This is a genomic window from Gemella haemolysans, from assembly GCF_001553035.1.
Classification (GTDB): Bacteria; Bacillota; Bacilli; order Staphylococcales; family Gemellaceae; genus Gemella; species Gemella haemolysans_B.
This window is the reverse complement of record NZ_KQ959995.1, coordinates 1,854-47,322: the sequence shown is the minus strand read 5'-3', so window position 1 is coordinate 47,322 and position 45,469 is coordinate 1,854. Positions and strand designations below refer to the sequence as shown.

The window sequence follows — 45,469 nt, the reverse complement described above, 5'->3', positions numbered from 1 at the left end:
CCACTGCGTCTATGAGTTCTCATATACACTTTATTAAAATTCAGATCTTTTGAATCTGCCCCCTTCGGAGGATTTTTTATGGATATAGAAATAAAAAGAGCCGAATTACAAACAAAATACAATAACTGGATCAAAAAAAATACTCGAAGATTAGTAGTTGCTTTTATTGCTTATATAGTAATTATCTTAATAAATTTTTTACTATTAAAAAACTCTAAGGTCACTCTTTTTTCTAGCTTTTTATTTTTCACATATACAGTTTATGTATTCTCATTAATTTGGTTTATAAAAAATAAATTAATCGCAAATATCGACTCTGTTGATTTCGATGTAAAATAAAAGTACTTAAATTAATCATATTAGGATTATTTAAGTACTTTTATTATTTTCTGTAAACATCTCAAACTTCATCTTTTTTTAAAAAATGTTTATGAAATACAACTTTATATTTATAAAAATGAAAACTGAAAATTACATATAAACTTTTTTCAAAAAACGAAAAAAAAACTTACGAAAAAAATTTTTTTATGCTATAATCTGTTCATATTTCTTAAAAATCGAAAGGAGTCAACATGACATTAAAAAGAAATTCTAAATTGTTTCTAGTACTCTTTCTAGGAACGTTATCGGCTTTTGGGCCATTTGTTACAGATTTATATTTACCAGCACTACCTACTATGAGTTCGTATTTTAATTCTAGTACATCAACAATTCAACTTACTCTAACAGGTAGTATGGTAGGACTTGCATTAGGACAGCTACTTATCGGACCTATTAGTGATAAATATGGTCGTAAGAATCCATTAATAATCAGCTTAATAGTTTATTTAATAAGTACTATTGCTATTATTCTTTTTCCTAATGTATACGCAATGATAGTATTACGATTTATCCAAGGTGTATCTTCTGCAGGAGCTGTAGTTATTTCTCGTGCTATTTCTACAGATTTATACCATGGACGTGAATTAGCTGCTTTCTTTGCCCTACTTATGGCTGTTAACGGCTTAGCACCTATTCTTTCTCCTATCCTAGGAAGTGTATTACTAGAACTTACAGATTGGAGAGGTATTTTCATTACACTTGCTCTAATCGGTGTGATTTTATTAGCTGTAAGCTTTAAATTCAATGAATCTTTAGCCATTGAAAAACGCTTAGATCTTCCAATAACTAAGACATATTATTCTCTTGTATATGTTGTAAAAAATAGACTATTCTTTGCTCTTGTTATTGTTCAAGGATTTGCCTTAGCTGCTATGTTCGCCTATATCGCGGCATCACCATTCATCTTACAAACTCATTATAGCTTAAGTCCATTAATGTATAGCTTATGCTTTGGTCTAAATGGTTTTGCTATAGTTTTAGGAAGCAAGAACGCTGGTAATTTTAAAGAGAAAGTTAGTATCAAACTAGGGTTATCCCTTATGTTATTAGTTAGCATCTACCTTGCAGTTGCACTAACTCTTACACTACCTTTCCTATTCATTGAAGTAGGATTCTTCCTTCTTCTACTAGGATTAGGATTTATTTTACCTGCTGGTTCTGCTATCGCTATGAGTTTAGAACGTGAGCGTGCTGGAAGTGCCTCGGCTTTCTTTGGATTTGTACCATTCTTCTTAGGTGGTGTTGTTTCACCACTAGTCGGTATTGGAAATATCTTCCACTCTAGTGCAATAGCAATCGTAATTTGTTCAGCTATATCATTCGTAACATTCAAACTAGTTGAAAAGAAAATATAAAATAAAAAAAATCTAAGTTATAAATTCGGATACTAAAAATATCTAATTTAAAGATGAGTTTTTCCAATATAACTTAGATTTTTCTTCTTCGTTTGAACATGTTATCCATTTTATTATATCATATATTCTTAGTTATTATAAGACTTGTTTTACCCCTTAATTTATGATGAGTTGAAAGTGAAAAGTAATAGCAGCTGTTTTAAGGAGTAGCTAAAAAATCGTGATTTCAAAAAATCAATTTTGTTGAATCTACCTAAATAAAAAAAGGGGAAAATAAAAATGTATATTCCAATATTAGTAATAATTTGTATGGTATGTGGCGCTATAGGTGGAACTTTAGGCTATTTTCTTACAAATAAAGAAGACGATTAATCGTCTTCTTTTAATTATTTATCTCATTCCCCAAGCTGCTAAACCTTGTGCTTGATATGCACGAGTTGCCGCATTAATTTGATCTTGAACTGTTGCTGTAGATCCCCATCCTGGCATTGTTTGGAATAATCCACTAGCTCCAGAAGCATTTCTCGCATTTACCTGCCCGTTAGATTCACGCGCAATAATGTGTTCCCAAGTCGACGCTGGTACTCCTGTACGGCGAGCCATTTCTTGAGCTGCTGCTGCTCCATCAGCCCCTGCAGTATTACCATTTGATAATACAACAGATCCTCCTGGTGCTGAATACGATTGAGCTGGTGCTGCGTAAGATTGTTGCGCTGCTACTACTCCTTGTTGTTGAGCTGCTGGACGTTGTTTAGTTCCTACTACTACAACTTTTGCTGTAGCTTCAGTGATTACTTTCTCAGAAGCAACTTCTCTAGATACTTCTTTACCATTTTCTCTTACAATGTTATAAGTAACTTCTTTCTCACCATTTTTACCTTCAACTTTTGTAACTTTTTCATCTACATATTTAGAATCGTCTTTTTCTTCTTTTGTTTCAAATTTAATTACTTCTTTTTTCGTTTCAGTAGTTTTTCCAGTTCTGGCAATTTTAATTGTATCAACTGTAGCTACTTCACTCTTTAATCCTGGTGTAACTTCATCTTTTTCACCAAGAGTAATGTTTAATTCTTTTAAGATATCTTCAACTTTTTTGTAAGTAGTTTTTCTTACTGTAGTTGTATTTCCATCAACGATTGTTATTTCACGAGCTTTATAAATGTTAATAGTTTCTCCACCGTTCACTCTAGTGTCTAATCCTGGTTCTACTCTATCATCTGCACCAAAAGGTATATTATTAGCGATAAGAATTTCTCTAACTGTTCCTTTTTTAGTTTTTAGCTCAATTTTGTTACTATTATCTAAGTTTACGGCGAAAACATTGTGCCCTGTATATTCTTCCGCTACTACGAAAGCTCCCGATAATAATAATCCCGATGTTGCCGCTGCGGCTACAATTCTACCTAATTTCATGTATTAATCAATCTCCTTTTTACCTTCTAATCCGAACAACGTACATGCATTATTGAATGTTTGTTTTGTTAGTTGTTCATACGACATTTCTTTAAGATCTGCAATTTCTTGTGCTACATAGTGCACGTATGCAGGTTCATTTCTTTTTCCTCTATATGGTGTTGGTGTCAAATACGGACAGTCCGTTTCAATTAACAACTTATCTAACGGACAAGCTTTTGCTACTTCTTTAGGTGTTTTTGCATTTTTAAATGTCACTGGTCCACCTAATGAAATATAGAAGTTCTCTTTTAGCATTATATTCATGCTTTCTACAGAACCAGAAAAACTGTGCATTATTCCACCAATTTCACTAGCTTTTTCTTCTTGAAGTATTTGTATTGTATCTGCCATAGCATCACGTGTGTGAATTACTATTGGTTTGTTTACTTCTTTTGCTAGTTGAATTTGTCTTCTAAATACTTCTTTTTGAACATCCTTTGGACTTTTATCCCAGTGATAATCTAGACCAATCTCTCCGATAGCTACTACTTTATCATTAGTTAAAGCAATTTTTTTTATCATTTCATATTTTTCTTCTGTAAAGTCAATTGCTTCTACTGGGTGCCAACCTACTGTTAAATATAAAAAGTCATATTTAGCTGTGATTTCCAGTGCTTTTTCTATACTTTTATCATCGAAACCAACTATGTTTATTAATTTTACTCCCGCTTCTTTTGCACGAGAAATAGTTTCTTCTAAGTCTTCTAAATAAGCATCATCATTTAGATGCGCATGTGTATCAAATAACATACCACGCCTCCTTACTCTTAAGATTATATCAAAACAACGTTTCATTAAAATATCTAAAGTATTTCAATTATGTTACAATACATTTTCAATTAACGCAAATATTGTTACTTTATGCGTTTTCAGCAATATTTAGGGAGAATTATTATCTTTTTTCAATAATAATTTATAATTATTTAAGGCGCTAACAAAAAAGATGCCTTAGAGCATTTTAACACTCTAAGACATCTCTATAAAATGAGTTTATTATATTTAATTTAGTTCTCCATGGTACCAAACACGTACTTTACCATTTCCTATTGGATAAATATCACTGAAGTATAATGTACCCGAAGCCCAACCACGCCCATCATAAAATTGACTATAATTTACACTTGTTGGATACTCTGAACCTACAGGATAGTCATAAGGAATACTTTTAGAAATCTTTTCTGCAGTATTCTCAGAATTATTCACAATTGGACTTTTATCCGTTACAACATTATTATCTCGATATGTTGTATTTTCTTCATTCACATTAGGATTTCCACCTGATGAAGAATAAACTATACCAACTCCTAAGCTTCCTGGAAGTAGCACTAATAATAAACTCATCGCTCCTATTTTAATACTTTTTTTCATAAGTATTGACCTCCCTATCTACTTATTTTACTACTATTATACTCCTTTTTTTTAACAATGCAAGCCTTTTTATGATGATTATATAAAAAATAACTTTAAATATAAATCTTCCCTAAATTTCAGGAAAGCACATCATTATCTAAAGTCATTCTACTTATATTATTCAGCTTTGAAATCTACTACTTGAGCACCGATAAATTGCTCTAAAACTTCTGGTTTTACTTCTACTTGGTGACCTACTTTACCTGCAGAGATAATAATCGTTTCAACTTCACGACATTTTTCATCTACAAAAGTTGGAAATAGTTTCTTCATCGCAAATGGTGAGCAACCACCTTTTACATATCCTGTAATTTTTGTTAGGTCTTTAAGTGGTAACATTGATAAACTTTTCACTCCTGCTGCTTTGGCAAGTTTCTTAAAGTTTATACTGTCTTCACTCATAAGTACTCCAACAACGTAGTTACCTTTTCCATCTGTAGTCATAATTGTTTTAAATACTTGATTATGATCGCGCCCGATAATATCAGCTACTCCTACACCAGTCTTCGCAGCATCACTTTCTGCATCAAATTCAAAATGATTATATTCTACACCATTTTCGTCTAAAAATCTCATAGCATTTGTTTTTAATTCTTTTTTCTTAGCCATAATAGCTCCTCTTTTCCATATTATGTAATAATATTATTATTTTACTCCAAAGTTTGCCTACTGTCAAAATCTGTTTTAAATATTTTTGCAAAAATACCAACCTCAAAAGTTAAATTTTCTAATTTTTGAGATTGGCATTCAAATTATTATTTTAACACAAAGTGTCCTTCTTCAACTTCTTCGAATTTTTCTGTACCAGTTATTACTATTTCCTCTGCACTTACTTCGAATTCTTCGAACATCTTTCTAGCTCTTACTGGATCGATAATCGGCATAGAGTTTAGAAGACGTTTTGTATAAACGTGCTGCGGATTCTTCATAATCTGTTCTGTTGTTCCTAGTTCTACTAGATTCCCTCTATACATTACCGCTATTCTATCTGCGATATACTCTACTACACCTAAGTTATGTGAGATGAATAAATATGTTAGAGAGAATTTTTCTTGTAAATCTTTTAATAAATTAATTACCTGAGCTTGTGTTGAAGCATCTAGGGCAGAAGTTGGTTCATCACATAGAATGAAATCTGGTTTTGTTACAACTGCTCGAGCAATACCTATACGTTGACGTTGCCCTCCACTAAAAGCATTTGATAATTTTAACGCGTCTTCATTAGAAATCCCAACAAACTCTAAAATTTCTAACGCCTTTTCCTTCGCAGTTTCTTTGTCTTCTTTATGTAAAGCTTCCATAACTATATCTAAAGCACTCATTCGCGGATTTAATGATGAATAAGGGTCTTGGAATATAATTTGCATCTTGCTGTATACTTCTGCAAGCTCTTTTTTTGACATTTTTGTTAAAGATTTTTCATTACCTTCTACAAAAACATCACCTGATATGAATGGATCAATATTTAATATCCCCTTACCTAGGGTAGTCTTTCCACTTCCAGATTCACCTACTACAGCTAGCGTCTCAGCTTTATAAATATCTAAACTAATATCATTAACAGCTATAGTTTCTTTGACTTCTTTACCCATTCCTTTAGACTTATAAACTTTTCGTACATTTTTTAGTTTTAAATACTCTTTACTCATTACTCCACCTCTTTCAGATACTCATGAGTATCGCTAAGTTTTTGCCAAGTATAGTGTTTATCATCTTCTTTATAATCAACAGTCAGAAGTTCTTTATTAGTATTTTCTAATCTTGCCGCTGCAAGAAGTTGTTTTGTATATGGGTGTTGTGCATTGCTGAAGATTTCTTCAACATTTCCTTTTTCGACAACTCTACCTCTATACATAATATACACATAGTCACACATTCCAGCTATTACACCGAAGTCGTGGCTGACTAGTGCAACACTAAGTTCTGTTTCTTTTTGTAATTTTTTAATAAGAGATAGAATCTGTGCTTGAACCGTAACGTCTAAAGCTGTTGTTGGTTCATCTGCTACCAATAACTTAGGATTAGCAAGTAATGCCATGGCTATTAATATTCTTTGACGCATACCTCCAGATAATTCATGTGGATATTGCTCAATTCTAAGAGGTGCATTAAGAATTCCTACTTTTTCAAGTTGCTCTATTGCTAATTTTTTTGCTTCTTCTTTAGACTTATTTTGGAATCTTTCTATTACTTCTATTAAGTGAAAACCAATCGTTCTAACTGGATCTAGTGAAGTCATAGGGTTTTGGAAAATCATAGAGATTGGTAACTTTTCGCCCTTCTTAACTTCCTTTCCATCAAAGTTAAACTTATCATTTTCATCAAAAATATTGTTAGGAAGAATAGACATTATGCTACGCATCAGAATACTTTTTCCACTACCTGATTCTCCAACAACACCAGTGATATGACCTTTTCTAAAATTAATATCGATACCATGTATTAACTGTTTATCTACTTCTTTATTTGGTTTATAATTAACCGTTAGATTTTTTAATTCTACTATGTTTGTCATACTATTCTCCCTCCTTTTGAATATATTTTGTAAGTAAGTTACCAATATTATTAAATGAATAAATTGTTAACATTACAAATAATCCAGGGATAATAGCCATATGAGGAGCACGTTGTAGACTTTGTTGTGCATTTTGTAGCAATGTTCCCCAAGAAGTCATAGGTTGTTGAATACCAAGACCTAAGAAACTAAGTGCCGCTTCTGTCATTATTGCATTTGCTATTGAAGCACTTGCTGCTACTACTAAAGTTGGTATTATAGCTGGAATAATATGTTTCTTTAGGATAGAGATAGTTTTTACCCCGCTAAATCTACTATATACTACATAGTCATATTCTTTTGCTGATAGAGTTTCAGCACGAACTAACCTCGCAAGACGCATCCAAGAAAAACATCCTATTACTATAATTATTGACCCAATTCCTGGTTTTAAAAACACACTTAGAACGATTACTAACACTAACCATGGAATGGAAGATAATACATCAACTAAACGCATAAGTAAAGTATCAACAACTCCACCAACATAACCTGCGATAAGTCCTACTATCGTTCCAATTGTTACGGCAGTCACCATCGCTAGTAATCCTACTATAAGAGAAATACGCCCTCCATAGATTACACGAATGAAATAATCACGTCCTACCTCATCAGTCCCGAATAAATGTTGTAGACTCGGTGATTGAGATAGATTCGCTACATCAGTAGCCGCTGGATCTATAGGAAGTAACGGTGCTATTAATGATACAAACACTAATATCGCAATAAAAATAAGTGAAAAAATATAGATTTTTGAACTTTTAGCTATTTTAATAAATCTTTTCATCTTATTTACCTCCTCTTCTGATTCTAGGATCTACTATTGAGTAAAGTATGTCTGAAATTAAGTTACCTACTATTACTAATGTAGCTGACAGTAACATTACCGCCATTATTATAGGATAATCTAACGCTCTAGTTGCTTGTGTGATATATGGTCCAATTCCTGGCCAACTAAATACTGTTTCTGTAATAATCGCTCCAGTTACTAACATCGGCAGTGACATACCCACTTGAGTTATTACTGGTATTAATACATTTTTTATAATGTGCCTTGTGAAGATTTGAGTTTTTGTCGCTTGAAAAGCTTGTTGAACTACTACATACTCTTCATTTGTTTGACTTAAAGCTGAAGACCTTACATAACGTGTAAGTTCTGCGAAGAATACGATTGTTAATGTTAGATAAGGCATGATAAAGTGTGATAAGAAATCACCAAAATCATCCTCTTTACCAATTGTGTGCATTCCTATTATTGGGAATAAGTTTAATTGGTATCCTAAAACATAGATGAATATCATTGCTATCCAAAATGATGGAGTAGCTATTCCCAATGAAGCTACAGCATCGATGAATTTATCTTGCCATTTACCTTTGTTTGCAGCCGCTAGTAATCCTAGTACTATTGCGATTATTAGTGCTGTTATGTAGGCTGGTAATACTAATGATATTGTATTAGGTATTTTCGCTAGGATTTCTTCTCCTACACTATTGTGAGTTACTAATGAGTGCCCGAAATTCCCACTCAATATTTGTCCTAACCAATCCACATACTGAATTAAGAATGGTTTATTAAGTCCACTTTGCTCACGAAGAATATTAATTTCTTCTTGTGACATATTCGACGTTATCTGTGCATCGATAGCATCATATGGTGCTAAATGTATTAAAGTAAATACTATAAACGATATTACTAAAAGTAATGGTACTGCTTGTAATATACGTTTCAAAATATATCGAATCATACAATCTCCTTTAAATTTTAACTACTATATTTTTATAAAATTCATTTATAATTTATCACAAATCTTTTCGATATAAATTATAAATGAACATTCCCCTTAAAACTAATAAAGCGAGGGAGATACTATAAAATCTTATTATAAATAGGATTTTATCGTACTCCCCCTCACACTATATTTTATTTTCCACTACTATTACTATTTAAGAGTAATTTTTGATAAATCATCAAATGTGTAGATTGGAACTAACTTAGCATCGTTAACATTTCCAACACGTTTGTTAACCGCTAAGATTTTTTGGTTATCTACGATTGGGTATAGGTATGCTTGGTTAGCAATTTCTTGTTGAAGGTTTTTGTACACTTCTTTACGTTTAGCTTCATCTAATTCAGCTGCACCTTGTTTGAATAATCCATCAACTTTTTCACTTCTGTATTGGAAGTAATTTGAAGTACCATTTGATCCAAATAGCTTAGAGTATAAATCAGGATCGTTACCCATGATATATCCACCTAAGAATAGGTTGTAAGCTTTAGAACCAGGTTTTCTTAACTCTGTAAAGATAGCTGTTTCATCTCCACCACGAAGCTCTACATTGATTCCTACTGCTTGTAATTGTTGTTGGATGAATGTTGCTTGGATAGTATTTGCAGCATCATTACTTGCATATCCTAAGTTAAGTTTCAAGTTAGAAACTCCAGCTTCTTTTAATAGTGATTTTGCTTTTTCAACATTTTGAGTATATTTCTCTACATCATCAGTATGGAATGGATTTTTCGGTGGTAAGAATGAATAAGGGTTTTGGTAGTATTTGCTATCTAAGTAAGCCGCTTTATTCATGTCTTCTTTGTTTAATGCGTATAAAATAGCTTGTCTAACTTTAACATCTTTTAATTCATCTGTGTTTGTGTTTAGTCCTAAGTATCCGATACGGTTTTCACTGTAAGGATAAGTATCGATGTTTTTAGAATCTAAATCTTTAATTGCAGCAGGTAATACATATGCTGCATCTACCTCACCTTTTTGTAATGCTACTTTTGTAGTATCAGCACTTTTAATAATACGTAGTACTACATTTTTAACTTTTGGCTTACCATTGTAATAATTTTCATTCGCTTCAAATTTAATATATTCTCCACGTTTGTTTTCTACTAGTTTGTATGGTCCAGTTCCTACTGGTGTTTCTTTTAATTCTTTAACTGAGAAGTCAGATACATTTCCATAAACGTGTTTTGGAATAATGTAAGTTTCATTCGCAATGTTATTTGCCGCAGCTGCACTTGGTTCTGGGAACTTAAATAATACAGTGTAGTCATCTACTTTCTCAATAGTTATCGGTTTGTCACCAATCCATAAGTTTTTAAAGTTTCCATTTTCTTTTTTAGCTTTTGTTTGATAAGTGAAAACTACATCGTCAGCTGTGAATTTTTGTCCATCAGACCATTTTACGTCTTTTCTTAAGTTAACTTTTAAGCTAAGACCATCTTTTGCAAGTTCAGTAGATTCTGCTAAGGCATATTCTTTTGAACCATCCCCATTAACTTTGATTAATGGTGAGTAAATAATATTAGTCATTGTTAATCCCCAACGGTCACTTACCTTGATTGGGTTAGTTGATGATGGATCATCATTAATAGCATACGTGAAAGTATCTTTATCTTGAGAAGTGGTAATTGTGTTTTGCGTTTTTGAACTACATGCTGTTACAACACTCATTACTAACGCTAGTGCTCCTATAAACAATTTGTTCTTTTTCATTCTTTTTTCCTCCTTGATTTTAAGTCCTATTTTTCTAACTACAAATTATTTTGGTTTCCCCTATTTAATAATGGTTAAATACATTTGTCTATTCGACAGTGAGAGACTTACATTGCTACTCATGTATTAATTAAATAGACTATATTTTATAATAAGAATAATAAAACCAGATATTATTTAACATTGAACGAATGAAATCAATGCTAGTTTAGTTTACTGTATTATATATAAATATGTCAATTTATGTGCTTACTTTTATCATTTACTTTAATTATATAATTCTTTTGGTTGGGAGTGACTCAAAAATCGTGATTTCGGAGAAACAAGATTTTGTAAAGTCACTTTCCGCAGTGGTTTATTAGATATCTAAAAAGCTTTTATAAAGCGAATTTGGATATCAATAAACCACTGCGTCTATGAGTTCGCATATGAACTTTGTTAAATTTTAGGACTTTTTGTTCAGACCTAAAGTATTATTAATTTTCTGTGCCCCAAACTTCTTCTACGATTTCTTTAATTAGGGCGATTTTCTTCCATTGGTCTTCTTCAGTAATCACATTTCCTTCTTCTGTAGAAGCAAAACCACATTGTGTACTTAAGTAAATATTTTCTAATGGTACGTATTCACTAGCCTCTTTAATTCTTGCGATTACTTCTTCTTTATCTTCTAAATCTGCAAATTTAGATGTAATTAATCCTAAAACAACTTTTTTATCTTTTCCAACTTTTGCTAGTGGCTTGAAATCTCCTGCACGATCTGTATCGTATTCTAAGTAGTATGCATCTACATTTTCTCCCGCAAGTAGCTCGTCTTCAACGTTTTGGTATCCACCTTGAGAAATCCATTTAGAAGCGAAATTCCCACGACAAACGTGCGTATTGATAGCTAAATCTCCTGGTTTCCCTTCGATAACTTCATTATTTAATGCTAGACAACGTGCTGCATATTCTCTACGAACTTCTTCTAAAGGACGTGCGTCACGGAAACGATTCGCAAATCCATCATCAGCTAATGCTCCCCAAGTACAATCATCAAATTGTAATACACGTAATCCTTCGTTGTAAAGGTCTGCGATAACTTGTTTATAAGCTGCTACAATCGCATCTTTTAATTCTTCAAATGTTGGATAGAATTTTTCATATCCTTTAATGTGATCTTCTGTACGAATTAACTCAAAGTATAATTGTGATGGTGATGGAATTGTTAATTTTACAGTTACACCTTCTTTATCAGCTACTAAGTCTCTTAAGAATTTATAGTGTGCTACAAATGGATGATTTTCTCCACTGATTTTTCCTGATACTTTTGCTGTATCTGGTTTAGTTTCGATACCTTTGAATGGGTAACCTTTTTCACCTTGAACGTGTTCTACACCATTAAGTCCCCAAAAGAAGTCTAGGTGCCAGTATGCACGACGAAACTCTCCATCTGTTACTCCTTTTAGTCCATTTGCTATTTGTTTTTCAACTAATTCTGTAATTACTTTATCTTCTACCTTAGTTAATTCTTCTTGTGATAATTCTCCTTTTGAAAATTTTTCACGAGCTTCTACTAACTCCTTAGGTCTTAAAAATGATCCCACGTGATCTACTCTATATGCTGCTCTTTCTACTACTTTATTTTGACATCCTTGACACATAATATTTTTTTCCTTTTTATTTTCTCTTTTAACTTTACTCTTCTGACTTTATTATTTTGACTTTATTATAAACTTCTAGTTACTTTTCTCTTCAAACTTTTTTTCTTTTCTCTTTTCTAATACATATTTTTTCTCATAAACTAAAACTTTTTTATAAAGACCGTTCTATTCGTCTTCTGGTAGTATCGCTACTACTCTTACCGGAGAGCCCGTTGCTTCTGTCCAGTTTGGATAAGCAATTGAAATTAATGCTCCAGTCGCTGGTACTTGGTCAAGATTTGCTAAAACTTCGATTTGGTAAATATCTTGTTCTAGTAAGTAATACTCTTGAATAAGTCCTTCAGCTGCGGCTGTAACACCTGAATCAGTATCTAGTGTTTCATGGCCTACAGCTTTAACTTTTCTTTCTTTAATTAAAAATTCTAGTGCATCTCTCCCCCATCCTGGAGTGTGCTGAACTTCATTTTCATCTAGATTTCTAATTTCATCATAACTTGGCCAACGCTTAGACCAATCACTTCTGAATGCTACGAATGATTCTGGTAATATTTCTCCATGTTCAGCTTCAAAATCAAGAATATCTTGTTTAGAAATTACATAGTCATTATTCTCCGCTACTTCTTTACTCTTATCAATTACGTATAAAGGTAATAGTAAATCTTTAAGTTCAATTTCATCTAACCAACGTCCACCTTCAACGAAGTGAATTGGCGCATCGATGTGTGTTCCATATTGTCCAACAACTGAGAATTTTTGAACATAGAATCCATCTTTTAAAGTAAAGACATTTTCTTTTTCTAACGCAGGTAACGCTGGAAACTTAGGTGACTTTTCATCAATTTTGTGGCTTAAGTTAACCCATTTTTTGTTTTTTAAAGTTTTATAGATATTTAGTAATTCTGACATGTTTCTTTCCTCCGAAATGTTTATATTATTTCTTTAAGTTAAGAATTCTTGTGATTATTTTGAGAAATAAAAAAAGTCCTCACAGAAGCTTTTGCTTCTGCAAGGACGTCTAATAATTTACGTGTTACCACCTTACTTTATGATATTCTCACAAATATCAACTCAAAAAGTACGCACCAAAATACAATGGTGTTATACCCTGAAGCTATAACGGGCTCACCCGTAAAGGTCTAATTATTCGACCATTAACACTCAAAGACCATTTTCAAAGTTTCTAATACGATCTCTTTTCACCAACCGAGACTCTCTTTACCATCTTTCACTTTTACTTATCTTATCAACGTGTGAATCATTAACTTGTGATTAAGTATAACAAGTTATTTTTTATCTGTCAATAGTTTTTTTGAAAAATTTTACATGTTTTCTTTCTGTAGAACTTTTATATACTCCATATTATTTGAATGAAAGTTACTTAAATCAGCGGATTGTAAAGTCTAAAGTCACCCTTTTCATCAATTAAAAATTTTCATGTTTGCTACAAATACATATTATTTACAGAAAATATTAATTAATAACTTTATAAAATTTATTTTTACCTGTACTTTATTAAATATATAAAAAAGTGAGAATTTCTAATTATTTCTTAGAAACTCTCATCTCTTTCCTTTAATTTTCAATAAAATTTTATATTCTAATCTTTGTTTTAACCAACTTCCAAAGAACAGCTGGTACTAATAATATTGTTAGCGCTAGAGCAACGATTTGATTAATGCCGAATATGTCTACTAATACTAATAATGTGGATGCGAATACTCCCATTAATAATATTAAATATCCTACTAATGAAACTCTTTCTATTATGAAAAATTCACCTTCTTTTTCTACATTATGCTTTTTATAAACCTTACTTGCTAACAGCATAATTATTGTTAAAATAACTAGGTAAATAATAATATTCTTCCAAGGAGTGTAGCCGAAATAATAAAATATTGGCATCCTTGGTATATTATCAAGAAACGGCTCATTTGAAAAATAATCTACAACGAACAATTTCCCTATAACAACCCATACTCCCAATGGATAATATATCAGTGTAAGAGCAGGAATATACATTACGCCTATACTCAATATATTTCCACAAAAACTCGATAAGATAGCTCCTAGTAATACTAAACCTATTCCCAGTATATATATTTTATTATTTATTTCAAGTACCGCTGGCACGTTATAGATTTCTCCTAACAAACTATTACTTATAACCGCTATATTAGCTAGTCCTGTTAAAATATAAGTAACTATTAAAATTAAGAACGATAGAATTACTTTTGCAAAATATACTTTCTCTTTTTCGTAAGGTAAGCTCGCTACAAATTTACCAAAATTAGTATGGTATTCATCTCCAAAGATTAACAACGGGATTAAAGTTATCAAAATATAATAACCAATATTAGTTCCCTCGTTAAACAGAGTTTCTTTTAACTTAACCTTACTAGCTTCTAGATTTTCTTTTAAGAAAGTTAATGTTTTTGTATTACTAATATCTAGCGCTGGAGGGTATAATTTATCCAGTTCTTCTTGTTTATCAAAATACTCCTTGCTTCCCGGCTGCATTCGTGACCATTCTTTATACTTAGGAACGTTATTCAATTCTTCTTCAGTTAAGTACTGTTTGTATTTTTCACTTCCTCCACCTGTAAGTACATTTAGATCCTCATTATTAGTATAAAATGTCCATAATGCTGTACTAGGAAAATTATGTAAATATGCTCCAACCGCATAAGAATGTTTCATCTCATCTAATTTTTCTTTTGATAATTTTTCTTTATAATTTTTCTGATATTCTTCTTTCAACTTATACAGTTCGTGTGTTTTTTGATTTAATTCATCATTAGATGCACCTTTTCTTATTTCCAATTCCTTTGCTATTCCTGTTGTTAATTGAAAATCATAAGCTGCAACTCCATTTTTCAATTCATTTAGTTGTTTATTAGTAGTTGTAGCAGCAAATGTTGAGAAGGCAATTAATAGTATAACTAACATAATTGAATATTGTTTCAAATATATACGAATAATTTTTAAAATATCTTTACACATTTTCATCTTCCCCCTTACTATTTAATAAAAAGATATCCTCTAATGCAATAGGGAGTTTATCATATTGAAGAAGATCTTTATCTTGAATAATATCATGAGTAGCATCATAACTTCCCTTCATAATAACCACATAGACTCTTCCAATATTACTAATAATTCTTACATCAGGATTGTTACGTAACTCCGCTGGTATTTTATCTTGGTACACTAATTGATATTTACTATACTCATCCTTATTAATTTCTTCACTAACTCCAACTCCATCATCTAAATAGACAACCTTATCACTTATGTTTTCCAAAGAATTTAATTGATGACTACTAATTAATAACCCAATTCCATCACTTTGAGCATCCAAAATATAATCAACTATCTTTTTAGTATTTATTACATCTATCCCATCTAGTGGTTCATCTAAGAGGATAAACTTAGTTCGGCATGAAATCCCCAAAATCAAACTAAAAATAGCTAGTTGTCCTTTTGATAATTCAGATAATCTGCTGGTTTGTGATAATTTAATTTTTTCTAATTCTGTTTTAAAATATTGTTCATCAAAATTTTCATAAGCTAACTTATAAAACTCACAAACCTTTTTAATTTTAGAATTTTTAAAATAATCGAATCTATCCGGTATATAAATCAGTTGTTTTCTTATATTTTTATTATCTATTCCTTCAATTCCTATTTCACCAGAATCTTTACTATATATTCCTGATAGTATCTTTAATAATGTTGTTTTCCCACTTCCATTTCTACCAACAAGTGCTACAATTTCTCCTGTAGTTACAGAAAAACTAACATTATTTAATACTATCTTTTTGGAAAATTTTTTATTAATTTTTTCTATCGTAAGCTTCATAGTTTTCCTCCTTTATCTTTTCTAAAATGACTTCACATAACTTCTCCATCGATAATCCTAAAAATTTCCATTCCATGATTAATTCTTTTAACTTTCCATCAATCTTCTTCTCATTATCCATAATTAATCACCCTTTCGAAATTCTAACTTAATTTTTTCTAATAAATCTTCTTCCGAGATTCCTCTTATTTTTACTTCCCTAACTAAATCCTCAATTATCGAATCTATTAGTTCATAATTTGGAACAATATTATCAAAATTATTTGTAATAAAAGTACCTCTCCCTACTATTGTTGTAATTATCTTTTCACTTTCTAACTGCTGAAATGCTTTTTGAATTGTACTAACATTAACACTAAGCATTTTCGAAAATTCTCTTACCGATGGTAATTTATCTCCCTCCTGTAATAGATTTTTGCTTATCATAGACTTGATTTGATCTACTATTTGTTTATAAATCGGTTTCTCTGATAATGAATCAATTTGAAACATAGTGACCTCCTTCCTAAGTGTACCATACATCGCCATACACCTTCTACTTAAAGTGTACCATACATCACCACACAATGCAATAAAAAAATAAGATATAATAATAAATTTCAAAGAAACAATTATTATATCTTATATTTACTTAGATCTTTTATTTAGTAAAGGTTTTAGTACGACTCTAAAAATCGAATCAGCTATTATTATACCAACTGCTAACCCTATTGCACCATAAAAACTATTTAAGAAAATTTTACCAGAATTACCATAATCATCTAACAACAATGTTCGGAACGCATCATAAATAGTTACCCCAGGCACCACAGGTACAAGTCCTGGAACGAAATATACAGTTACAGGATTTTTAAATTTAATCGCACAAATTTGCCCTATATTAGCCAATAATAACGAACATACTAAACTTGACATGAATACACTATGTCCATGGCTCCACATCTCCCAGTATCCGCACCATCCTATCGCACCAATTATTCCACCAGTCACCAAAGTTTTTCTTGGGACATCACAAATAATTCCGAAAGATATTGAAGATATGAAGCTAAATACAAAATGATATAGCAGCAACAAGGCATGACTCATTACAGCAAGCATTATACCACACCCCCCATTAGCCTAACTATGAAATATACGGTCACTATTCCTGCACCTAACGCAAATGCCACACAGAAACTTTCAATAAATCGAATAGATCCAGAAATAAATCGTTTAGCAATAATGTCTCCCATAGAATTAGTTATCGTAATACCTGGTACAAGAGGCACTACTGCACCTATCATAGCAAGTCTTAGTGAATGTCCATTTAATAATACAAAACCAATATAGCCCGCTATACCTCCGACAAAAGTACTAATATACTCAGAGATAAAAGGTGCTTTTAAATAATCTATAACTTTAATATAAACATAAAATGCTACTGCTCCAGCTATTCCTCCTGGTATAACATCCCAAAAGTTACCATCAAAGATTAATACGATACTACCACTAAGAACCCCTGAACAAAGAACTTTAAACCAATCTTTTATAGGACTCTTTTCTTCTTGAACTCTTTTAAGTGCTTTGTACATATCTGGTAAACTTATTTTTCCTGATGTAAATGCCCTCGATAGTGCATTAACTTCCGAAATTTTTGTTAGATTGTAGTTTCTATCACCTACCCTTCGAAAATCAGTCCCAAAACCTTCAATCCTAACAAAAATACCAGTTAAAGTCACATGTGTATAATATTCATCAGTACGCTCATCACCAACACCATGTTTAATGATTCTCTCAAGCGTATCTTCTGTTCTATATACCTCAGCTCCATTTTCCATTAATATTTTTCCTGCAAGTAACGCTGTTTTCATCAATAACTTCTCATACATTACTCTTCTCCATTTAAGATTAGATATGAAAACCAAATTAAATAAAAACCATATATAATTACATATTTTTAAATAAATTAAAATTCATTACATATCTAATCATCTTACCTTCCATAAATAAATTTTAAAATCATTATATCATAAAACCATGTATAAAAACATAGTTTTTCAATTATACAAATTAAATAATCATAGGCTGTTAGTTCCAAAAGTAAGGGAGTGACTCAAAAATCTTGATTTCAGAGAAACAAGATTTTGTTGAATCACCCCTTCAAAATTTATTAGATTCTAAAAATCTTAACACTAACTCGCAGTCTTGACTATGAGTTAATCATTAAATTTCACAGATTCAAAGGTTAAAGAGTAATTTTATAATTATTATTTTTATATGCGTTCACACTATAACTTTGTTAATACTGTACTTATATCCTTATTACTAATAGTGATATAATTATAATTCTATAAATTCATCACATAACTCCTCTATATCATCTTTGATATGTGAAGTTAAAATAATCAATCTATTATCGTTAATATAGTTTTTTAAATATTCTTTAGTTTTAGTATGACTTTTTTCATCTAATCCATTGAAACATTCATCTAGTATTAATATATCAGGATTTGTCATGAATGCCTGAATAATCAATACTTTTTGTTTTGTACCTAACGAAAGATCCTTGTATTTCTTGTCCTTATGCTCGAATAAATCATAAAATTCAATCCAAAAATCAAGATTAATATCTTTATTATCGCTTAACATCTTAATAGTATTTAAATTATCGTATAAAGTATAATTTTCTATGAAATCTGGTTTTTCTATTACAATTCCTGCATTTTTTATAAAATTAAATTTATTACGAAGTTTTACAGTATCTTGATAAACAGAACCCTTAGTTAAAACACTATATCCGCATAATATCTTTAAAAGAAGTGTTTTCCCTTTCCCATTTTTTCCTGTTACTCCATAAATTTTTCCATTTTCAAATTTTATCGAATAATTTTCAAATATATACTTACCATTAAATCTTTTATAACCATTTTTTATTTCTAACATATTAATCCCTCCTAAAGATCTTTCGTACTATACATTTTAAAAATACTAAAAAATATCACTAATATCATAATTAAATAATAATAAACAAATGAAATATTATTTAAAAATACAATGTAAATAACTATTGTTAAATAACAAAAACCCATTACAATAACCTTATTAAAATTAAATACTGTATTAATCAATAATATCATAAAAAATAAAAAGTATATTTTAACTATTTCTAAATTACCTACTAACAAACTTCTAAGACATATTTCTTTAAATTTATAAATATATATTATATTAAAAATAAATATATACCCAAAGTAAGAAAATAAAAGATTCTTAAATAAATATAGTATCACTTTAAAATAATATTGAATTATGTTTCTACTATGAAATTTTATTATTACTTTAAAATTATTTAAACTAACAGAAAAGACATTAATAAAATTCCACAACATTAACGTATATAGGCTAATCAAAAAAATTAGTTGTGTAATGTTAAGTTGGTGTTCCAAAATATATACATTATTAATATAATTTTTTATAAGTATATCGTAAGATAAATCATGATATTTTTTTATTTCCAATATAAAAAGTAAAATTACCAGTATAACATTCATCTGAAATTTTGATAATAATTTTTTCATACTTAAAACTCTTTTCTTTTAAATAGTTTAAATATAAAATAAATAAAAATAAGATAAATATAAGTTCTAATTATTTCATAAAAATAAGCTTGTGAATTAATACACCAAGAAATAGAAATATCAAGTTGATAGTATTGTCCTATATATGTAATTATAAATCTATTTCCTATATATAAAATCAAATAGAAAAATATAAAAACTCTTATGTAATTATAATTATAATCAAGTATCTCAGTTAAAATTAAACTAGTTAAGAAAATAACCAGTATGTGACTTATCCAATACAAAAATAAAAACCAAAATGTAGAATTATTAAAGTAATTTAAAACACTATCTTTAGCAAAAAGAAACTCAAAGTTAGCACCCGGACGTGTTTTTAATCCTCTTAATAAATAGCTAATTAATACGTAATAAAAGAATATTACATTAAAAATAATCAACGGTATTGTTGAAACTTTTAATTTTAATATAAATAGATATTTTTTTATTTTATCACTTTTCCCAATTATATATTTAATTATTTTTCTACGGAATTTATTATAATAATATAAACTAGGAAGTAAGGTCATAGGAAGTACTATTAGTTCATAACTATATAACTCACCAAATAAGATACGAACATCATAATAAGAAAGTACATATTTATTACGTGCCAGTCGTCCATCAATAGTAAGATCTTGTGCATTAATATCATACGTGAAGAAATCATACCAAACTTTAACATCAATAAGTGCAAAATACAAAACAAAAAAAAGTAAAATAAAAAGTAAATAATATTTTTTCGGAATTTTAAACATAACAAAAAGATCCCCCTTTTAAAAGAATAGAAGGAGAACAAGAATTACAATATATGTATTTTAAAAGTTATATTTATAATAATTAATAATGATCTGGTGACCAATTTCCATACAAATTATCACTATCTTTATTTGCTAAATGCATTTGCAAAGCATATTTACCACCTGAATTACAATCAAAAGTATAATAGTTATTCTGAGTTCCTGTTTCTGTATAATTCCATTCACTCTTTCCATTACCATAAGTATCTATTAATTGATGAATTACTGTAGTTCCACGAGCAGATGCACCAAGATTAATGACATACCAACCATTCCACACAGTTTTTTGAACATATCCTGTTTTTTGATTACCATATCTATATACCCAAAAATCACTAAAATATCCAAAATATCTTGCTTCAGCAACTGGATATACAGTAGACAAAAACATACCCAAAAGACAAGTGACTGCCAATATTTTCTTAATAATTAATTTCATTTTGAAGTTCTCCTAATATAACTGAAAAAATAAAAAATATACATATATCTAAAAGACTTCTTTGTTCTCCCAACTCAAGTGTATCAAAAAATAAAATAACTGTCAAATAAAAACAGAATTAGATGTAGAATAATGATAAATTGTTAATTCTCAAAGTAAATTCCAGTTCAAATAAAAAACTGGAATTTAACCTAAAACTAATTTTGCTACGTTTTATTTAGTTACTTTTGCATATTTTGCACGTAATGATACTCCTATAAGGTTTCTTATAATTCCATTGTCACTTCGCAGTTGGAACTAAAAATTTCTTTCGTCTCTCCGTTCCTTAGAAATTTAGTTCCTTTTGCGTATTTTGCACGTAATGATTTCGACGTGCCTTTGGCACTAGAAATCTCATTATAATTTACTATATTACAATTGGCAACTTCGCAGTAGACGTACTCCAATCAGCTACAGCTGTCGCTTTGCTTCTTGGTACGTCCTTGCGTACTTTGTACCTAACGTTTTATGCAATTCGAAGAATTGCTAAAACGAAAGGTACAACGCAAAAAAAGACTACCTTGCCTGGTAATCTTTTAAAGTATAATTAGATTTAATTTTTAAAGGGACAAAAGGGTATCCTAGCGATATGCTAGGATACATTAGAGCTAGACGACGTAGCCTTTTCCTACGCATTTCAAGCACTCTTTTGCCAAAAAAATTAGTTTAAATTCTTGTTGTATGTGTTGTTTAGTTGTGTGTGTATGTAGTATGTTATTGTTGTATGAAAAATTTTTATTAAACTAATTCTATAATAGCTGTTTCTGCACCATCACCTTTACGTGGTCCAACACGTAGAATACGAGTGTATCCACCGTTACGGTCAGCATATTTAGGTGCTACTTCTTCAAATAATTTTTTAAGAGCTAATTGACTCTTACCTTCTTCAGTTGCTACTGCAACAGGTTGGATAAATTTAGCTGCATTACGTCTTGCTGCTAGATCACCTTTTTTACCTAATGTAATCATTTTTTCTGCTAATGAACGAACTTCTTTCGCTCTTGTAACAGTTGTTTCAATTCTACCGTGTACTAGTAGAGCAGTTACTAAGTTTCTTAACATCGCTTTACGGTGAGCTGATGTACGTCCTAATTTTCTGTAACCCATTAGTGTGCCTCCTTGTTAGTATTATTCTTCTTTGAATCCTAGTTCTAACTCTTGAAGTTTAATTTTAACTTCTTCTAGAGATTTACGACCTAAGTTTCTTACTTTAATCATTTCTTGTTCTGTTTTGTTAGCTAATTCTTGTACTGTGTTAATTCCTGCACGTTTTAAGCAGTTGTAACTACGTACTGATAAGTCTAATTCTTCAATTGTCATTTCTAACATTTGAACTTTGTTATCTTCTTCTTTAGCTACCAATATTTCAGCAGCTTTTGCTTCTTCAGACATTTCCATAAATAATTCTAAGTGTGAAATTAGAATTTTTGATGCTAATGCTAAAGCGTCGTTAGCTGTAATTGAACCATTTGTAGTAACGTCTAAGATAAGTTTATCAAAGTCAGTACTTTGACCTACCCTAGTTTTTTCTACAGTATAGTTAACTTTTGATACTGGTGTGTAAATTGAATCGATTGGAATAACTCCGATTGGTAAGTCACGTTTTTTGTTTCCATCAGCTGGTACAAATCCACGTCCTTTTCCAACGTAAATAATCATTTCAAATTGTCCACCTTCAGATACTGTTGCAATGTGTTGATCAGTATTTACTACTTCGATATCAGAATCGATAGCGATGTCTGCTGCTGTAACAACTGCAGGACCTTTAACACTGATTGAAACTTGTTTTTCTTCTTCAGAATGAACTACAAACGCGATGTTTTTAACGTTCATAATGATTTCAGTAACATCTTCTACAACACCTTTAATTGCTTGGAATTCGTGTTGAACTCCTTCAATATCGATGCTTCTTGCTGCTGCTCCTGGTAATGATGAGATTAACATTCTTCTCAATGAATTACCTAATGTAGTTCCATAACCACGTTCAAGTGGTTCAACTACAAAGCGACCAAATCTTTTATCCGATGATTCTTCAATGATTTGAATTTTTGGTTTTTCTATTGCTAACATTATGTTAAACCTCCTAAATTTTGTCTATGTTATTATTATACACGACGACGTTTAGGTGGGCGACATCCATTGTGAGGAACTGGAGTTACGTCTTTGATTGATGTAACTTCTAATCCAGCAGATTGTAATGCACGAATAGCTGCTTCACGTCCTGCACCTGGACCTTTAACTGTTACATCTACATATTTCATTCCGTGTTCCATAGCTTGTTTAGCTGCTGCTTCACTTGCCATTTGTGCTGCGAATGGAGTAGATTTTCTAGAACCTTTGAATCCTAGTGCTCCTGCACTTGACCATGATACTGCATTACCATGTTCATCTGTAATTGTTACGATTGAGTTGTTGAATGTAGAACGAATGTGTGCAACACCATTTTGTATATTTTTTTTCACACGACGTTTACGTGATTGTTGTTTACGAGCCATAGTTGTGTTTCTCCTCCTATCCTAATTATTTTTTCTTGTTCGCAACTGTTTTCTTAGGACCTTTACGAGTACGAGAGTTGTTCTTAGTGTTTTGCCCTCTTACTGGAAGTCCACGACGGTGACGAATTCCTCTGTAACATCCGATTTCCATTAGACGTTTAATGTTTAATGAAACTTCACGACGTAAGTCACCTTCTGTTTTGTAGTTATCTACGATTTCACGAATTTTATCTAATTGATCTTCTGATAAGTCTTTAACTCTCACATCTTCAGAAACTCCAGCTTCTTTTAAGATTTTTTGAGAAGTTTTTAAACCTATACCATATACATAAGTTAGAGATATAACAACGCGTTTTTCACGTGGAATATCTACTCCTGCTATACGTGCCATTAAGTTTGCACCTCCTAATTAATTATCCTTGTTTTTGTTTATGTTTTGCGTTTTCGCAAATCACTAATACTTTACCACCACGACGAATTACTTTACATTTGTCACAGATTTTTTTTACTGATGGTCTTACTTTCATCGTTATTTCCTCCTTGAGTTTATAACTTACTTGAATCTATAAGTTATTCTACCTTTTGTCAGGTCATACGGACTCATTTCTACTGTAACTTTATCACCTGGTAAAATTCTTATATAATTCATTCTGATTTTTCCAGAAACATGAGCTAAAATAATATGACCATTTTCTAATTCTACTTTAAACATTGCATTCGGCAAGTTTTCTACTACTAAACCTTCTACTTCAATGACATCTTTTGCCATACTTTTCCTCCCTGACTATTTCAGTTTGTCTAATATATTTTGTACGTCTTGGAAAACTACTTTGATGTCTTGGTCACCATTAACATTTTCAACTACACCTTCTTTTTGACTGTAGAAGTCTAAAAGAGGTTTTGTTTGTTTGATGTTAACTTCTAAGCGATTACCAACTGTTTCTTCGTTGTCATCACTTCTTTGGTATAATTCACCACCATCATTATCACAAACACCTTCAACTTTTGTAGGGTTGAAAATCAAATGATAAGTGTTTCCACATTGTTTACAGATTCTTCTACCTGTTAAACGAGGTAACAGGATAGCTGGATCTACATCGATATTTAGTACTTTATCGATTTTTCTATTAGTTTTTGCTAAAATTTGATCAAGGGCTTCAGCTTGTTCTACTGTTCTTGGAAAACCGTCAAGTAAAAAGCCTTCTTTTGCATCTTCTTGATTCAATCTTTCTTCAACTAATCCTATAGTTACACTGTCAGGAACAAGTTGTCCTTTATCAATATAACTTTTTGCTTCTTTTCCAAGCGGAGTCTCATTTTTAATAGCAGCTCTGAACATATCTCCAGTAGAAATATGCGGAATTGGATAATTCGCTTTAATTTGCTCTGCTTGAGTACCTTTACCCGCTCCTGGTAATCCCATTAAAATAATATTCATCATAATCTATTTACCGCCTTTTCGTCCTGTAATAAAACTTCTATAGTTCTTCTCTGTTAATTGAGTATTAAGTTGTTTAACTGTCTCTAGCGCTACACTGACAACAATTATTAAACTTGTACCACCAATTTGAACAGATGCTGGTAATTTAGCAATGCTTGTGAATATTGTTGGAAGAACCGAAACAGCTGCTAGGAATATTGAACCTACAAACGTTAGTCTGTATAAAATACCTGTAATGTATTGTTCAGTTTTTTTACCTGGTCTAACCCCTGGAACAAAACTTCCTTGTTTTCTTAAATTATCAGCCATTTTTTCTGGGTTAACTTGAACCATTACATAGAAGTAACAGAACGCAATAATTAATACTACGTATAATGTTAATCCTAGAACATGACTGAAATCGAAATATGATACAATTCTTTGTAACTTTTCGTTATTAGGTGCGAATATCGCAATAGTTCTAGGTAATTGTAAGAATGCGATAGCGAAGATTACTGGGATAACCCCGGCACTGTTCACTTTAAGAGGCAAGAAAGTTGATCTTGCTCCTAACATTCTACGACCTGCTCTCGCTTGAGAGTATTGAATAGGAATTTTACGAATTGCTTCTTGCATGTAAACAACAGCAGCAACAATTCCTATAACAATGATTGCTACAATAACAATTTTTAAAATTGCTAATGTAAGGTTTTCAGCATCTTTAATTTGAGATTCATAAACTTGAATGAATTCCATTGGTAAACGAGCGATAATACCCGCTAAGATAATGATAGAAACACCATTACCAACACCATATTGAGATATCTGATCCCCTAGCCATAATAATAACGCTGTACCAGCTGTTAATACTAAAGCTACTGTAATGAATCCTATAACAGATGTATCTTTAATTAATCCTTGATACGCGTTATTAAATCCATAAGACATAATAAGCGATTGGATAAATGCTAAGACAATTGCTAAGACTCTTGTTAATTTTTGTGTTTTCTTTTGACCTACTTCACCTTGTTTTGACCACTCAGTTAATGTAGGAATAACATCCATTTGCATAAGTTGAATTACGATAGATGCTGTAATGTATGGCATAATACCCATAGCAAATACAGAAAACTGTTGTAAAGCCCCTCCTGCAAATGTATTAAATATTCCAAATAGTCCAGATGCATCTTGACTTTTAAGAACATCTGCATCTACTCCAGGTATCGGTAAGTAAGAACCGATACGGAATAGGAATATACCAAATAAGGTAAATAAAATTTTATTACGAGTTTCTTTAACTTTAAATAAATTTAGTGATGCACTAAACATATATTATAGCACCTCGCAAACTCCTCCAGCTGCTTCGATAGCTTCTTTTGCTGAAGATGAGAATTTGTGAGCTTGTACAGTTAATTTTTTCTCTAATTTACCGTTAGCTAATACTTTAACACCTGAAAGTTCTTTTTTAATAACTTTAGTTTCTAATAATAGAGCAGGTGATACTACAGTACCATCTTCAAATTTATTTAAGTCGTCAAGATTTACAACTGCAAATTCTTTTCTGTTTACATTGTTAAATCCACGTTTTGGAATACGTCTGAATAATGGGTTTTGTCCACCTTCAAATCCTGGGCGAACTCCACCACCACTACGTGCTTTTTGTCCTTTTTGACCACGTCCTGAAGTTTTACCATTTCCTGATCCAATCCCACGACCTACTCTGTTACGCTCTTTACGAGAACCTTCAACTGGTTGTAATTCATGTAATTTCATTTAGACTAGCACCTCCTTGTATTAATAATTCTTATTTTTCTTCTACTGTTACTAAGTGTGAAACTTTGTTGATCATTCCGCGAATCGCAGCGTTATCTTTGTGTTCAACTGTTTGGTGCATTTTTTTAAGACCAAGAGCTTCAACAACTTTTCTTTGATTCTTTGGACGACCAATAGTACTACGAGTTAGGGTTACTTTTAATGTCATGTTCTTTTCCCTCCTCTTATCCTAATAATTCTTCCACAGATTTACCACGTAAAGCTGCTACGTGTTCTACTGTTTGTAATCTTGTTAATCCTTCGATTGTAGCACGAACCATGTTTACAGGTGTGTTTGAACCTAGAGATTTTGATAAGATATTTGAAATACCTGATAATTCTAATACGGCACGAACTGGTCCACCAGCGATAACCCCTGTACCAGGTGCAGCTGGTTTGATTAATACTGAACCTGCTCCAAATTGTCCGATGATTTCGTGAGGTATTGTTCCATTAACTACTGGTACAGTAATTAAGTTATGTTTAGCAGCTTCAACTGCTTTTCTGATTGCATCTGGTACTTCTTGAGCTTTACCTGTACCAAATCCTACGCGACCATTTTTGTCACCAACTACTACTAAAGCAGAGAAACGGAAACGACGTCCACCTTTAACAACTTTAGCTACACGGCGAATGGCAACTACGCGTTCTTCAAATTCTTTTTTGATTTCTTCTTGACGCATCTACTTATTTCCCTCCTTATTAGAATACAAGTCCGTTTTCACGTGCTGCTTCAGCTAATGCTTTAACACGTCCGTGATATAGGTATCCTCCACGGTCGAAAACAACTTTTTCAATTCCTTTAGTTTTAGCTACTTCTGCGATTAATTTTCCAACTTCTTTAGCTGCTTCTACACTTGATTTAGAAACGTTCTCAAGTTTTAATGAAGAAGCTTGTGCTAATGTAACACCTTTAGTGTCATCAATAATTTGTGCGTAAATGTTTGTGTTTGAACGGTATACGTTTAAACGTGGAACTTCTGTAGTTCCTTGAACTTTAACACGTACTCTTGCGTGTCTTTTTTTACGAACTTTATTTTTATCAAGTTTCGTAATCATATTTGAAACACTCCTTTCTGTTATCTATTATTTACCAGTTTTTCCTTCTTTACGGCGAACATATTCACCAACGTAGCGAATACCTTTACCTTTATAAGGTTCTGGAGGACGTACTGCACGAACTTTAGCTGCGTATTGTCCTACTACTTCTTTGTTAATACCTTCGATACTAACTTTAGTGTTTCCTTCAACACCTAATGTAATTCCTTCGATTTCTTCGAATTCAACTGGGTGAGAGTATCCAACACTTAGTACTAATTTTTTACCTTGCATTTGAGCACGGTATCCAACCCCGATTAATTCAAGTTCTTTTTTGAATCCAGCAGATACACCTTCAACCATGTTTGCTAAGATAGCACGAGTTGTTCCGTGTACTGTACGGTGACGTTTAGAGTCAGATGGACGTACTACTGTGATTTCACTTCCTTCAATGTTGAAAGTCATGTCTTTATCAAATTGTTGTTTTAATTCACCTTTAGGTCCTTTAACTGTTGCGAAGTTATCAACGATGTTAACTTCAACCCCTGCAGGTACTGTAATAACTTTATTACCTATACGTGACATTTAATTGGCACCTCCTTATAATATTACCAGATGTAAGCTAATACTTCTCCACCTGTGTTATTTTTACGAGCAACTTTATCAGTTACAACTCCAGTTGAAGTTGATACGATTGCTATTCCTAGTCCGTTTAATACTCTTGGCAGTTCATCTGCTTTAGCGTATACACGTAAACCAGGTTTTGAAATTCTTTTAATACCTTTAATTACTCTTTCACCTTTTGAGTATTTAAGAGTAAGTTTAAGTTTTCCTTGTTTGTTATCTTCGATGTATTCTACATCTTTAATGAAACCTTCTTGTTTTAAGATTTCTGCAATTTGCTTTTTAATATTTGACGCAGGTAATTCTAATGTTTCGTGTTTAACCATGTTAGCGTTACGAATACGTGTTAGCATATCTGCGATAGGATCTGTCATTGTCATTAGGATAAATCCTCCTTTCTTCTACTAATATATTACCAACTTGCTTTTTTAACTCCAGGAATTTGTCCTTTGTAAGCTAATTCACGGAATTTAATACGGCTGATTCCAAATTTTCCAATGTATCCGTGAGGACGTCCAGTTATGCTACAACGATTGTGTAAACGAGCTGGAGCTGAGTTTTTTGGAAGTTTGCTAAGTCCGATGTAATCACCTTTAGCTTTTAATTCCGCTCTTTTAGCTGCATACTTGTCAACTAATTTTTGGCGTTTTAATTCACGCTCTACCATTGCTTTTTTAGCCATGTGTCTTTTACCTCACCTTTCTTATTTTGCGAATGGCATTCCACATTGTGTTAATAACTCACGAGCTTCTTCATCTGTGTTAGCTGTTGTTACTATAACGATGTCCATACCACGTACTTTACTTACTTTATCGTAATCAATTTCAGGGAAAATTAATTGTTCTTTAACACCTAGTGTGTAGTTACCACGACCATCGAATGCTTTTTTAGAAACACCGTGGAAGTCACGTACACGTGGAAGTGCTACAGTTACTAATTTGTCGAAGAATTCATACATTCTTTCTCCACGTAAAGTAACTTTAGCCCCGATAGGCATACCTTCACGAAGTCTGTAAGTAGCGATTGATTTTTTAGCTCTTGTTACTAATGGTTTTTGACCAGAAATTAAAGCTAATTCTGCTACTGCGTTGTCTAGGGCTTTAGAGTTTTGCACTGCATCACCTACACCCATGTTAATTACGATTTTTTCAATTTTTGGTACTTGCATTACACTGCTGTACTCAAATTTTGTCATTAATTCTTTTGTTATCTCAGATTTAAATTTATCTTCTAAACGAGCCATCTAAAATAGTGCCTCCTTTCTTCAACTATTATTATATTTCTTTTCCTGATTTTACTGCGATACGTACTTTCTTACCATCTTTTGTTTCGAAACGTACTCTTGTCGCTTTACCAGTTTCAGGATCTTGTAACATTACGTTTGATACGTGAATTGCTGCTTCTTTTTCAACGATTCCACCTTGAGGTGCATCTTGAGAATTCTTAACGTGTTTTTTAATGATGTTAACACCTTCTACAACAACACGATCTTTTTTAGGTTGAGCTTCGATTACTGTACCAACTTTACCTTTGTCTTTACCAGTAATTACTACAACTTTATCACCTTTTTTAATGAACATTTCTTGTTAACCTCCTTCTTTACTGTACTTTTTATATTATAATACTTCTGGAGCTAGTGATACGATTTTCATGTAGTTACCGTCTCTTAATTCACGAGCAACTGGTCCGAAAATACGTGTACCACGTGGGCTCTTATCATCACGGATAATTACACAAGCATTTTCATCAAATTTAATATATGAACCGTCGTTACGACGAGCTCCTGTTTTTGTACGAACGATTACGGCTTTAACTACTTCACCTTTTTTAACAACTCCACCTGGTGTTGCTTTTTTAACAGAACATACAATTACGTCACCAATGTTAGCAACTTTACGTCCTGAACCACCTAGAACTTTGATTGTTAAAACTTCTTTTGCTCCTGAGTTATCAGCCACTTTTAAGCGTGTTTCTTGTTGAATCATGCGCTTTTTGCCTCCTTCTTAGGGTTTATCCTAGTTTTATTAGATTATAACTGCTTCTTCTACTACTTCTACTAAACGGAAGTTTTTAGTTGCAGATAATGGACGAGTTTCCATTATTTTAACGATATCATTTAATTTAGCAACATTGTTTTCATCATGTGCTTTGAATTTTTTAGAATATTTTACACGTTTACCGTATAGAGGGTGTTTTTTGTAAGTTTCTACTAAAACTGTGATTGTTTTGTCCATTTTATCAGAAACTACTTTTCCAACGTAAACTTTTCTATCATTTCTCTCAGTCATGTTTGCCTCCTATATTATTTATTCGCTAATTCTCTTTCGCGAATAACAGTTTTCATACGAGCGATTGATTTTCTAACTTGACTAATACGAGCTGTATTTTCTAATTGACCAGTTGCCAATTGGAAGCGTAAGTTGAAAAGCTCTTCTTTTAATTCTTTGATTTTTGTTTCTAACTCTTGTGAAGTTAATTCTCTAATCATTGATTTGAATTCATTTGTTTTCATTATGCTTCACCACCTGTTTCTTCACGTTTTACAAATTTACATTTAACAGGTAACTTGTGAGATGCAAGTCTTAGAGCTTCACGTGCAACTTCTTCACTTACTCCAGCAACTTCGAACATCACTCTACCTGGTTTAACGATTGCAACCCATCCTTCTACTGCACCTTTACCAGATCCCATACGTACTTCTAATGGTTTTTTAGTGTAAGGCATGTGAGGGAAGATTTTAATCCAAACTTTACCACCACGTTTCATATAACGAGTCATCGCTATACGAGCAGCTTCTATTTGACGAGAAGTAACTCTTGCTGCAGTAGTAGCTTGTAATCCAAATTCACCGAAATCTACTACGTTTCCGCCTTTAGATTTACCTTTTGTTGATTGTCTGTGTTGACGACGATATTTAACACGTTTAGGCATTAACATAAATTAGTTACCTCCTTTTTCAGATTTTCTAGTTGGTAATACTTCACCACGGTTAATCCAAACTTTAACTCCAAGTTTACCATATGTAGTATCTGCTTCTTCGTGAGCGTAGTCGATGTCTGCTCTTAATGTGTGTAGTGGCACTGAACCTTCTGAGTAGTGTTCTGCACGAGCGATATCTGCTCCACCAAGACGTCCTGATACTTGAGTTTTAATTCCTTTAGCTCCTGCTCTCATAGCTCTTTGGATAGCTTGTTTTTGAGCACGACGGAATGATACACGAGCTTCTAATTGACGAGCAATGTTTTCAGCTACTAATTTAGCGTCGATATCAACTTTTTTGATTTCAACTACATTAATGTGTACTCTTTTTCCAGTTAATTTGTTTAATTCTAATCTTAATTTATCGATTTCAGAACCACCTTTACCGATAACCATACCTGGTTTACCAGTGTGTACTGAAATGTTTACTTTCTTATCAAATCTTTCAATTTCTACTTTAGAAACTGAAGCGTCTTTTAATTGTTTACTGATGAACTCACGGATTTTGAAATCTTCGTGTAAGTTAGCAGCGAAATCTTTTTCCGCATACCATTTTGAATCCCAATCACGAATAACTCCAACACGTAAGCCTATTGGATGTACTTTTTGACCCACAGTTTGTAGCCTCCTTTAACTAGTTTAGCTTTTATAATTTCTTAATTTTTATTATTTGTTATCACTTAAAACGATAGTGATGTGACTTGTTCTTTTGTTGATTGAACTTGCAGCACCTTTTGCTCTTGGACGGAATCTTTTAAGAGTTGGTCCTTCATTTGCAAATGCTTGTGATACTACTAAGTCTTCTACATTCATTCCATAGTTGTGTTCAGCGTTAGCAGCAGCTGATTTAATTACTTTAGCTACTGGTAAAGAAGCTGATTTAGTTGTGAATTCTAAAATTCCTAATGCTTCGCCCACTTTTTTTCCACGTACTAAGTCTAATACTAGTCTTACTTTACGAGGAGCAATGCGGACTGTCTTAGCCATTGCTTTTGACTCCATGAATGTGCCTCCTTGATTTTACTAATTTCTAAATTATCTTCTTGTTTTTCTGTCGTCTGCTACGTGACCTTTGTAAGTTCTTGTTGGTGCAAATTCACCTAATTTGTGTCCTACCATATCTTCAGTCACATATACAGGTACATGTTTTCTTCCGTCATATACTGCAAAAGTAAGTCCTATGAATGTTGGGAAGATTGTTGAACGACGAGACCAAGTTTTAATTACTTGTTTCTTTTCTTGTTCGTTCATTTTTTCAACTTTTGCTAATAAGTGGTGATCAGCGAATGGTCCTTTTTTTAAACTACGAGCCATTGTGTTATCTCCTTTCCGATACTTTGCATACTTAAGGTTTTGGTAAAGAGCACTTGCTCCTCACCAACTGACCTTTGTTTAATTTTATTATTTAGTTCTAGCACGTACGATAAATTTGTTTGAACGAGCTTTTTTAGAACGAGTTTTCTTACCAAGAGTAGGTTTACCCCATGGTGACATTGGTGATTTACGTCCGATTGAAGTACGTCCTTCACCACCACCGTGTGGGTGATCGTTCGGGTTCATAACAGATCCACGTACAGTTGGTCTTTTACCTAACCAACGAGTTCTACCGGCTTTACCGATATTTACTAGTCCGTGTTGTTCGTTACCAACTTCACCGATTGTAGCACGGCAAGTTGCTAAGATCATTCTTACTTCTCCTGATTTAAGACGTACTAATACGTATTTACCTTCTTTACCAAGTACTTGAGCACTTGCTCCAGCAGAACGTACTAATTGTCCACCTTTACCAGGTTTAAGTTCGATGTTGTGAATTAATGTCCCTACAGGGATGTTTGCTAGTGGTAATGCATTACCAACTTTAATATCAGCAGTTTCACCAGATACTAAGATTTGTCCTACTTTAAGTTCTTTAGGAGCGATGATGTATCTTTTTTCTCCATCTACGTAGTGTAATAGAGCGATGTTCGCTGAACGGTTTGGATCGTACTCGATTGTAGCAACTTTTGCTGGTACGTTGTCTTTATTTCTCTTGAAGTCAATAATACGGTATTGTTTTTTGTGTCCTCCACCGTGGTGACGAACTGTAATTTTACCTTGGTTATTTCTTCCCGCTTTTTTCGGTAGCGGCGCTAATAATGACTTTTCTGGTTTGTTAGTTGTAATTTCCGCGAAATCTAATGATGTCATGTTACGACGACCGTTAGTTATAGCTTTATATACTTTAATTGCCATTTGTCATTTTTCCTCCTTAATGGTATTTGTTATTCTTAAGCGAATAATCCTTCGATTGTTTGTCCTTCTGCTAACTTAACGATTGCTTTTCTACGTTTGTTAGTGTATCCACCGTATCTTCCAACACGACGGAATTTTGGTTTGTAGTTCATTACGTTTACTTTCTCAACTTTAACTCCGAAGATTTCTTCGATAGCTTGTTTAATTTGAGTTTTGTGAGCGCGTGTGTCTACTAGGAAAGTGTATTTATTTTCTTGCATTAATAAATAACTTTTTTCAGTTAGTACTGGGCGTTTGATAATATCGCGTGCTTCCATTATGCTAATACCTCCCCAACTTTTTCTACTGCATCTTTAGTGAATACAACTTTGTTGCTTCCTAAGATGTCTAATACGTTAAGACCAGTTGTTTCTACGAATTCAACTCCTGGAATATTTCTTCCTGATAAAACAGTATTTTCTTCTAGTTCAGTAACTACGAATAATACTTTTTTCTCTAGGCTAAGGTTTGATAACATTTCTTTAAAGTTTTTAGTTTTAATTGTATCAAATGATAAACTTTCTAATGCAAATACTTCGTTAGCTGCTACTTTAGAAGATAAAGCAGAACGTAATGCTAAACGACGCATTTTACGAGGCATTTTAAAGCTGTAGCTACGTGGTGTAGGTCCGAATACAATTCCACCTCCACGCCATTGTGGTGAACGGATAGATCCTTGACGAGCACGACCTGTTCCTTTTTGACGCCATGGTTTGCGACCACCACCTGAAACTTCAGAACGTCCTTTTGTTTTGTGTGTACCTTGACGAAGTGATGCTCTTTGTAAAGTTACAGCTTGGAATAAAACGTGTTGATTTGGTTCGATTCCGAATACTGCTTCATTAGCTTCAACTGCACCAACTTTAGTACCGTCTTGTTTAAATAAATCTAATTGTGGCATTATCTAATTTCCTCCTTCCGTATATTTTCCGATTATTTACCAGATTTAACTGCTGATTGGATTTTTACGAAGCTTTTCTTAGATCCTGGAATACATCCTTTAACTAGGATTAATCCATTTTCTACATCTACGCTTACGATTTCTAAGTTTTGAGTAGTAACTGTAACTCCACCCATTTGACCTGGTAATGCTTTACCTTTGAATACACGGTTAGGTGCTACAGGTCCCATTGACCCAGGACGACGGTGGTAACGAGAACCGTGAGCCATTGGTCCGCGGCTTTGTCCATGACGCTTGATTGCCCCTTGGAATCCTTTACCTTTACTTACTCCTGTTACGTCAACTAAGTCCCCTGCTGCAAAAATATCAACTTGGACTTCTTGACCTACTTCATAATTAGCAACTTCTGCATCTCTGATTTCGCGTACGAAACGTTTTGGAGCAGTGTTAGCTTTATCTGCGTGACCTTGTTCAGGTTTGTTCGCAACTTTTACTAAACGGTCTTTACGTTCTTTATCGTAAGGACGTTTATCGTCGAATCCTAATTGGATTGCGTTGTATCCTTCAACTTCTTCTGTTTTCTTTTGTAATACGACGTTACCTTTCGCTTCAACTACTGTTACTGGGATTAATTCTCCATTTTCAGCGAAGATTTGAGTCATACCTACTTTTCTTCCTAAGATACCTTTGGTCATCGAAAGTCACCTCCTATAATTATAATTTTAATTCGATGTCAACACCTGATGGTAAGTTTAAGCTGATTAAAGCGTCAACTGTTTTTTGTGTTGGTTCAATAATATCGATTAGGCGTTTGTGTGTACGTTGTTCGAATTGTTCACGGCTATCTTTGTAAATGTGAACTGAACGTAAGATTGTGTATACTGCTTTTTCCGTTGGTAATGGAATTGGTCCAGAAACTTTTGCTCCAGAACGTTTTGCAGTTTCAACAATTTTCTCTGCACTTTGATCTACTAATCTGTGATCATATCCTTTAAGACGAATACGAATTTTTTGTTTTGCCATCATTTCTCCTCCTATACATTTATTCGCCGCTATCTAGTAGCGACTTCTCCACGAAAGTTCTCCAGCACGCCATGCCATGGCAAAGCGGCCGGGCGTGTCAGTAACCTTTCGCTTCAACGCAAGTCTTTTGCAAGACCAACATTTATTATTATACATGGTTAAAGCATATAATGCAAGAGTTTTGACGAAAAAATTTTAAAAAAATTTATGAATATGTTTTCTATTTTTTATTCATTTTTCTCTTACTAAAATAATCTATAATTATATAGAAGAAATTTTTTATTTTCTTCACCAAAAATAAAAAAACTTAGAGTTTTTTGACACTAAGTTTTTCGTTTATTTATTTTATTTTAACGGTAAAATATTGTATTGAATTTCTAAATCAGAAGATAGTAAATGAGATACTTTACAACGAAGTTTAATATTATCTAAAACTCCTTGTCTATCCCCTGTCGCTAGTTGTTCCTCTGTTCTATCCACATGAACGTTAACTACAATTTTTCTATTATCATAGTCAACAACTAATTCAGTTTCAATAACTAAGTCTACTAATTCGTATGCTCTGAAGAAATATCCTTTTGCACACATACTAACACATCCATTGTATGCTGTAGCAAATAGATCCATTGGACCATCTTTACTTTCTTCTATAAACATTTTATATTCTCCACCAAGTGGTGTCGTTGCGTATGAAGTAAAACCTTCTTTAATTTTTAAATTAGACGTATACATAACAGTCTCCCTTTGTATATTTGATTTTAAGATTTCTCTTAATAAGTTTATTATACTCTTCTGAATAATTTTTGTACACTATTTATTCTCGACAATTTCTTTAACTGTTTCAACTAAATCTACATCTTTATATTTATAATCCACTCCTGAGAAGTCCATATATTTTGTAATATCATTTGTTTGTAAGATTAATGTTGCTCCCGATGCTACTGCTCCTAAGGCACCTGGGCGTGAATCCTCTATAGCTATAGAATTACTTATATCCGCACCTAACTTCTCAGCAGCTAACAAATAGATATCTGGAGCAGGTTTTGGATTACTTACTTCCTCTTTTGTTGCAATAACAGAAATATATTTCTCAAAACCTTTTCTTTGTAGCCCAGTTTCTATATGCACTCTCTTCCCATTTGATGCGACTGCCATCTTAATTCCTTTATTATACAGATATTCCATAAGTTCCGCAATACCTGGTAATACAGGTGCATTATGATAATTATCTAGAATACGCTTAGTAATCTCCGCTTCAAACTTATCGTAATCGTCACTAGACATTCCATATCTTTCATTATAGTATCTCTTACTTGTTTCTTCATTCGTTCCCGAAACATTTTTTATATAGTCCATCTTATCTAATTTTTGACCTAATACTTCTTCCGTTAAGTCGCGCATGTTTTCATAGTAAACTTTTTCTGTATCCACTATCGTTCCATCAAAATCAAATATTACCGCCTCTAATTTTTCCACTTTATTTCTCCTTTTTTCTATTTAAACATATATTTACTATTTTATAATGTATTTACTAAAATTCAAAATTATTTGGACGAAATAAAGAGCAACTTTGAAACTGAAACTTCAATTCCCCTAGTTGCTCCTTTTTATATTTTTCGATATTATAGCAAAAGTACTATTATATTATTCAAATCTTACTAATTTTTCAGCTTCAACTCTCACAGATGGTCTTCCATCTTTCTCTTTCTTACCTAGTGCAATTAACATCACAGGCACTAAGTTTTCCTCTAACTCAAATAGTTCGGCAACTTTATCTCTCATAAATCCACCAATAATGTTAGTGTCATATCCTTTAGCGTAAGCTATATTAGTAAATTGCATCGTCCATAATCCACAATCAAAGTAAATACCTTCTCTATTTTTATCAACCGGGATTTTTTCTAATTGAGGAACCATACCTTTTTCAAAACCATCTTTAACTTCTTGAGTCATATAACCTTTTTCTACAGCCTCACCATATATTTCATCAAACTTATTATAGTAGTTTAAATCCCCTAGTACAATAATCATCGCAGCAGAAGTATCATTTTGAATTTTATTGTAGTTAGCACTACCTAACTTCTCTTTCCCTTCCGGAGTATCTACAACAATATATCTCCAAGGTTGCAGGTTACAAGATGAAGGAGCAATATTTGCCTCATCTAACATCTCTATAATTTCTTCACGTTTAATTTTAACATCAGTATCAAAATACTTAACTGATTTTCTTCCTTTTATCACTTCAAAAAACTCTGGATTTTTCTTACCTAATAGTGCATTAAAAAAGTTTCTCACTTATCTTCTCCTTCTATACGTAATTAACTTGATTATTTTACTACACTTGAGAATTATTATCAAATAAAAGAGCTCATTAAAACTTTAGACTTTTATTATACATTCAAATTACTATTAATTACCATTTTAAATCAACAAGTTCCATTATTTCTTTATATGAAGTATCCACTTTATCTTTCATATCCCCATCTAGTTTATCTCGATATTTTCCACCTTCGATAAAATCCTCTAACACCATAATTTTATAGTCATATAATGGAATTCCATTTATATCTCTACCGTTAAGTTTAGAATAAACTAGTGTTGGATGAGCTTTTACAGTTTTAACAGTTGTTTTATCGTTTGTTTTTTCAAATGTAACATCCATCAGTAAACCTCTCTCAGGCCACTTATTCTCCATTCTTTCCATACGTTGATTAGAAACAAAATTACCCATAGAATATATAATAAATTTCTTATCTCCATCTTTTTCCACAGTCTCAGCAGGTTCTATAACATGAGGATGTCCTCCAAATACTACATCAGCACCCCATTCAATCATTTTGTGATAAAGGACTTTCTGTTCTTCTGTAGGTTCCATCTTATACTCTATCCCCATTTGAGGCATTACTACTGTAATATCGGCTTCCTTCTCAGCTCTCTCTATCTCTTCTTTCATCTTCTCCTCATCAAGATCCGATAAATGATTGTTTCTTTCCTGCATTGTAAGATTTGCATCCATTCCATTATAACCATACGCATAGGCTAGTATTGCTATTTTGATTCCATTAACTTCTTTTATAAGAATTTTATCTTCTGAACGATTTTTATCTGCATGAACTCCAACAGTTTCTAAACCTCTTTCTTTAAAGACCTTATCCGTATATTTCAATCCATATAAACCTGTATCTAGTATATGATTATGAGCTAAATCGACAACATCATACCCTACATCTTTCATAGTGTCTGCAATTTGCACAGGAGCATTAAATAACGGATACCCTCCTAACGGAGAACGATCACTAATAGTACCTTCGAAATCACCTATCGCCAGGTCAGCTCCTTCTATCCACGGTTTAACATATTCAAAAAACGGATTAAAATCATAACTTCCATCTCCCTTTTTAGCAGTATAATACAAAGCATCGTGAATAAGAATATCTCCATTAGCTACTACTCGTGCAGTTTTTATACTTGAGTCACTATCTTTCTTTAATATTCCTCCTTCTTTATCAGATGCTGTTAAAAAATAAATACATGAAAAAATAATACCGCTAATACTTAGCAATCCCAGCATATAAACTAATATTTTTCTCAATATCTTATTTCCTCCTTATTAAATATTATATATAGATATAATAACAAGTAGTTAATAATATTTCAATTAACTACTTGTTTTATATAATTATTTTATATCGCAACAATAATGTGCTCCTCTTACACATTATCGAATTTTCCATTATAAAATTTATCATAATTTTCTATTTCCCTAATAATATATCCAAGATCATCTTTGGTTTAGTTACCATAAGAAGATGATCTGACTCCTCTATTTGTGTATAATTCATCCCTATTAACTTAAAGTAAGAAAAAACCGTAAGTTTATTAAATACATTCCTACTTCTTTTTAATAGTTCTAAATTATCTACCCCCGCATACAAAGATAAATAATCATACTCTGTTTGCGAGTTCGGCCTCACCATATATTCACTACCTTCTTTTCTGAGTTTTCTTAGGATTAACTCCACCAAAAACTCGTCTTTCATCTCTTCTACACTAAGTGTCTTTGATAGATATTCTTCTTTACTAGTGAACTTTATCTCTGGTTCAAAATATGTTTTTAACACCGATTCAGGAGGTATAGGTTCTAAGCCCTCAATGATAATTAAATTAACACCATCAAGGTATTCACTAAAAATCTCTAAACCATTAAGTAAAACGACCGTACCATAAGAAGCAGTTATAATATAACCTCCTCTTCTTACTCTTGTCATTTTATTTAAAAGTACCTGCTCAATTTCTTTTTTTGATATAGATTTAAAACTCTCTTCGGTAAATTCAATAAAATCAAAAGTTTGGTCTGGCATATTTTCTAAGACTCTCGCCCAAATATATCTATCCCAACCTAGTGGATTAATAAATAAGATATCTGTCATTATAATCATCCTTTCAAATATCTACACTAGAATCCTAATTCATTACCAAAATCCTCTAATTTATTTACAAGTATCGCCCCCTCTTTAATGTACTCGTTCATTGCATAACTCATCTTATCGCCAAATTTTCCCGGTAGGCAGAATACATCAGAACCTACATCTAAAGCGAAATCCACCGTCCTTTGCGTTCCACTTCTCTTTGCCGCTTCCGTCACTAAAAGAGCACATGACAACCCAGCAACAAGCCTATTTCGTTCTAAAAACTTATATTTCCTTATAGGCGAAGTAGGAAAATACTCAGATATAATAAGATGGTTTCGTTCTAACTCCTTATAGAGCTTATAACTTTGTTCTGGATAAATAATATTGTGCCCATGAGCTATTACACCTATAGTGTATCCTTTACTTTTTAAAGCCCCCTCATGAGCAAGGCTATCAACCCCAATCGCAAGACCACTTACTATCACAAAATTATTCATCACTAAATACGGCACTATACTATCGAGAGCTTCTTTCGAATACGAGGTATTATTTCTACTACCTACTATAGAAATCTTTCTCCTAAACAGTAGCAGATCTTTATTACCTCTATAAAAGATAACATACGGATAATCATAAACCCTAAAAAGTTCCTTAGGATAATGAACATCATCACAAAACATATAGTTCACATTATAAAATTCAAAATAACTCTCGAAATCAAAGTCCATATTATTATGAAGTTTGGTATAGATTTCCTCAGCATTATCTCCAAAATACACAGATAACTCCGGTATAGATAAATCCAAAATCTTCTCTATGCCATTTAAATCTTTAAACACCCTATGCATCTTTAAAGTTGTAACTTTCTCTATAGTTATTAAAGAAAGCAACACCCTTTTTTGTTCATCTGTAAAACTCTCAATGTACTCCCCCATAATTTTGTCCTCTTACTTATCATTTTCTACTAATAAAGCATAATACGCTTTGAATACTTTTAAGAAAATTTCCCCTTGTTGAACATTGTTAATATAAATACTATCTTTAAATTCTATAATATTACTCATTATTCTTATAAGCTCAGAATAACTTTTACCTTCTTTATAGAATCTATACATTAATCCTTGCCAATAGACAAGCGGCGTTCTAATAAGTACCTGTTCTAACATGTTAACACCAATTACTTCAGGAATATTATTCAACTCTATATGCTGATTATAAAACATGCTTAAAACTTTATTTTTTACAGTTTTATCGAATTTAATTTGTTCGTAGACATAATTTTCAACATCTGATGGATATAACTTCGACGTTAAATCTTTATCGAGTAATTTCAAATCAAGCGGCACATCAAACTCATCAATACTTAATGAAGTTTTTATACAAACAGCGTTACGTTTTTTTAGATTATGCGCCCAGATTTGATAGAATTCAAATTTTTTATTTGTATTATCCCACCCATAAAAGAACACTTTCCCTTGATAATAATTCAAAAAATTATCCACAAATGGCGAATATCTAATATAACTTATACCATCATAACTTTTTAATTCTTTTATAAATTTGTTTGTATCAATTAACCAGATTAACTTCAATCCAGCTTTCATATATCCTCTTGTTCTAGCTTTAATAAGATCAAAAGGAATAACTGATCTTTGATACTCAAAAGCTATGCTATTATCTTTAATAAACACATCCGCTATTTGAATATCATTATTTTCCCCTGTTTTAAAAATATGTTCGACTTCCACATTACGATATTTTTTTTTAAAATGTTCGTAAAGATCTTTCTTCGCTTCTAGATGCTCACTACTCTCCTTCTTATAAGTTTCAAACTCACAAGAGCAATTTTTAGCATGAGCAAAATGCGATTGAATCTTCACTCCCTTTTTGAAAATTACTTTTCCCCCACATATCGGACAATGATACTCCTTATCCTTTTCTATATCCTTATCCAATGCATTAAAAACTTCATCTTTACTATCGTATGCCACGTACATAATATTTCTCCTCTTTTTTTCTGTACTACACTTACAAACTACTTCTAACGCCTCTTATTCAATTGTCAATTTATTTTAAATACCTATATTTTCTATACACAGAATCATCAACTTCTACTTCTATAAAATTCGTAAGATCTATCCACGTAATCTCATTTTCATGATTATCACTGTCTACTAAGTAAATCTTACTCCCCTTCTCACATAGATAAAAGTTTTTCTGTCTGTCATACATCCCTTGCATAAAGTCCATATCCTCTTCTAAAGAAAAGTCAAGACATCTTTTATACCAAGGTACCTTAGCATGTTTTTTTACCTCTACTACATGATCGTATTTACTTGCGTTCATAATATCTCCTCCTTCATAATTTTCCCCTTTATCAAACTTATATTACCTTTTACAAACTAAAAGCTCCAAATCTATCGTAATTTCTTTTAGTTTATCTATATCAGCGTCTGTGATTACTTTAGAAAATGTCAAAGGTGTCATCTTTAGAAAACTTGCTGCCTGCATCTGTGTTAATTCAAATGTATCACTTACCGTTATCCTCTCCACGATAATACAATTCTCCTCGATTAGACTTACAGTATCACTATTCGTATATTCCTTACCACCAACCAACTCTCTAATCTCCCTTAGATAATTAGCATTCGGAATAACCTTAATCAAATACCCTTCATCTCCAAGCACTCTGAAAAACTCTTCATAATTCGCCGGTGTTAATATATTCAAGATACACGAAACACTGCCATCTTTGAACGGAAGATTAGCTAGGTTAGCAACCATATATGGATTCAATTTATCCTCTTTAACAGCTAGTTCTATCGCATCCTTACTATTGTCTAGACCATAAAAATATTTCTCGGGAAATATCGTCTTTAACTTCTTGATGTAATAACCCTCTCCACATCCAATATCCAGTACAATACCTTTAGCATATTTTTCAACTAAACTTTGGATATTTTTTAAAATATTCGCATAAAAATCATTACCAAAAACTTCACTACGAGCTCTAAACAGCTCTTCACTATATTTTGTAGGTTTATAATTATTTATTAAATGAATATATCCTTTTTTAGAAAAATCATAACGATGATTATTACTACAAACCAAACTAATATTCTCTATACAAGATTCTGATAAACATTTTGGACAAAGGTATATTTTTTCTTGATTAAACTTCTTTATTACATTCTCTATTTTCATTAAAACACCTCTATACTTTCTAAGTTTATTGTATCAAATTTCCTTCAATATTGATAGCTAAAACAGCTAAAATATTAGAAAATTTCATTTTTTTCAGTTTTCTTCAAAACTTTATTTTTATTAACTAATTACCGATTTCATTCCGCTATTTTAAAACAAAAAATGACGACAGATTTCTTCAGAATATTTTTATCGTCATTATATTTATATATTAATATTTTTTATTATTTTATACGGGAGTAACTCATAAATCTTGATTTCGTCGAGCCACTTTCCACAGTGGTTTATTAGTTATCCAAAAAGCTATTATTAAGCAAATTAATATATCAATAAAACCTTGCATCTATGAGTTTTATATAAACTTTTAAAAAATTTAAGATCTTTGTATTAACCCTAATATATTAAAACGTTATTTCTTTTTTCGCTCTCTTAACTCTTTAAAAAAATTCTTCATCAGCATAGAGCACTCTTCTTCAAGCACCCCAGAGATAACCTTAGCCTGATGATTAAATTTATTCTCACCTACCAAATCAATACAACTACCACAACAACCATATTTAGGGTCACTCGCACCATAAATAACATTTTCAACTCTAGCTTGAACAATGGCGCCACTGCACATAACACAAGGCTCTACAGTAGTATACAAAAAACTATTATCAAGTCTCCAAAAACCTTGCTTCTCGCAACCTTCTTTAATAACTAACATCTCTGCATGATTCAACGCCTGTTGATTTTCTTCACGAGTATTATGAGCCTTCGCAATAACCTTATCATCAACAACTAGCACAGCTCCTATTGGGACTTCTCCTTTAGCGTAAGCTCTCCGCGCTTCTTCTAATGCCAACTCCATATAATATGAATGATTTTCCACATCACTACATCCTTCCACAAATACTTTTTTCAATTAATTATATCATATTTAGAAATCATTGGGGGCAAATAAGAGATAATATAGGAATTGTTTTGCCTCCTGAATTTCAAAAAGTCAGAATCTCTGTAATTTAACCATTTTAATATCAATACAAATTTTAATTTCTATATCGTCTCTTCCTGAGACTGACCCAAAAAATTCAAATTTTAACAAAGTGTACATGAGAACTCATAGACACAATGGTTTATTGATATCTAAATGCGCTTTATAAAAGCTTTTTAGATATCTAATAAACTGGAGCCTGTGAAAAAAAATCTGTTCCCTCCTTCCTATGTTAAACTAAAATTAACTAGGTAGGGTAAAAAAATGACAAGAAGAATAAAAAGAGATCCAAAAAATAGAATTAATAAAACAGTTAGTATCAGAATACGGAGTAGAAAGTATAGCTGATATACAAAATGCCTTAAAGGGTTTACTGAGTAGTACGATAGAAGAGCTACTACAAGCAGAAATTAATAATCACTTAGGGTATGAAAAGTATGGGCATGGAGATAAAGAAAACTATAGGAATGGATACAAAGCAAAAAGAGTTCAAAGTAATTATGGAGATCTAGAAATAGCTGTTCTACAAGATAGAAATTCTACATTCGAACCAATGATAGTTCCAAAGAGAGAAAAAGACATTTCAGAAATAGAAGAATTAAAATGGACTATAGTCAAGTAAATAGACATGAAAATACGAAAATTAGTTAAAAAACTTAAATGAAATTTATTTTATACTGAGTAGCAGATGTGGTATCCTGTGAGAAAAATGTGGCAGTGCCACTTTTCCCACATTAAGAACCGTATCAACAGAGGCTCAGTATAAAATAAATTTTTAATGTTCATAAAATACTAATTCTTTCTCGTTAGATGCCATAAGTCCTAACGAATAGTGTGATCTTTTAAGATTGTAAAATACCTCAATATACTCGAATAAAGAAAGTTTTAATTCTCTAATTGAGTGATAATTTTTTCTATTGCACTCCTCTTTCTTCAGATATTTAAAGAACGACTCACAACAAGCATTATCGAAAGGATATCCTTTTTTAGAAAAAGATTGAACTACATTAAATTTATCCAGGAGCTTTCTAAAGGGAACTGCTGTATACTGAGTACCACGGTCAGTGTGAAACATAAAACCAGTAGGAGAATTTCTTTTATTATAAGCGTTGTTAAATGTACTCATAATAAGGTTAGAATCAGATTTATTAGAAATATTCCACGATATAATTTTTCTAGAAAAATAAATCCATAATTATACACAAATAAAACCAAACACCATTTACTTTTATATAAGTAAAATCGCTAGCCCAAACCATATTAGGCTCAGCAGGATTAAATTCTTG

Annotated in this window: 62 protein-coding genes, 2 pseudogenes and 1 other annotated feature; of the genes and pseudogenes, 3 read left to right on the top strand and 61 right to left on the bottom strand. The window is 32.1% G+C overall.

Features of this window, described 5'->3' with window-relative positions; all coding sequences use genetic code 11:
• The first annotated feature begins 78 nt into the window (after nt 1-78).
• A complete protein-coding gene (locus HMPREF3186_RS08755; RefSeq protein WP_060914815.1) occupies nt 79-339 on the top strand; it encodes a hypothetical protein in 261 nt (86 codons plus the stop codon).
• A 233-nt stretch (nt 340-572) separates the two neighbouring features.
• A complete protein-coding gene (locus HMPREF3186_RS08750) occupies nt 573-1,736 on the top strand; it encodes a multidrug effflux MFS transporter (protein WP_060914814.1) in 1,164 nt (387 codons plus the stop codon).
• A gap of 390 nt (nt 1,737-2,126) precedes the next feature.
• Here the strand turns inward: HMPREF3186_RS08750 and HMPREF3186_RS09480 are convergent.
• From HMPREF3186_RS09480 to tadA, 60 genes and pseudogenes are all read right to left on the bottom strand, one after another.
• Nucleotides 2,127-2,478, bottom strand: a pseudogene (locus tag HMPREF3186_RS09480) (transglycosylase SLT domain-containing protein); the annotation flags it as partial.
• Nucleotides 2,479-2,498: 20 nt separating this feature from the next.
• Nucleotides 2,499-3,149: pseudogene (locus HMPREF3186_RS09475) on the bottom strand (ubiquitin-like domain-containing protein); the annotation flags it as partial.
• A 3-nt stretch (nt 3,150-3,152) separates the two neighbouring features.
• Complete coding sequence (locus HMPREF3186_RS08740; protein WP_060914812.1) at nt 3,153-3,941, bottom strand: TatD family hydrolase; 789 nt, start codon at nt 3,939-3,941, stop codon at nt 3,153-3,155.
• A gap of 249 nt (nt 3,942-4,190) precedes the next feature.
• Nucleotides 4,191-4,559: a hypothetical protein gene (locus tag HMPREF3186_RS08735; protein WP_060914811.1), complete on the bottom strand. Its 369-nt coding sequence runs from the start codon at nt 4,557-4,559 to the stop codon at nt 4,191-4,193.
• A 159-nt stretch (nt 4,560-4,718) separates the two neighbouring features.
• Nucleotides 4,719-5,210 (bottom strand): Cys-tRNA(Pro) deacylase, encoded by a 492-nt coding sequence (gene ybaK, locus HMPREF3186_RS08730; protein WP_060914810.1) that lies wholly within the window; start codon nt 5,208-5,210, stop codon nt 4,719-4,721.
• Nucleotides 5,211-5,356: 146 nt separating this feature from the next.
• Nucleotides 5,357-6,250 carry an ATP-binding cassette domain-containing protein gene (locus HMPREF3186_RS08725; RefSeq protein WP_060914809.1) on the bottom strand — a complete coding sequence of 298 codons (894 nt, stop codon included), beginning with the start codon at nt 6,248-6,250 and terminating at the stop codon, nt 5,357-5,359.
• On the bottom strand, nt 6,250-7,116 hold the full coding sequence (locus tag HMPREF3186_RS08720) for an ABC transporter ATP-binding protein (RefSeq protein ID WP_060914808.1): 867 nt from the start codon (nt 7,114-7,116) through the stop codon (nt 6,250-6,252). Before HMPREF3186_RS08720 ends, HMPREF3186_RS08725 begins: the two co-directional genes overlap by 1 nt.
• 1 nt (nt 7,117) lies before the next feature.
• Nucleotides 7,118-7,942 carry an ABC transporter permease gene (locus HMPREF3186_RS08715; RefSeq protein ID WP_060914807.1) on the bottom strand — a complete coding sequence of 275 codons (825 nt, stop codon included), beginning with the start codon at nt 7,940-7,942 and terminating at the stop codon, nt 7,118-7,120.
• A 1-nt stretch (nt 7,943) separates the two neighbouring features.
• The gene (locus HMPREF3186_RS08710; RefSeq protein WP_060914806.1) at nt 7,944-8,900 is read right to left on the bottom strand and encodes an ABC transporter permease; all 957 of its coding nucleotides are present in this window, start codon (nt 8,898-8,900) and stop codon (nt 7,944-7,946) included.
• Between the two features lie 195 nt (nt 8,901-9,095).
• Nucleotides 9,096-10,655, bottom strand: coding sequence for an ABC transporter substrate-binding protein (locus HMPREF3186_RS08705; protein WP_060914805.1), 1,560 nt, complete (start codon nt 10,653-10,655; stop codon nt 9,096-9,098).
• A 476-nt stretch (nt 10,656-11,131) separates the two neighbouring features.
• On the bottom strand, nt 11,132-12,295 hold the full coding sequence (locus tag HMPREF3186_RS08700; protein ID WP_060914804.1) for a 5-methyltetrahydropteroyltriglutamate--homocysteine S-methyltransferase: 1,164 nt from the start codon (nt 12,293-12,295) through the stop codon (nt 11,132-11,134).
• Between the two features lie 165 nt (nt 12,296-12,460).
• Nucleotides 12,461-13,201, bottom strand: coding sequence for a cyclase family protein (locus HMPREF3186_RS08695; protein ID WP_060914803.1), 741 nt, complete (start codon nt 13,199-13,201; stop codon nt 12,461-12,463).
• Nucleotides 13,202-13,299: 98 nt separating this feature from the next.
• Nucleotides 13,300-13,551 (bottom strand) — a binding site (T-box leader).
• A gap of 334 nt (nt 13,552-13,885) precedes the next feature.
• Complete coding sequence (locus tag HMPREF3186_RS08690) at nt 13,886-15,295, bottom strand: hypothetical protein (protein ID WP_231724194.1); 1,410 nt, start codon at nt 15,293-15,295, stop codon at nt 13,886-13,888.
• On the bottom strand, nt 15,288-16,154 hold the full coding sequence (locus HMPREF3186_RS08685; RefSeq protein WP_060914801.1) for an ATP-binding cassette domain-containing protein: 867 nt from the start codon (nt 16,152-16,154) through the stop codon (nt 15,288-15,290). Before HMPREF3186_RS08685 ends, HMPREF3186_RS08690 begins: the two co-directional genes overlap by 8 nt.
• On the bottom strand, nt 16,129-16,275 hold the full coding sequence (locus HMPREF3186_RS09275) for a hypothetical protein (RefSeq protein WP_197415042.1): 147 nt from the start codon (nt 16,273-16,275) through the stop codon (nt 16,129-16,131). Before HMPREF3186_RS09275 ends, HMPREF3186_RS08685 begins: the two co-directional genes overlap by 26 nt.
• A gap of 2 nt (nt 16,276-16,277) precedes the next feature.
• Nucleotides 16,278-16,646: a GntR family transcriptional regulator gene (locus HMPREF3186_RS08680; protein ID WP_003144371.1), complete on the bottom strand. Its 369-nt coding sequence runs from the start codon at nt 16,644-16,646 to the stop codon at nt 16,278-16,280.
• A gap of 135 nt (nt 16,647-16,781) precedes the next feature.
• Nucleotides 16,782-17,252 carry a threonine/serine exporter family protein gene (locus tag HMPREF3186_RS08675; RefSeq protein ID WP_060914800.1) on the bottom strand — a complete coding sequence of 157 codons (471 nt, stop codon included), beginning with the start codon at nt 17,250-17,252 and terminating at the stop codon, nt 16,782-16,784.
• The gene (locus tag HMPREF3186_RS08670) at nt 17,252-18,022 is read right to left on the bottom strand and encodes a threonine/serine exporter family protein (RefSeq protein ID WP_060914799.1); all 771 of its coding nucleotides are present in this window, start codon (nt 18,020-18,022) and stop codon (nt 17,252-17,254) included. The genes HMPREF3186_RS08675 and HMPREF3186_RS08670 overlap by 1 nt, the downstream gene beginning before the upstream one ends.
• A gap of 451 nt (nt 18,023-18,473) precedes the next feature.
• Entirely contained in the window at nt 18,474-19,076 is a 603-nt protein-coding gene (locus HMPREF3186_RS08665; protein ID WP_003144319.1) for an ABC transporter ATP-binding protein, read from the bottom strand.
• A 637-nt stretch (nt 19,077-19,713) separates the two neighbouring features.
• Nucleotides 19,714-20,508: a hypothetical protein gene (locus tag HMPREF3186_RS08655; protein WP_060914798.1), complete on the bottom strand. Its 795-nt coding sequence runs from the start codon at nt 20,506-20,508 to the stop codon at nt 19,714-19,716.
• An 82-nt stretch (nt 20,509-20,590) separates the two neighbouring features.
• Complete coding sequence (locus tag HMPREF3186_RS08650) at nt 20,591-20,935, bottom strand: hypothetical protein (protein WP_126512709.1); 345 nt, start codon at nt 20,933-20,935, stop codon at nt 20,591-20,593.
• A gap of 831 nt (nt 20,936-21,766) precedes the next feature.
• Nucleotides 21,767-22,135: a 50S ribosomal protein L17 gene (rplQ, locus tag HMPREF3186_RS08645; RefSeq protein ID WP_003144119.1), complete on the bottom strand. Its 369-nt coding sequence runs from the start codon at nt 22,133-22,135 to the stop codon at nt 21,767-21,769.
• Between the two features lie 21 nt (nt 22,136-22,156).
• Nucleotides 22,157-23,098, bottom strand: coding sequence for a DNA-directed RNA polymerase subunit alpha (locus tag HMPREF3186_RS08640; protein ID WP_003144079.1), 942 nt, complete (start codon nt 23,096-23,098; stop codon nt 22,157-22,159).
• Nucleotides 23,099-23,133: 35 nt separating this feature from the next.
• Nucleotides 23,134-23,523, bottom strand: coding sequence for a 30S ribosomal protein S11 (gene rpsK / locus HMPREF3186_RS08635; protein WP_003144405.1), 390 nt, complete (start codon nt 23,521-23,523; stop codon nt 23,134-23,136).
• A 25-nt stretch (nt 23,524-23,548) separates the two neighbouring features.
• A complete protein-coding gene (gene rpsM / locus HMPREF3186_RS08630; RefSeq protein ID WP_060914797.1) occupies nt 23,549-23,914 on the bottom strand; it encodes a 30S ribosomal protein S13 in 366 nt (121 codons plus the stop codon).
• A gap of 22 nt (nt 23,915-23,936) precedes the next feature.
• Nucleotides 23,937-24,050, bottom strand: a complete 114-nt coding sequence (gene rpmJ, locus HMPREF3186_RS08625; RefSeq protein ID WP_003144208.1) for a 50S ribosomal protein L36 — start codon at nt 24,048-24,050, stop codon at nt 23,937-23,939.
• A gap of 26 nt (nt 24,051-24,076) precedes the next feature.
• Complete coding sequence (gene infA / locus HMPREF3186_RS08620) at nt 24,077-24,292, bottom strand: translation initiation factor IF-1 (protein ID WP_003144387.1); 216 nt, start codon at nt 24,290-24,292, stop codon at nt 24,077-24,079.
• A gap of 15 nt (nt 24,293-24,307) precedes the next feature.
• On the bottom strand, nt 24,308-24,961 hold the full coding sequence (locus HMPREF3186_RS08615) for an adenylate kinase (RefSeq protein ID WP_060914824.1): 654 nt from the start codon (nt 24,959-24,961) through the stop codon (nt 24,308-24,310).
• Between the two features lie 6 nt (nt 24,962-24,967).
• Nucleotides 24,968-26,272, bottom strand: coding sequence for a preprotein translocase subunit SecY (secY, locus tag HMPREF3186_RS08610; RefSeq protein ID WP_060914796.1), 1,305 nt, complete (start codon nt 26,270-26,272; stop codon nt 24,968-24,970).
• 3 nt (nt 26,273-26,275) lie between these two features.
• Nucleotides 26,276-26,716, bottom strand: a complete 441-nt coding sequence (gene rplO, locus HMPREF3186_RS08605; RefSeq protein ID WP_003144255.1) for a 50S ribosomal protein L15 — start codon at nt 26,714-26,716, stop codon at nt 26,276-26,278.
• Nucleotides 26,717-26,747: 31 nt separating this feature from the next.
• Nucleotides 26,748-26,924 (bottom strand): 50S ribosomal protein L30, encoded by a 177-nt coding sequence (gene rpmD / locus HMPREF3186_RS08600; protein ID WP_003144406.1) that lies wholly within the window; start codon nt 26,922-26,924, stop codon nt 26,748-26,750.
• A 16-nt stretch (nt 26,925-26,940) separates the two neighbouring features.
• Nucleotides 26,941-27,438 (bottom strand): 30S ribosomal protein S5, encoded by a 498-nt coding sequence (gene rpsE, locus HMPREF3186_RS08595; protein ID WP_003144191.1) that lies wholly within the window; start codon nt 27,436-27,438, stop codon nt 26,941-26,943.
• A gap of 19 nt (nt 27,439-27,457) precedes the next feature.
• Nucleotides 27,458-27,814, bottom strand: coding sequence for a 50S ribosomal protein L18 (gene rplR / locus HMPREF3186_RS08590; protein WP_048802798.1), 357 nt, complete (start codon nt 27,812-27,814; stop codon nt 27,458-27,460).
• Between the two features lie 27 nt (nt 27,815-27,841).
• Entirely contained in the window at nt 27,842-28,378 is a 537-nt protein-coding gene (rplF, locus tag HMPREF3186_RS08585) for a 50S ribosomal protein L6 (protein ID WP_003144256.1), read from the bottom strand.
• 23 nt (nt 28,379-28,401) lie between these two features.
• Nucleotides 28,402-28,797, bottom strand: a complete 396-nt coding sequence (gene rpsH, locus HMPREF3186_RS08580; protein WP_060914795.1) for a 30S ribosomal protein S8 — start codon at nt 28,795-28,797, stop codon at nt 28,402-28,404.
• Nucleotides 28,798-28,829: 32 nt separating this feature from the next.
• Nucleotides 28,830-29,099 (bottom strand): 30S ribosomal protein S14, encoded by a 270-nt coding sequence (rpsN, locus tag HMPREF3186_RS08575; protein WP_003144337.1) that lies wholly within the window; start codon nt 29,097-29,099, stop codon nt 28,830-28,832.
• 21 nt (nt 29,100-29,120) lie between these two features.
• A complete protein-coding gene (gene rplE / locus HMPREF3186_RS08570) occupies nt 29,121-29,660 on the bottom strand; it encodes a 50S ribosomal protein L5 (protein ID WP_003144426.1) in 540 nt (179 codons plus the stop codon).
• 31 nt (nt 29,661-29,691) lie between these two features.
• On the bottom strand, nt 29,692-29,997 hold the full coding sequence (rplX, locus tag HMPREF3186_RS08565) for a 50S ribosomal protein L24 (protein ID WP_003144415.1): 306 nt from the start codon (nt 29,995-29,997) through the stop codon (nt 29,692-29,694).
• Nucleotides 29,998-30,033: 36 nt separating this feature from the next.
• Nucleotides 30,034-30,402 carry a 50S ribosomal protein L14 gene (rplN, locus tag HMPREF3186_RS08560; RefSeq protein ID WP_003144098.1) on the bottom strand — a complete coding sequence of 123 codons (369 nt, stop codon included), beginning with the start codon at nt 30,400-30,402 and terminating at the stop codon, nt 30,034-30,036.
• A 39-nt stretch (nt 30,403-30,441) separates the two neighbouring features.
• A complete protein-coding gene (gene rpsQ / locus HMPREF3186_RS08555; protein ID WP_003144356.1) occupies nt 30,442-30,705 on the bottom strand; it encodes a 30S ribosomal protein S17 in 264 nt (87 codons plus the stop codon).
• A gap of 14 nt (nt 30,706-30,719) precedes the next feature.
• Nucleotides 30,720-30,929 carry a 50S ribosomal protein L29 gene (gene rpmC / locus HMPREF3186_RS08550; protein ID WP_003144404.1) on the bottom strand — a complete coding sequence of 70 codons (210 nt, stop codon included), beginning with the start codon at nt 30,927-30,929 and terminating at the stop codon, nt 30,720-30,722.
• The gene (gene rplP, locus HMPREF3186_RS08545) at nt 30,929-31,354 is read right to left on the bottom strand and encodes a 50S ribosomal protein L16 (protein ID WP_003144099.1); all 426 of its coding nucleotides are present in this window, start codon (nt 31,352-31,354) and stop codon (nt 30,929-30,931) included. Before rplP ends, rpmC begins: the two co-directional genes overlap by 1 nt.
• Before the next feature lie 3 nt (nt 31,355-31,357).
• The gene (gene rpsC / locus HMPREF3186_RS08540) at nt 31,358-32,011 is read right to left on the bottom strand and encodes a 30S ribosomal protein S3 (RefSeq protein WP_003144348.1); all 654 of its coding nucleotides are present in this window, start codon (nt 32,009-32,011) and stop codon (nt 31,358-31,360) included.
• Nucleotides 32,012-32,062: 51 nt separating this feature from the next.
• Complete coding sequence (rplV, locus tag HMPREF3186_RS08535) at nt 32,063-32,398, bottom strand: 50S ribosomal protein L22 (RefSeq protein WP_060914794.1); 336 nt, start codon at nt 32,396-32,398, stop codon at nt 32,063-32,065.
• A 33-nt stretch (nt 32,399-32,431) separates the two neighbouring features.
• On the bottom strand, nt 32,432-32,710 hold the full coding sequence (gene rpsS, locus HMPREF3186_RS08530) for a 30S ribosomal protein S19 (protein WP_003144310.1): 279 nt from the start codon (nt 32,708-32,710) through the stop codon (nt 32,432-32,434).
• 87 nt (nt 32,711-32,797) lie between these two features.
• Nucleotides 32,798-33,628, bottom strand: coding sequence for a 50S ribosomal protein L2 (gene rplB / locus HMPREF3186_RS08525; protein ID WP_003144367.1), 831 nt, complete (start codon nt 33,626-33,628; stop codon nt 32,798-32,800).
• A 35-nt stretch (nt 33,629-33,663) separates the two neighbouring features.
• On the bottom strand, nt 33,664-33,945 hold the full coding sequence (rplW, locus tag HMPREF3186_RS08520; RefSeq protein WP_003144216.1) for a 50S ribosomal protein L23: 282 nt from the start codon (nt 33,943-33,945) through the stop codon (nt 33,664-33,666).
• Nucleotides 33,945-34,568 (bottom strand): 50S ribosomal protein L4, encoded by a 624-nt coding sequence (gene rplD, locus HMPREF3186_RS08515; RefSeq protein ID WP_048802796.1) that lies wholly within the window; start codon nt 34,566-34,568, stop codon nt 33,945-33,947. The genes rplW and rplD overlap by 1 nt, the downstream gene beginning before the upstream one ends.
• A 32-nt stretch (nt 34,569-34,600) precedes the next feature.
• Nucleotides 34,601-35,263, bottom strand: a complete 663-nt coding sequence (gene rplC, locus HMPREF3186_RS08510) for a 50S ribosomal protein L3 (RefSeq protein ID WP_003144195.1) — start codon at nt 35,261-35,263, stop codon at nt 34,601-34,603.
• A gap of 19 nt (nt 35,264-35,282) precedes the next feature.
• The gene (gene rpsJ, locus HMPREF3186_RS08505) at nt 35,283-35,591 is read right to left on the bottom strand and encodes a 30S ribosomal protein S10 (protein WP_003147624.1); all 309 of its coding nucleotides are present in this window, start codon (nt 35,589-35,591) and stop codon (nt 35,283-35,285) included.
• Nucleotides 35,592-35,936: 345 nt separating this feature from the next.
• Complete coding sequence (locus tag HMPREF3186_RS08500; RefSeq protein ID WP_060914793.1) at nt 35,937-36,323, bottom strand: OsmC family protein; 387 nt, start codon at nt 36,321-36,323, stop codon at nt 35,937-35,939.
• Nucleotides 36,324-36,401: 78 nt separating this feature from the next.
• Nucleotides 36,402-37,067 (bottom strand): HAD family hydrolase, encoded by a 666-nt coding sequence (locus HMPREF3186_RS08495; RefSeq protein ID WP_060914792.1) that lies wholly within the window; start codon nt 37,065-37,067, stop codon nt 36,402-36,404.
• A 168-nt stretch (nt 37,068-37,235) separates the two neighbouring features.
• Nucleotides 37,236-37,886: a nitroreductase family protein gene (locus tag HMPREF3186_RS08490; protein WP_060914791.1), complete on the bottom strand. Its 651-nt coding sequence runs from the start codon at nt 37,884-37,886 to the stop codon at nt 37,236-37,238.
• Between the two features lie 118 nt (nt 37,887-38,004).
• The gene (locus HMPREF3186_RS08485) at nt 38,005-39,183 is read right to left on the bottom strand and encodes a CapA family protein (protein WP_060914790.1); all 1,179 of its coding nucleotides are present in this window, start codon (nt 39,181-39,183) and stop codon (nt 38,005-38,007) included.
• Nucleotides 39,184-39,346: 163 nt separating this feature from the next.
• Nucleotides 39,347-40,021 (bottom strand): hypothetical protein, encoded by a 675-nt coding sequence (locus tag HMPREF3186_RS08480; RefSeq protein WP_060914789.1) that lies wholly within the window; start codon nt 40,019-40,021, stop codon nt 39,347-39,349.
• Nucleotides 40,022-40,047: 26 nt separating this feature from the next.
• Nucleotides 40,048-40,938 carry a DNA-processing protein DprA gene (gene dprA, locus HMPREF3186_RS08475; RefSeq protein ID WP_060914788.1) on the bottom strand — a complete coding sequence of 297 codons (891 nt, stop codon included), beginning with the start codon at nt 40,936-40,938 and terminating at the stop codon, nt 40,048-40,050.
• A gap of 12 nt (nt 40,939-40,950) precedes the next feature.
• A complete protein-coding gene (locus HMPREF3186_RS08470) occupies nt 40,951-42,000 on the bottom strand; it encodes a competence protein CoiA (protein WP_060914787.1) in 1,050 nt (349 codons plus the stop codon).
• A gap of 70 nt (nt 42,001-42,070) precedes the next feature.
• Nucleotides 42,071-42,349: a hypothetical protein gene (locus HMPREF3186_RS08465; RefSeq protein WP_060914786.1), complete on the bottom strand. Its 279-nt coding sequence runs from the start codon at nt 42,347-42,349 to the stop codon at nt 42,071-42,073.
• Nucleotides 42,350-42,391: 42 nt separating this feature from the next.
• Nucleotides 42,392-43,207 (bottom strand): methyltransferase domain-containing protein, encoded by an 816-nt coding sequence (locus HMPREF3186_RS08460; RefSeq protein WP_060914785.1) that lies wholly within the window; start codon nt 43,205-43,207, stop codon nt 42,392-42,394.
• Between the two features lie 409 nt (nt 43,208-43,616).
• Nucleotides 43,617-44,081: a tRNA adenosine(34) deaminase TadA gene (gene tadA / locus HMPREF3186_RS08455; protein WP_060914784.1), complete on the bottom strand. Its 465-nt coding sequence runs from the start codon at nt 44,079-44,081 to the stop codon at nt 43,617-43,619.
• Between the two features lie 388 nt (nt 44,082-44,469).
• Here tadA and HMPREF3186_RS09670 point away from each other — a divergent pair, with 388 nt between their 5' ends.
• Nucleotides 44,470-44,805 carry a transposase gene (locus HMPREF3186_RS09670; RefSeq protein ID WP_084812691.1) on the top strand — a complete coding sequence of 112 codons (336 nt, stop codon included), beginning with the start codon at nt 44,470-44,472 and terminating at the stop codon, nt 44,803-44,805.
• 153 nt (nt 44,806-44,958) lie between these two features.
• Here HMPREF3186_RS09670 and HMPREF3186_RS08450 read toward each other — a convergent pair whose 3' ends face one another.
• Entirely contained in the window at nt 44,959-45,354 is a 396-nt protein-coding gene (locus HMPREF3186_RS08450; protein WP_269446638.1) for a DDE-type integrase/transposase/recombinase, read from the bottom strand.
• Nucleotides 45,355-45,469: the final 115 nt, after the last annotated feature.

Coding starts and splice junctions, on each gene's coding strand:
- HMPREF3186_RS08755 (WP_060914815.1), top strand. CDS start 79: ATGGATATAGAAATAAAAAGAGCCGAATTACAAACAAAATACAATAAC.
- HMPREF3186_RS08750 (WP_060914814.1), top strand. CDS start 573: ATGACATTAAAAAGAAATTCTAAATTGTTTCTAGTACTCTTTCTAGGA.
- HMPREF3186_RS08740 (WP_060914812.1), bottom strand. CDS start 3,941: ATGTTATTTGATACACATGCGCATCTAAATGATGATGCTTATTTAGAA.
- HMPREF3186_RS08735 (WP_060914811.1), bottom strand. CDS start 4,559: ATGAAAAAAAGTATTAAAATAGGAGCGATGAGTTTATTATTAGTGCTA.
- ybaK (WP_060914810.1), bottom strand. CDS start 5,210: ATGGCTAAGAAAAAAGAATTAAAAACAAATGCTATGAGATTTTTAGAC.
- HMPREF3186_RS08725 (WP_060914809.1), bottom strand. CDS start 6,250: ATGAGTAAAGAGTATTTAAAACTAAAAAATGTACGAAAAGTTTATAAG.
- HMPREF3186_RS08720 (WP_060914808.1), bottom strand. CDS start 7,116: ATGACAAACATAGTAGAATTAAAAAATCTAACGGTTAATTATAAACCA.
- HMPREF3186_RS08715 (WP_060914807.1), bottom strand. CDS start 7,942: ATGAAAAGATTTATTAAAATAGCTAAAAGTTCAAAAATCTATATTTTT.
- HMPREF3186_RS08710 (WP_060914806.1), bottom strand. CDS start 8,900: ATGATTCGATATATTTTGAAACGTATATTACAAGCAGTACCATTACTT.
- HMPREF3186_RS08705 (WP_060914805.1), bottom strand. CDS start 10,655: ATGAAAAAGAACAAATTGTTTATAGGAGCACTAGCGTTAGTAATGAGT.
- HMPREF3186_RS08700 (WP_060914804.1), bottom strand. CDS start 12,295: ATGTGTCAAGGATGTCAAAATAAAGTAGTAGAAAGAGCAGCATATAGA.
- HMPREF3186_RS08695 (WP_060914803.1), bottom strand. CDS start 13,201: ATGTCAGAATTACTAAATATCTATAAAACTTTAAAAAACAAAAAATGG.
- HMPREF3186_RS08690 (WP_231724194.1), bottom strand. CDS start 15,295: ATGTGTAAAGATATTTTAAAAATTATTCGTATATATTTGAAACAATAT.
- HMPREF3186_RS08685 (WP_060914801.1), bottom strand. CDS start 16,154: ATGAAGCTTACGATAGAAAAAATTAATAAAAAATTTTCCAAAAAGATA.
- HMPREF3186_RS09275 (WP_197415042.1), bottom strand. CDS start 16,275: ATGGATAATGAGAAGAAGATTGATGGAAAGTTAAAAGAATTAATCATG.
- HMPREF3186_RS08680 (WP_003144371.1), bottom strand. CDS start 16,646: ATGTTTCAAATTGATTCATTATCAGAGAAACCGATTTATAAACAAATA.
- HMPREF3186_RS08675 (WP_060914800.1), bottom strand. CDS start 17,252: ATGCTTGCTGTAATGAGTCATGCCTTGTTGCTGCTATATCATTTTGTA.
- HMPREF3186_RS08670 (WP_060914799.1), bottom strand. CDS start 18,022: ATGTATGAGAAGTTATTGATGAAAACAGCGTTACTTGCAGGAAAAATA.
- HMPREF3186_RS08665 (WP_003144319.1), bottom strand. CDS start 19,076: ATGTTAGAAATAAAAAATGGTTATAAAAGATTTAATGGTAAGTATATA.
- HMPREF3186_RS08655 (WP_060914798.1), bottom strand. CDS start 20,508: ATGTTTAAAATTCCGAAAAAATATTATTTACTTTTTATTTTACTTTTT.
- rplQ (WP_003144119.1), bottom strand. CDS start 22,135: ATGGGTTACAGAAAATTAGGACGTACATCAGCTCACCGTAAAGCGATG.
- HMPREF3186_RS08640 (WP_003144079.1), bottom strand. CDS start 23,098: ATGTTAGCAATAGAAAAACCAAAAATTCAAATCATTGAAGAATCATCG.
- rpsK (WP_003144405.1), bottom strand. CDS start 23,523: ATGGCTCGTAAACAACAATCACGTAAACGTCGTGTGAAAAAAAATATA.
- rpsM (WP_060914797.1), bottom strand. CDS start 23,914: ATGGCACGTATAGCAGGAGTAGATATTCCACGTGAAAAACGCGTTGTT.
- rpmJ (WP_003144208.1), bottom strand. CDS start 24,050: ATGAAAGTAAGACCATCAGTAAAAAAAATCTGTGACAAATGTAAAGTA.
- infA (WP_003144387.1), bottom strand. CDS start 24,292: ATGGCAAAAGATGTCATTGAAGTAGAAGGTTTAGTAGTAGAAAACTTG.
- HMPREF3186_RS08615 (WP_060914824.1), bottom strand. CDS start 24,961: ATGAATATTATTTTAATGGGATTACCAGGAGCGGGTAAAGGTACTCAA.
- secY (WP_060914796.1), bottom strand. CDS start 26,272: ATGTTTAGTGCATCACTAAATTTATTTAAAGTTAAAGAAACTCGTAAT.
- rplO (WP_003144255.1), bottom strand. CDS start 26,716: ATGAAATTACATGAATTACAACCAGTTGAAGGTTCTCGTAAAGAGCGT.
- rpmD (WP_003144406.1), bottom strand. CDS start 26,924: ATGACATTAAAAGTAACCCTAACTCGTAGTACTATTGGTCGTCCAAAG.
- rpsE (WP_003144191.1), bottom strand. CDS start 27,438: ATGCGTCAAGAAGAAATCAAAAAAGAATTTGAAGAACGCGTAGTTGCC.
- rplR (WP_048802798.1), bottom strand. CDS start 27,814: ATGATTACGAAACTTGATAAAAATAAAGTTCGTAAAAAAAGACACGCA.
- rplF (WP_003144256.1), bottom strand. CDS start 28,378: ATGTCACGTATAGGTAATAAAGTTATTACAGTACCTGCAGGGGTTGAA.
- rpsH (WP_060914795.1), bottom strand. CDS start 28,797: ATGACAATGACAGATCCTATCGCAGATATGCTAACACGTATTCGTAAC.
- rpsN (WP_003144337.1), bottom strand. CDS start 29,099: ATGGCTAAAAAAGCAATGGTAGAGCGTGAATTAAAACGCCAAAAATTA.
- rplE (WP_003144426.1), bottom strand. CDS start 29,660: ATGGCTCGTTTAGAAGATAAATTTAAATCTGAGATAACAAAAGAATTA.
- rplX (WP_003144415.1), bottom strand. CDS start 29,997: ATGTTCATTAAAAAAGGTGATAAAGTTGTAGTAATTACTGGTAAAGAC.
- rplN (WP_003144098.1), bottom strand. CDS start 30,402: ATGATTCAACAAGAAACACGCTTAAAAGTGGCTGATAACTCAGGAGCA.
- rpsQ (WP_003144356.1), bottom strand. CDS start 30,705: ATGACTGAGAGAAATGATAGAAAAGTTTACGTTGGAAAAGTAGTTTCT.
- rpmC (WP_003144404.1), bottom strand. CDS start 30,929: ATGAAAACAAATGAATTCAAATCAATGATTAGAGAATTAACTTCACAA.
- rplP (WP_003144099.1), bottom strand. CDS start 31,354: ATGTTAATGCCTAAACGTGTTAAATATCGTCGTCAACACAGACAATCA.
- rplV (WP_060914794.1), bottom strand. CDS start 32,398: ATGGAGTCAAAAGCAATGGCTAAGACAGTCCGCATTGCTCCTCGTAAA.
- rpsS (WP_003144310.1), bottom strand. CDS start 32,710: ATGGCTCGTAGTTTAAAAAAAGGACCATTCGCTGATCACCACTTATTA.
- rplB (WP_003144367.1), bottom strand. CDS start 33,628: ATGGCAATTAAAGTATATAAAGCTATAACTAACGGTCGTCGTAACATG.
- rplW (WP_003144216.1), bottom strand. CDS start 33,945: ATGGAAGCACGCGATATTATCAAACGCCCAGTACTAACTGAAAAAAGT.
- rplD (WP_048802796.1), bottom strand. CDS start 34,568: ATGCCACAATTAGATTTATTTAAACAAGACGGTACTAAAGTTGGTGCA.
- rplC (WP_003144195.1), bottom strand. CDS start 35,263: ATGACCAAAGGTATCTTAGGAAGAAAAGTAGGTATGACTCAAATCTTC.
- rpsJ (WP_003147624.1), bottom strand. CDS start 35,591: ATGGCAAAACAAAAAATTCGTATTCGTCTTAAAGGATATGATCACAGA.
- HMPREF3186_RS08500 (WP_060914793.1), bottom strand. CDS start 36,323: ATGTATACGTCTAATTTAAAAATTAAAGAAGGTTTTACTTCATACGCA.
- HMPREF3186_RS08480 (WP_060914789.1), bottom strand. CDS start 40,021: ATGACAGATATCTTATTTATTAATCCACTAGGTTGGGATAGATATATT.
- dprA (WP_060914788.1), bottom strand. CDS start 40,938: ATGGGGGAGTACATTGAGAGTTTTACAGATGAACAAAAAAGGGTGTTG.
- HMPREF3186_RS08470 (WP_060914787.1), bottom strand. CDS start 42,000: ATGTACGTGGCATACGATAGTAAAGATGAAGTTTTTAATGCATTGGAT.
- HMPREF3186_RS08465 (WP_060914786.1), bottom strand. CDS start 42,349: ATGAACGCAAGTAAATACGATCATGTAGTAGAGGTAAAAAAACATGCT.
- HMPREF3186_RS08460 (WP_060914785.1), bottom strand. CDS start 43,207: ATGAAAATAGAGAATGTAATAAAGAAGTTTAATCAAGAAAAAATATAC.